At 54.2% G+C, this 57,671-nt stretch carries 47 protein-coding genes, 2 pseudogenes and 2 riboswitches; of the genes and pseudogenes, 27 read left to right on the forward strand and 22 right to left on the reverse strand.

The window, feature by feature from the left end:
- The first annotated feature begins 176 nt into the window (after positions 1 to 176).
- The 3 genes from E1297_RS45680 to E1297_RS45690 all read left to right on the forward strand — a co-directional run bounded on the left by E1297_RS45680 (position 177) and on the right by E1297_RS45690 (position 5,830).
- Complete coding sequence (locus tag E1297_RS45680; RefSeq protein WP_155150324.1) at positions 177 to 1,595, forward strand: mannose-1-phosphate guanylyltransferase/mannose-6-phosphate isomerase; 1,419 nt, start codon at positions 177 to 179, stop codon at positions 1,593 to 1,595.
- Positions 1,596 to 1,778: 183 nt separating this feature from the next.
- On the forward strand, positions 1,779 to 3,173 hold the full coding sequence (locus E1297_RS45685; RefSeq protein WP_155150326.1) for a nucleotide sugar dehydrogenase: 1,395 nt from the start codon (positions 1,779 to 1,781) through the stop codon (positions 3,171 to 3,173).
- Between the two features lie 77 nt (positions 3,174 to 3,250).
- The gene (locus E1297_RS45690) at positions 3,251 to 5,830 is read left to right on the forward strand and encodes a calcium-binding protein (RefSeq protein WP_209016385.1); all 2,580 of its coding nucleotides are present in this window, start codon (positions 3,251 to 3,253) and stop codon (positions 5,828 to 5,830) included.
- A gap of 22 nt (positions 5,831 to 5,852) precedes the next feature.
- On the opposite strand, the gene E1297_RS45695 is transcribed toward E1297_RS45690, so the two are convergent.
- Positions 5,853 to 6,467 (reverse strand): response regulator transcription factor, encoded by a 615-nt coding sequence (locus E1297_RS45695; RefSeq protein WP_155150329.1) that lies wholly within the window; start codon positions 6,465 to 6,467, stop codon positions 5,853 to 5,855.
- Between the two features lie 346 nt (positions 6,468 to 6,813).
- Between E1297_RS45695 and E1297_RS45700 the strand changes: the two genes are divergently transcribed.
- Positions 6,814 to 7,305 (forward strand): oxidoreductase, encoded by a 492-nt coding sequence (locus E1297_RS45700; RefSeq protein WP_155150331.1) that lies wholly within the window; start codon positions 6,814 to 6,816, stop codon positions 7,303 to 7,305.
- 38 nt (positions 7,306 to 7,343) lie between these two features.
- Complete coding sequence (locus E1297_RS45705; protein ID WP_209016386.1) at positions 7,344 to 9,812, forward strand: PAS domain-containing hybrid sensor histidine kinase/response regulator; 2,469 nt, start codon at positions 7,344 to 7,346, stop codon at positions 9,810 to 9,812.
- A 362-nt stretch (positions 9,813 to 10,174) separates the two neighbouring features.
- On the opposite strand, the gene E1297_RS45710 is transcribed toward E1297_RS45705, so the two are convergent.
- From E1297_RS45710 to E1297_RS45730, 5 genes and pseudogenes are all read right to left on the reverse strand, one after another.
- Entirely contained in the window at positions 10,175 to 10,438 is a 264-nt protein-coding gene (locus tag E1297_RS45710; RefSeq protein ID WP_155150333.1) for a DUF6525 family protein, read from the reverse strand.
- A 95-nt stretch (positions 10,439 to 10,533) separates the two neighbouring features.
- Positions 10,534 to 10,680: pseudogene (locus tag E1297_RS50635) on the reverse strand (GTP-binding protein); the annotation flags it as partial.
- A gap of 128 nt (positions 10,681 to 10,808) precedes the next feature.
- Positions 10,809 to 10,895 (reverse strand): annotated as a pseudogene (locus E1297_RS50985) (GTP-binding protein); the annotation flags it as partial.
- A complete protein-coding gene (locus E1297_RS45725) occupies positions 10,888 to 12,012 on the reverse strand; it encodes a GTP-binding protein (RefSeq protein WP_209016387.1) in 1,125 nt (374 codons plus the stop codon). The pseudogene E1297_RS50985 and the gene E1297_RS45725, both read right to left, overlap by 8 nt.
- A 227-nt stretch (positions 12,013 to 12,239) precedes the next feature.
- Entirely contained in the window at positions 12,240 to 13,385 is a 1,146-nt protein-coding gene (locus E1297_RS45730) for a metal ABC transporter solute-binding protein, Zn/Mn family (protein ID WP_155150337.1), read from the reverse strand.
- 56 nt (positions 13,386 to 13,441) lie between these two features.
- Between E1297_RS45730 and E1297_RS45735 the strand changes: the two genes are divergently transcribed.
- From E1297_RS45735 to hisI, 4 genes are all read left to right on the forward strand, one after another.
- Positions 13,442 to 13,954: a Fur family transcriptional regulator gene (locus E1297_RS45735; RefSeq protein WP_155150338.1), complete on the forward strand. Its 513-nt coding sequence runs from the start codon at positions 13,442 to 13,444 to the stop codon at positions 13,952 to 13,954.
- A gap of 2 nt (positions 13,955 to 13,956) precedes the next feature.
- Positions 13,957 to 14,697: a metal ABC transporter ATP-binding protein gene (locus E1297_RS45740; protein WP_155150340.1), complete on the forward strand. Its 741-nt coding sequence runs from the start codon at positions 13,957 to 13,959 to the stop codon at positions 14,695 to 14,697.
- On the forward strand, positions 14,697 to 15,494 hold the full coding sequence (locus E1297_RS45745; protein ID WP_155150342.1) for an iron chelate uptake ABC transporter family permease subunit: 798 nt from the start codon (positions 14,697 to 14,699) through the stop codon (positions 15,492 to 15,494). Before E1297_RS45740 ends, E1297_RS45745 begins: the two co-directional genes overlap by 1 nt.
- 969 nt (positions 15,495 to 16,463) lie before the next feature.
- Positions 16,464 to 16,937, forward strand: coding sequence for a phosphoribosyl-AMP cyclohydrolase (gene hisI, locus E1297_RS45755; protein WP_368669859.1), 474 nt, complete (start codon positions 16,464 to 16,466; stop codon positions 16,935 to 16,937).
- 620 nt (positions 16,938 to 17,557) lie between these two features.
- On the opposite strand, the gene E1297_RS45765 is transcribed toward hisI, so the two are convergent.
- Genes E1297_RS45765 through nrdH form a run of 5 tightly spaced genes read right to left on the reverse strand, consistent with a single transcriptional unit; the run spans position 17,558 to position 21,682 of the window.
- Entirely contained in the window at positions 17,558 to 17,944 is a 387-nt protein-coding gene (locus E1297_RS45765) for a nucleoside triphosphate pyrophosphohydrolase family protein (protein WP_155150344.1), read from the reverse strand.
- Positions 17,944 to 18,915: a class 1b ribonucleoside-diphosphate reductase subunit beta gene (gene nrdF / locus E1297_RS45770; RefSeq protein ID WP_155150346.1), complete on the reverse strand. Its 972-nt coding sequence runs from the start codon at positions 18,913 to 18,915 to the stop codon at positions 17,944 to 17,946. Before nrdF ends, E1297_RS45765 begins: the two co-directional genes overlap by 1 nt.
- Positions 18,916 to 18,926: 11 nt before the next feature.
- Positions 18,927 to 21,050: a class 1b ribonucleoside-diphosphate reductase subunit alpha gene (gene nrdE, locus E1297_RS45775; RefSeq protein ID WP_155150347.1), complete on the reverse strand. Its 2,124-nt coding sequence runs from the start codon at positions 21,048 to 21,050 to the stop codon at positions 18,927 to 18,929.
- The gene (gene nrdI, locus E1297_RS45780) at positions 21,032 to 21,445 is read right to left on the reverse strand and encodes a class Ib ribonucleoside-diphosphate reductase assembly flavoprotein NrdI (protein WP_368669863.1); all 414 of its coding nucleotides are present in this window, start codon (positions 21,443 to 21,445) and stop codon (positions 21,032 to 21,034) included. The genes nrdE and nrdI overlap by 19 nt, the downstream gene beginning before the upstream one ends.
- Positions 21,446 to 21,460: 15 nt before the next feature.
- Positions 21,461 to 21,682: a glutaredoxin-like protein NrdH gene (gene nrdH / locus E1297_RS45785; protein WP_155150352.1), complete on the reverse strand. Its 222-nt coding sequence runs from the start codon at positions 21,680 to 21,682 to the stop codon at positions 21,461 to 21,463.
- 81 nt (positions 21,683 to 21,763) lie between these two features.
- Positions 21,764 to 21,956, reverse strand: a riboswitch (cobalamin riboswitch).
- A gap of 125 nt (positions 21,957 to 22,081) precedes the next feature.
- A riboswitch (cobalamin riboswitch) is annotated at positions 22,082 to 22,288 on the forward strand.
- Positions 22,289 to 22,375: 87 nt separating this feature from the next.
- Here nrdH and E1297_RS45790 point away from each other — a divergent pair.
- The 4 genes from E1297_RS45790 to E1297_RS45805 are packed head-to-tail and all read left to right on the forward strand — an operon-like array spanning position 22,376 to position 25,767.
- Entirely contained in the window at positions 22,376 to 23,095 is a 720-nt protein-coding gene (locus E1297_RS45790; RefSeq protein WP_155150354.1) for a ferredoxin, read from the forward strand.
- Complete coding sequence (locus E1297_RS45795) at positions 23,082 to 24,014, forward strand: ABC transporter substrate-binding protein (RefSeq protein ID WP_155150356.1); 933 nt, start codon at positions 23,082 to 23,084, stop codon at positions 24,012 to 24,014. Before E1297_RS45790 ends, E1297_RS45795 begins: the two co-directional genes overlap by 14 nt.
- Positions 24,015 to 25,022, forward strand: a complete 1,008-nt coding sequence (locus E1297_RS45800; protein WP_155150358.1) for an iron ABC transporter permease — start codon at positions 24,015 to 24,017, stop codon at positions 25,020 to 25,022.
- Positions 25,012 to 25,767 (forward strand): ABC transporter ATP-binding protein, encoded by a 756-nt coding sequence (locus tag E1297_RS45805; protein WP_209016388.1) that lies wholly within the window; start codon positions 25,012 to 25,014, stop codon positions 25,765 to 25,767. The genes E1297_RS45800 and E1297_RS45805 overlap by 11 nt, the downstream gene beginning before the upstream one ends.
- A gap of 276 nt (positions 25,768 to 26,043) precedes the next feature.
- Here E1297_RS45805 and E1297_RS45810 read toward each other — a convergent pair whose 3' ends face one another.
- Positions 26,044 to 26,685, reverse strand: coding sequence for a TetR family transcriptional regulator C-terminal domain-containing protein (locus E1297_RS45810; protein WP_155150360.1), 642 nt, complete (start codon positions 26,683 to 26,685; stop codon positions 26,044 to 26,046).
- A 261-nt stretch (positions 26,686 to 26,946) separates the two neighbouring features.
- Between E1297_RS45810 and E1297_RS45815 the strand changes: the two genes are divergently transcribed.
- The 7 genes from E1297_RS45815 to E1297_RS45845 all read left to right on the forward strand — a co-directional run bounded on the left by E1297_RS45815 (position 26,947) and on the right by E1297_RS45845 (position 35,679).
- A complete protein-coding gene (locus E1297_RS45815; protein WP_244328118.1) occupies positions 26,947 to 27,738 on the forward strand; it encodes an ABC transporter permease in 792 nt (263 codons plus the stop codon).
- Positions 27,735 to 28,529, forward strand: coding sequence for an ABC transporter permease (locus tag E1297_RS45820; protein WP_155150364.1), 795 nt, complete (start codon positions 27,735 to 27,737; stop codon positions 28,527 to 28,529). The genes E1297_RS45815 and E1297_RS45820 overlap by 4 nt, the downstream gene beginning before the upstream one ends.
- A gap of 20 nt (positions 28,530 to 28,549) precedes the next feature.
- Positions 28,550 to 29,665, forward strand: coding sequence for an ABC transporter ATP-binding protein (locus E1297_RS45825; protein ID WP_155150365.1), 1,116 nt, complete (start codon positions 28,550 to 28,552; stop codon positions 29,663 to 29,665).
- Positions 29,662 to 30,717: an extracellular solute-binding protein gene (locus E1297_RS45830; RefSeq protein ID WP_155150367.1), complete on the forward strand. Its 1,056-nt coding sequence runs from the start codon at positions 29,662 to 29,664 to the stop codon at positions 30,715 to 30,717. Before E1297_RS45825 ends, E1297_RS45830 begins: the two co-directional genes overlap by 4 nt.
- Before the next feature lie 93 nt (positions 30,718 to 30,810).
- Positions 30,811 to 32,877, forward strand: coding sequence for an FAD-dependent oxidoreductase (locus E1297_RS45835; protein WP_155150369.1), 2,067 nt, complete (start codon positions 30,811 to 30,813; stop codon positions 32,875 to 32,877).
- A gap of 8 nt (positions 32,878 to 32,885) precedes the next feature.
- Positions 32,886 to 34,085 (forward strand): SRPBCC family protein, encoded by a 1,200-nt coding sequence (locus E1297_RS45840; protein WP_155150371.1) that lies wholly within the window; start codon positions 32,886 to 32,888, stop codon positions 34,083 to 34,085.
- A 25-nt stretch (positions 34,086 to 34,110) separates the two neighbouring features.
- Positions 34,111 to 35,679 carry a trimethylamine methyltransferase family protein gene (locus tag E1297_RS45845; RefSeq protein WP_155150373.1) on the forward strand — a complete coding sequence of 523 codons (1,569 nt, stop codon included), beginning with the start codon at positions 34,111 to 34,113 and terminating at the stop codon, positions 35,677 to 35,679.
- A gap of 64 nt (positions 35,680 to 35,743) precedes the next feature.
- Here E1297_RS45845 and E1297_RS45850 read toward each other — a convergent pair whose 3' ends face one another.
- A complete protein-coding gene (locus E1297_RS45850) occupies positions 35,744 to 37,138 on the reverse strand; it encodes an aminotransferase (RefSeq protein WP_155150375.1) in 1,395 nt (464 codons plus the stop codon).
- 59 nt (positions 37,139 to 37,197) lie between these two features.
- Here E1297_RS45850 and E1297_RS45855 point away from each other — a divergent pair, with 59 nt between their 5' ends.
- Complete coding sequence (locus E1297_RS45855) at positions 37,198 to 37,911, forward strand: TetR/AcrR family transcriptional regulator (protein WP_209016389.1); 714 nt, start codon at positions 37,198 to 37,200, stop codon at positions 37,909 to 37,911.
- A gap of 36 nt (positions 37,912 to 37,947) precedes the next feature.
- Here E1297_RS45855 and E1297_RS45860 read toward each other — a convergent pair whose 3' ends face one another.
- The 8 genes from E1297_RS45860 to E1297_RS45895 form a co-directional block, all read right to left on the reverse strand.
- Positions 37,948 to 39,699 (reverse strand): BCCT family transporter, encoded by a 1,752-nt coding sequence (locus E1297_RS45860; RefSeq protein ID WP_209016390.1) that lies wholly within the window; start codon positions 39,697 to 39,699, stop codon positions 37,948 to 37,950.
- A 695-nt stretch (positions 39,700 to 40,394) separates the two neighbouring features.
- Positions 40,395 to 41,906 carry a mannitol dehydrogenase family protein gene (locus tag E1297_RS45865; protein WP_155150380.1) on the reverse strand — a complete coding sequence of 504 codons (1,512 nt, stop codon included), beginning with the start codon at positions 41,904 to 41,906 and terminating at the stop codon, positions 40,395 to 40,397.
- Complete coding sequence (locus tag E1297_RS45870; protein WP_155150383.1) at positions 41,906 to 42,679, reverse strand: L-iditol 2-dehydrogenase; 774 nt, start codon at positions 42,677 to 42,679, stop codon at positions 41,906 to 41,908. The genes E1297_RS45865 and E1297_RS45870 overlap by 1 nt, the downstream gene beginning before the upstream one ends.
- The gene (locus tag E1297_RS45875) at positions 42,676 to 43,680 is read right to left on the reverse strand and encodes an ABC transporter ATP-binding protein (protein ID WP_155150385.1); all 1,005 of its coding nucleotides are present in this window, start codon (positions 43,678 to 43,680) and stop codon (positions 42,676 to 42,678) included. The genes E1297_RS45870 and E1297_RS45875 overlap by 4 nt, the downstream gene beginning before the upstream one ends.
- A 12-nt stretch (positions 43,681 to 43,692) precedes the next feature.
- Positions 43,693 to 44,523, reverse strand: a complete 831-nt coding sequence (locus E1297_RS45880; RefSeq protein ID WP_155150387.1) for a carbohydrate ABC transporter permease — start codon at positions 44,521 to 44,523, stop codon at positions 43,693 to 43,695.
- A 12-nt stretch (positions 44,524 to 44,535) separates the two neighbouring features.
- Positions 44,536 to 45,402: a carbohydrate ABC transporter permease gene (locus tag E1297_RS45885; protein WP_155150389.1), complete on the reverse strand. Its 867-nt coding sequence runs from the start codon at positions 45,400 to 45,402 to the stop codon at positions 44,536 to 44,538.
- A gap of 108 nt (positions 45,403 to 45,510) precedes the next feature.
- Positions 45,511 to 46,812: a sugar ABC transporter substrate-binding protein gene (locus tag E1297_RS45890; protein WP_155150391.1), complete on the reverse strand. Its 1,302-nt coding sequence runs from the start codon at positions 46,810 to 46,812 to the stop codon at positions 45,511 to 45,513.
- A 95-nt stretch (positions 46,813 to 46,907) separates the two neighbouring features.
- Entirely contained in the window at positions 46,908 to 47,966 is a 1,059-nt protein-coding gene (locus tag E1297_RS45895) for a LacI family DNA-binding transcriptional regulator (RefSeq protein ID WP_368669864.1), read from the reverse strand.
- 87 nt (positions 47,967 to 48,053) lie between these two features.
- On the opposite strand from E1297_RS45895, the gene xylB reads away from it, so the two are divergent.
- From xylB to E1297_RS45915, 4 genes are all read left to right on the forward strand, one after another.
- Positions 48,054 to 49,490, forward strand: a complete 1,437-nt coding sequence (xylB, locus tag E1297_RS45900; RefSeq protein ID WP_155150394.1) for a xylulokinase — start codon at positions 48,054 to 48,056, stop codon at positions 49,488 to 49,490.
- A 254-nt stretch (positions 49,491 to 49,744) separates the two neighbouring features.
- Positions 49,745 to 50,314: a VOC family protein gene (locus tag E1297_RS45905; RefSeq protein WP_244328119.1), complete on the forward strand. Its 570-nt coding sequence runs from the start codon at positions 49,745 to 49,747 to the stop codon at positions 50,312 to 50,314.
- Positions 50,315 to 50,991: 677 nt separating this feature from the next.
- Positions 50,992 to 52,221, forward strand: a complete 1,230-nt coding sequence (gene sstT, locus E1297_RS45910) for a serine/threonine transporter SstT (protein ID WP_155150396.1) — start codon at positions 50,992 to 50,994, stop codon at positions 52,219 to 52,221.
- Positions 52,222 to 52,480: 259 nt separating this feature from the next.
- The gene (locus tag E1297_RS45915) at positions 52,481 to 52,855 is read left to right on the forward strand and encodes a VOC family protein (protein ID WP_155150398.1); all 375 of its coding nucleotides are present in this window, start codon (positions 52,481 to 52,483) and stop codon (positions 52,853 to 52,855) included.
- A gap of 213 nt (positions 52,856 to 53,068) precedes the next feature.
- On the opposite strand, the gene E1297_RS45920 is transcribed toward E1297_RS45915, so the two are convergent.
- On the reverse strand, positions 53,069 to 53,977 hold the full coding sequence (locus tag E1297_RS45920; RefSeq protein WP_155150400.1) for a LysR family transcriptional regulator: 909 nt from the start codon (positions 53,975 to 53,977) through the stop codon (positions 53,069 to 53,071).
- 99 nt (positions 53,978 to 54,076) lie between these two features.
- On the opposite strand from E1297_RS45920, the gene E1297_RS45925 reads away from it, so the two are divergent.
- Together E1297_RS45925 and E1297_RS45930 are read left to right on the forward strand one after the other, a co-directional pair.
- Positions 54,077 to 55,603, forward strand: coding sequence for a sulfatase (locus E1297_RS45925; protein WP_155150402.1), 1,527 nt, complete (start codon positions 54,077 to 54,079; stop codon positions 55,601 to 55,603).
- 34 nt (positions 55,604 to 55,637) lie between these two features.
- Positions 55,638 to 57,299: an ABC transporter substrate-binding protein gene (locus E1297_RS45930; protein WP_155150404.1), complete on the forward strand. Its 1,662-nt coding sequence runs from the start codon at positions 55,638 to 55,640 to the stop codon at positions 57,297 to 57,299.
- Positions 57,300 to 57,671 lie beyond the last annotated feature (372 nt).

Here is a 57,671-nt window from a genome sequence, read left to right on the forward strand (position 1 = left end):
AGATGGCCACGGCAATCCTGACGTTTCTAACCGCGATCCTGATCTATGTTGGTCTGATCGAGATGCCGTTCGGCTAGCAGACCTATCCTTTCGATAGGTGAATTAAGCCTATGAAACACAATGTTAAACACAACGGTCGGTAACCTGAGATCAGACTTGTAATGAAGAGGTTTCAAATGATTCAGCCGATTATCCTTGCTGGCGGTTCCGGCACCCGCCTTTGGCCCGTCTCTCGTAAAAGTTACCCTAAGCAGTTCGTGGAACTGGCAGGTGAGCAGAGCCTGCTTCAGAGAACAATCGAACGTGTATCCGAGCCCGGATTTTCTGCACCACTCATCGTGACGGGCGAAGACTACAGGTTTATTGCACAGCAACAGTTGGCAGATATTGATGCCGAAAAATCTGAACTGATCATTGAACCAGTTGGCCGCAATACCGCCGCTGCGGTTTTGGCCGCAGCTTTGCGCTACAAGGAAGAGCCGGAAACGGTCCTGCTTGTTTTACCCAGCGATCACGCAATTGAGGATGTATCCGCGTTCCGTCGAACTATGGTGCGGGCGGAGAAAACAGCCAAGCGCGGTAAGATCGTCACGTTCGGCATCAAACCCGATCATGCCGCGACGGGCTACGGCTACCTGCGGGTTGCGGGGGGATACCAAGGTGCACTGCTGATATCTAAGTTTGCGGAAAAGCCCGATGTCGAAACCGCGAAGGGCATGTTAGAAAGCGGCGACTGGCTATGGAATGCCGGGATCTTCATGTTCAGGGTCGATACTGTGTTAAAGGCTTTCGAAGCTCATGCCCCTGAAATGTCTGCACCGGTCGAGGCTGCATTGGCGCTTGGTCAAAGCGATCTTGGTTTCTACCGAATGGATCAAAACGCCTTTTCCAAGTGCCCCAGTCTCTCGTTTGATCATGCGGTGATGGAGCATGTCGAAACCGGTGTAGTGGCTTTTGAATTGGACTGCGGATGGTCCGATCTGGGCAGTTGGAAATCGGTGAAGGATCAGGGGCAGCTCGATGAGGGGGCGAATGTCACTTCTGGAAATTCGACTGCCATTGATTGCCGCGATAGCCTGCTGAGGTCGGAAAACCCGGATATCAAATTAGTCGGGCTGGGTTTGAAGGACATAGTCGCAGTCGCAACCGACGATGGAATTTTGGTTGCTGACATGTCGCACAGCGCCGAAGTCGGCAAGGTCGTGGACGAATTGCGCAACGAAGGGTCTGACCAGGCCGAGATGTTCCGCAGGTGTCATCGGCCGTGGGGCTACTATGAAACCCTTTCGCTGGGTCCTCGGTTTCAGGTCAAACGGATTATGGTCTTACCTGGCGCCAAGCTTTCACTACAAAGCCATGTACACCGTGCAGAACACTGGGTTGTTGTCAGTGGTTCTGCGCGCGTGACTGTCGGTGACAATGTCAGCCTGCTTTCCGAGAATGAATCGACCTTCATTCCTCTGGGTTCCGTGCACCGTTTGGAGAATCCTGGAAAGCTGCCACTGCATCTGATTGAGGTTCAATCAGGCTGTTATCTGGGTGAAGACGATATTGTCAGATACGAGGATGTCTATGACCGTATCGCCGTAGCTTGAAGCGCCAAATACCTTCCCTCCTAAAAACTGGCCCGCGTGGAACTTCACGCGGGTTTTTTCTCTCGTATGGGATTGGTGACCATTCGTATAGGTCCGGCATCATTTGAGCACTGCGCATAGTCCCCCGATATGTTTTGCAATTTTATCAGTGCGTTACCTTGGGTTCAAATCGGAGGTATTTCTATGGAACTCAGAAAGATTGCGCAGAACGACGCCGAAATAGTAATCCCGGTGTCTTCGCAAAAATCACGGATCAGTGTTGTAGGGCTGGGGTATGTTGGGGCCGTATCAACTGCATGTTTGGCGTCGCTTGGACACGAGGTCATAGGCGTTGATATCGACCCCGATAAAGTGGGTCAGATTGCGCGCGGTGAGAGCCCGATCCACGAAGAAAACCTTGGCTCCACTCTGAAACAAGGCGTTCAAAAGGGTCTGATCTCTGCGACGGACGATCTGAGCGCAGCTGTACGCGAAACCGACGTTACCTTTGTGTCGGTAGGGACACCAACCGCTCCGGATGGGGGCTGCGACTATAGCTATATTGAACAGGCGGCTCGCTCGATGGCAGTTGGTCTTTGCCAAAAGGATGGGTTTCACATCTTTGCCATGCGATGTTCGATCCCGCCCGGAACCACGATGAACGTATTGGTTCCGATCCTTGAGCGTCTTTCAGAAAAGAAAATGGGCCAGGACTTTGGGGTGTGCTTCAATCCTGAGTTTCTGCGGGAAGGCGTCGCCATAGATGACTTCCACAACCCTCCGAAAACAGTGCTTGGCACCAACGATTTTCGCACGGCGGAAGTCATGAAGCGCATCTTCGCGCCGGTTGATCCAGATCCTATTTTGACAACGGTCGAAGTGGCTGAGACGATCAAATATGTCGATAATGTATGGCATGCGACCAAGGTTTGCTTTGCCAACGAGGTCGGCCGCTTGTGCAAGCCGCTGGGCGTGGACAGCCACGCGGTCATGGATGTCTTTACCCAAGATACAAAGCTGAACCTGTCGCCTTACTATCTGAAGCCGGGCTTTGCCTATGGCGGCTCATGCCTGCCGAAAGAGGTACGGGCTGTAACACATATAGCCGAAGAACTGGGTGTCGAACTGCCCATGATCGGCAACCTTGACCGCTCAAACCGAAAGCAGATCGATCAAGCGACCGAGATGCTGCGAAAGACGGGGGCCAGGCGCGTTGGGGTTCTGGGGCTGGCTTTCAAACCCGGCACCGACGATCTGCGCGAAAGCCCTATTCTGGAAGTCATGGCCGAGCTCCATGCCGAGGGGGTGGAGTTGGTCCTGCATGATCCGGCGGTGACAAAAGAAACCCCTCTGAGTGGGTTGCAAGCCTACATGCATCACGCTGGCTCTGGCATTCGAAGCCTCGCGGGATCGATCAAATCGATGCTCTGCGACAGCATAGAAGACGTAATGGAACAGGCCGAGGCCGTCATCGTCTGCCACCGCAACCCCGCTTATCAGAACGCCGTTTCCAGTAAACCGGAGATGCCGGTCGTGGATGTGGTGCGCTTGTTCCCCGAGAACCCGGTGAACCGTCGGATCGACGGCATCGGTTGGTAAATTTTTACTCCAATTAGCTGAAAGTAAGAGGTGAAATGATGCCTGCGGTATCTTCAAATGTAATTTCAGGAACGGGTTTGTCCGATCAACTTGTTGGCGGAAGTGAGCAGGAGACCCTGATAGGGCTTGCCGGAAACGATGAGATCCAAGGGCAAGCCGGCGATGATGTGTTGCACGGCGACTATGCCGAGGTAAACTTGTTGGAAGGCACAGAAGGTGCTGTCAGTTTTTCCGACTACGCCGAGAACGGCGAATGGGGATTGATTGATCTTGCAAACGGCCACCAACAGATGGAGCAGCAGATTACGACCGAAGCGGGCGGGGTCTATGAACTGAACCTGGATCTCGCGACAAATTTTGCTGCAGGTCGTTCCGGGGCTGCCGTCGAAGTTCTGGTCGATGGTGAAGTGGTCGCCGAGTTTTCTTCTCAGAGCGGTGCCTTCGGATCTCATTCCGTTCAATTCACAGCTGATGATGACAGCTCGACCATAACGATCAGATCGATTGATGTGTCAGGCAACGGTCCAACAATTGATACGTCCGGTCCTGCGTTTCATTATGACAAGGATGTCGAGATTGGCGGACAAACCGTGACGGTGTCCGCATTCGCCGACGGGCAATCAAATCTCTATCAGGTTCTGAATGGAACACTGCATGTGTTTGATGTCGAAAGCCAAACATATGAAATGGCGGGCGTCGAAGGCACGGTCAATGTGAACTCGATGGGTTACAATACGGAAGACGACCTTCTGTATGCCATCGCAGTAGGCGACGGCGTGGATTCACTGGGGCAGGTGGTTAGCCGCTCTGATTTGGTGATGCTGGACGCCGAAGGAAACAGTTACCGTGTTGGCAGCACACCATATCGGTCTTGGACCGGGGATTTTGATGATCAGGGCAACCTTTGGTCGTTTCAATCCAGTATGGACCGTATCGCAGTCATTGATGTCGATCAGTTCGATGCGGATGGAAACCCGGTAACCACAGTATACAAGTTGCCATCCGATCTTGTGGATTTCAAAGTCTACGATGTTGCGTTCGACGCGGCCTCACAGTCGTTCTACGGTGTCTCTCGCACAAGTTCCGAAGGTGCAGCTACGGTTATGTTGATCGTTGATATCTCTTCGGGCGAACCAGAGTTTCGAACGGTTTCAGTCACATCGACAGTGATTAACGGCGAAGTCCTGAATGGGGTCCCGCTAATGACGTTTGGAGCTGCAATCATTGACGCAGACGGAAACCTGTTTGTCGGTGGCAACTCAGGCGACCACGACATGGATGACTCGACACCTGCAACAGGCGCGATTTTCCAGGTCATCGTGGATGATGTGACCGGCGAGGCTAGTTTGCACCTTATCGAAGAGGCGCCGAAATCGTATTCGAATGATGGTGCCGCCGACCCGACAGCAACCAGTCCGTTTGCGCCCGTCGATTTGGATGCAAGCGTTTTGGTTAAGGATCTAACACTTGTCGCGACCACCGAAGGCGCGTTGAGCTACGATGATGACCTTTCGGGCAATGCTGGTAGCGATGCCCTATACGGTGGGATTGGCACAGACACCCTGACGGGTGGTAGTTCAGGCGACGTGCTTGAAGGGGATGACGGCAACGATCTGCTTCACGGTGGAGCGGGCATCGGTGCCGCCAGCGGCATTGTCTCGCAATATGACGAAGACGGTGTGCGGTACGACCAGTTTGGCAATGTTCTTACAGAAGACGATGACTCGTTGTTCGGCGGGCAGGGCGACGATCACCTGATGGGCTCGGCTGGGCACGACATGCTGGATGGTGGGATCGGCAACGACATTTTGGATGGAGGTTCAGGCTTTGACATTCTCATCGGTGGTCAGGGCGATGACACACTCCGCGGTGGATCCGAAGCTGACACTTTGCGAGGTGAAGACGGCCAAGACGTTATGGACGGTGGCTCGGGCAATGATGAGATGTTCGGTGGCACAGGCGACGACCAAATTGATGGCGGGTCTGGCGCGGATGTCCTGAACGGTGGCGATGGCAGTGATAATTTGTCAGGTGGATCCGGTGATGATTTTCTGTCCGGGGACGACGGAAAAGACACGCTATCCGGAGGATCTGGCAACGATGACCTAGATGGCGGTGCGGGCGACGACAGTCTCTCTGGGGGCTCAGGTGATGATACCGCGATAGGCGGTCTCGGCGCGGATACTTTGGATGGCGGATCCGGAAACGACACATTAGCTGGCGGTGAGGGCTCCGACACGTTGAAGGGTGGTTCTGACGATGACGAGTTGAATGGGGGTGCTGGCAACGATTATCTGAATGGCTCCAGCGGTGACGACGTTCTGGACGGAGGTTCAGGGAAAGATCGGCTTTACCTTGGCGCAGGAGATGATCAAGCCACCGGTGGCGCTGATGCAGACAGGTTCATTTTCCGCGATGAGGATCTGGACGGGTCGACCGATACGATCACTGACTTTTCGCTCAGCGATGGCGACTTACTCGATCTGCGTGCGCTCAACATCGATAGTGGCGGAGCTGATACATCTGACTGGTTTAATGCCAACGCAGAAATCGTGGGCGGGACCGATGTCTACGTAACTTTGTCACCGGATACGACATTGATCCTTGAAGGCGTAGCGTCGGATTTCGACCAACTCTACGATCACTTTCTATTCTGAAGTCCCCCCCTGCGGACCCGGGTCACTCGAATCCTGCATCCCGAGCGATCAGAGCGGCCTGGGTCCGGTTTTTTGCATTCAGTTTCTTGCAAAGGGTCCGAACATGCAGCTTGATCGTGACTTCCTGAAGATCCAGCTCTCGGGCGATCTCCTTGTTGGACTGTCCACGGCACAATCCGCGTAGAACCTGTTTTTCCCGCTGGCTGAGCTGACGGGAAAAGTCGCTTTCTTTGACATCGCCATCCATACTTAGAACACTGGCCGGGACGAAGGTTTCGCCGGCGATCATAAATCGCACCGCGTTGACCAGGGATTTGGCGCCCATGGTTTTGGGCAAGAAACCAACGGCGCCCATTTCGACCGCTTCCTGTGCGATCTTGTTTGGTGCTGTCCCGCTCAATATCGCAAAAGCCTGTTCAGGGAATTGGCGAATTGCGTCTGAAAGCCCTTCGATCCCGTTCATACCCGGCATATCAAAGTCTAACAGGACAAGGTCGAATGGATCTTCGGATGACAGCAATTTCATCGCAGCCATGTAATCGGGTACGGCAACAACTGCCGCGCGCCCCTCAGTTTCGAGGTAGGATGAAATCGTATCACGGACCAAACCGTGATCATCAGCCAATAGAATTCGCATCGATATCGGTGACCTTGAACAAATGCTTTGATCCGATTTTATCGCACCCGGAATAGTTGAACCACCAAAAGGGTTACTATTTGACGAACTTTGCAAATTCATGTTGTTTTCCTAGGCTATTACTCTTTGGCGCTGGCTGCCAACGCTTCATTATCGCACTCCGCGAAAACTTTGATTGCATGGTTTGGGACGTCGAAAGTTCGCAAATTAGGCTGATGGTGTGACCTTTGGTGCGCTGAACTATCCTAAAGTATAGCGAGCTATTCTATTGCGTCTGAGAACGTTTCGCGGGCCTGTGTCAAAAGCGTTTTGACAAAGGTTCACCTACTCACGGACACAATCTCGCATGCTTAAAACTTTAAAATCACTTTGCGCCACACTCGCCATTTCATTTGCGAGTGCGGCATATGCGGATGAAGTACTTCTTACGGTGTCGGGCGATGTCGGTCTCAAAGGAAACAAGAACACTTGGACATTCGACAGGAAAGCCCTTGAGGCATTGCCCAGTAAGTCAATCGATACCACAACGATCTGGACAGAGGGTACGCAGAGCTTTGAAGGAGTTTCCCTTGATGTGCTTCTGGACCATGTCCAGGCAGAGCAGGGGATCATACGAGCGGTGGCTTTGAATGACTACGCCGTCACCATTCCCACCAGTGATGCAACAGATGTTGGCCCGATCGTTGCCTACTTGCGCGATGGCAAGGCGATGTCAGTACGCGACAAAGGACCTTTGTGGATAATTTACCCTTACGATGCTAACGAGGCCTATCAGTCCGAAGAAATTTATGCCCGCAGCATTTGGCAACTCAATCGATTGGAAGTCGTTGCACAGTAAGTACCGAGGAGAAGGCCATCGACACTAAAGCGCCTTTCATGAGCATGAAGAGATGGCCCATTTTTGCCTTTGTAGGCTTGCTGGTTGTGAGTCTGGCTATCGTGCTTTCCCTTGGGCGCGAGGTGAAATCAGATCTCGACGCGCTCTCGACCGCAAAAACAGACAACGTCAGCTGGTTGATGTCTCAGCTCGAAGTCGAGCTGCTTAGGTTCGAAGTCTCGGTTATTGATGCTTCATCACGTTCCAATGGTGACTTGTCCGCTGTACGCAACCGTTTCGATATCTTTTTTAGCCGAGCGGATACGCTGTTTAATAGCGAGCTGTTTTCATTTCTGCGAGGGGGTGCCGCCGCGCAACCAGCCTTGCAAGCCACTGAAGACTTCTTATCCAGGCTGACACCATTGATTGATGGGCCGGATGACCAGCTGCGCGCGGCACTTCCTGATCTGCGGGCGCAGATTCAAACACTGCGACCTGAAGTGCGCGAGCTTGCGCTGGGCGGTATTCAGGGATTTGCGCAGGAAAATGCAACTCGACGTGCTGAGTTGGCCAGCACACTAACTCGAATGGCATCATTGCTTGTTGTACTTTTTGTTGCATTGCTTTTAGCTTTTGCAGTTCTCATCAAATTATTCCGGCAGGGGCAGTTGTTTGCCCGGCAAAGCCAGTCGGCTCGCAACCGATTTGAAGCGGCCATTACCTCGTCACTGGATGCGGTGTTGGTGGTTGATACTTCTGGAAGAATTCTTGAATTCAACGGTGCCGCCGAAGATGTCTTTGGGTACCGTCAGGCCGAGGCAATCGGTGCCGATATGGCTGAACTTATCGTTCCAGAACACCTGCGCGCCCTGCACCGAAAAGGCATGACGCGATTTCTCGAGACCGGCGAGCAAAAGGTAATCGGCGCTGGGCGTGTCAGGTTAGAGGGCCTGCGCAAATCGCAGGAAACTTTTCCAGTGGAGCTTTCCATATCGCTCGCCGAAACGGATGGAGAGCAAGTCTTTGTCTCATTCCTTCGGGATATAACTGAGGAACTCAAAGCTGAGGAAGACTTACGCACTGCAAGAGACAAGGCGCGGGAAAGCGAACAGGCCAAATCCGATCTGTTGACGGTGATGAGCCATGAAATGCGTACTCCGTTGAACGGAATACTCGGCTCTGCGGCATTGATTGATCAGAGCAATCTGACGGACAGACAAAAGCGGTATCTTCGTTCTATTGAAGTGTCGGGTAAGTTGCTGCTGTCTCATGTGACTGATGTTTTGGATTTTTCCAGACTGGGTTCAGGCAATGCCTTGCGTGACAGATCAAGCTTTGACGTGATGGAGGTTGTCCACGAGGTAGCCGACAGCCTGTCGGCGAACGCAGATGCGCGTGGCAACAACCTGAAGGTCGATGTTCTATCTGAAGAACTTATCGACGTTCTTGGATACAGAACTGCGCTGCAGCAATGCTTGGTGAACCTGTTAGGTAACGCAATCGAATTTACGCGGGATGGATCAGTCACGATCGAAGTCGAAAGGCTTCGGCATGACGATCTGATTGAGTTTCGGATTGCAGATACCGGGGTCGGGATATCACCTGACTATCTGGACGTTATCTTCGATGAATTTGTCACGATCGATACCGCCTTTGCACGTGAGACGAGCGGAACTGGATTAGGGCTCGCTATTACCAAAAGACTGGTCGAAGCGATGGGTGGCGACATCACGGCGGATAGTGTGCTTGGAGAAGGCAGTCTGTTTACAATGCGACTGCCTCTGCCAACCTCAAGAACTGATGTCACAAGCGAACTGGATTCCACAGACGTGCCACAGGCAGAGCTCTATCAGGGTTTGAAAGCACTGGTGGTAGACGACAATGAAATCAATCGAATGATCTTGACCGATATGCTTGAAGATCTTGGCTTTTCGGTTGCTGAGGCTGAAAGTGGTTACGCCGCCTTAGAACGTCTTGGGTCCGAGCGATTTGATGTACTTTTGTTGGATATCAGCATGCCCGGTATCGATGGTATCGAAACACTCGGAAAAGTTCGCGAACTCAATATCGAGTGGGACAATTTGCCAGCGATAGCAGTTACGGCTCATGCAGCGCCAAAAGACCACGAAGTCATACGAGCAGCAGAATTTCAGGGGCTGTTGGTTAAGCCGGTTTCATTGGCGGCGCTGCAGTCAGAATTAGCGAGGGTCTTAAATGCCAACGGAACTGTTATCAAAGACCCTGAGAATGACTTTAAGGCCCGATTTGGGGACGATAAGTATCGTGAAGCCAGCGAAGAGTTGAAAAGTGAACTTGTTGAACTCATTGAGGATATCAAGTCTTCCGATGAGTTAAGCAGAGCGCTCAAACAAAAGGCGCATAAGCTTTGTGGTTCTGCTGCGATACTCGATAAAACCGATCTTTGGTCCAAGCTCAACGACGTTCAAAACTGCTCTTCTAAGGAATGGGTGAACGAGAAAACTACACTCTTGAGGGATTTGCAGCACGTAGCCAAACGTTGCCTATGAAAAACAGACTGCTTGCCATTGCCCGCAGCTTTTGCGGTTGCGCTCGAACTAGCGGGACGGAGCGAGGCGACATAAACAGTACGGCCAATGCCTGTTAAGGAAAAACTGGCTGGGGTTTTGAGAGATTTAGAAATGATTGGCGCCGAAGAGGGTAACCAAAACCGGAATAGATTTTATCAGGAAGCGCAACAAGGCTACTGTTTCTCACGTCCTCGTCAATGGCCGGCCTAGTCTCAATGAGGGCGCGATGACTTTGCTCATCAGGTGATATGTTGCAGCTTTGGGAGCTGAAACCTGCCTCGTTCAGTTTGTTCGTGATCAAGAGATGAAAGACATATTGATCTGACCTTCTCCGCTCCATGCTAGCCATACACGCTGGCTGCAAATCGGTTGTCTTTTGCCAGTTGTGCAGCTTCGAGACGCCTCAACTCTTCCAGAGCCCGGCTTTGATCCCCGGTCCGCGCAAGCGCAGTGTTGTAGGCGCGCAGGACTGAGCGTGGCCGCCAGGGCAAGGCCGCTTGCGAAACCCAGGCGCGCAAAATTGGCGGAAGACTGTCAAATTCGCGCATTGGGTTCTCGCTGCGCCGTCGTTTTCGGATTTTCGTCTGGCCAAGATTGCGGCTCATCAGTCGGCCTCGTTCAGGTTAAATGTCGGTTCGAGCGCGTCGATCCAACACTGGAAATTCGAAGACTGTCGGCGTCGCCATATTGTGGTCGCGCATTCGGGCCATCGGGTGTCAGGGACAGATGCCCCCCATGTTCCAATCGACTGCACGCTCGATAAAGCGCCGGCGAGGGAAAACTTGGCGACCCACTCAGGCCGCATAGCAATCCAGAAATGCCCTTTCGCGCGGATCACACCAGGTAGATCGCCGCGCCGCAGAGCTAGAATGGTCTCGCTATCGACCACGGAATGGTTTGTCTCGCTGCGGTTACACAGGAATTCATGGCTGAAATAATCTTTGAGCAGGTTTACCGCTTTCACGACGGCGACGCGCTGTTTAGGGCGTGGTTTAGCAGGGTGGCTTTACCGGCGCCAAGAAAGCCGGACAGGACGGTGACGGGAAGTTGGGTATCAGTCATGGCCTAGAAACACTTCTTCTTTTGTCCCGGTTTTGGGTTGATGCGCCCGCAGCATGTCGAGGCTGCGTTGCAATTCCGGGCGGGTCAGATCGCGCGCGATGACCACGATGCGAGAGCGGCGGTCGTCTCCGATCCAGTTCTTCAAAGGGACCGGCGGGTCGAAAATGTGTTGGACGCCGTGAAAGACAAACGGCACGTCGATACCCTCGAGAAACACGATCCCTTTGACACGCAGGATGTCTGGGCCCTTGAGGGCGATCAGCGTGTCCAGCCAGTAATCAAAGGCTGAATCCTTGATTGGCGTGTCCAGAACGATCGAAGCAGAACTGATCCGGGTATCGTGAGGTGTCGGTGCAAACGACACCGGCTTGGGTTTGGATAAACCCGAAAGGTTTGCGAGCGGGTCAATCTTTGGTTCAGGCGCCGATGTTGTCCATGCAATCGCATCTTCTTGACGCACACCCTTACGCAGGCCGCTCAATCCCCACAATTGCTTCGGGTCGAACTGCCCAGCGACCGGCCGTTCGATCCGGGCTGTAGGGTTCAATCCGTTCAGTCGCATGGACAAAGCATCTGTGACCTTGGCAGATACCAGATCTGTTTTGCTGAGCAGGATCAGATCGGCCATCGCGACCTGTGAGACGGCTTCGAACTGTGCATCCAAGGTTTTGGACCCGTTGGCCGCATCGACGACTGTTACCAATCCGTCCATGCGAGTTGTGCGTGCCAATTCGGGGTCGATCAAAAGTGTCTGCAGAATTGGGGCAGGGTCGGCAAGCCCGGTGGTTTCTATGATGATCCGCTCAAATCTAAGAAAGCCGTCGTCACGCCGTTCGATCAGATCCGCAATTGTCCCTGCCAAATCTCCTCGAATTGAACAGCACAGACACCCGGATTGCATCAGGATGATTTCATCCTCGACAGACTCGATCAGATCGTGGTCCAGCCCGGCTTCACCAAACTCATTCACGATTACTGCGACTTTTCCGGAAGATGTCTCTGACAGCACCGCGTTCAGCAAGGTGGTTTTCCCAGCGCCAAGAAAACCAGTCAGAACGGTGACAGGTATCCGCCGGTCCTTGTTGGGTTCAGCACCATATGCTGCTTGGGAAATCACAGCTCTCTCCTTGTCAAAATACGTGATAACATCACAAGATGAAAGTTCAAGCAGAGTAAGACATTATCGTGGTTTTGGCGGGAATGTGTCGACAGAGAGTTAACTAAAGCGCTCTGTCCTAATGCATCAGGGGTAACACGATCACTTACAATATGTGCACCAATACTCTGTGTCGCCCCTGACGTTGTTAAGCCCGGCCAATGTTTAAGCACCGACCGGGCTGGAGGTTAAAGACATTCCGACAGTGTTTTGGCCATGTTGCGGATAACTTGAGGGTACAGCGCTGCTCCCGGTTCCAGATCAGAACCCAGCGGATCAATGATGCCGGTTTTGGCTTCGGTTCCATCCAGAACGGTTGCGACGATGCCCGGATTGAACTGCGGTTCGGTCATAACGCAATCAATGCCTTCGTTTTTGATGCGCGCCTGAATCTCGGCAATGCGAGCTGGGCTTGGGTCAGTTGCGTCACCGATCGAGATTGCACCCGAGGCCGGGAAATCGAACGCATCTTCGAAGTACTGGTAAGCGTCATGGAAGACGATAAAGCTGCCGCCACGGACAGGTTCAAGCGTTTCGGCCACTTCGGCAGACAGCGCAGCCATTTCTTCACGCGCAGCTGCAGCGTTCGCAAAGTAGGTGCCTGCATTGTCGGGATCAGCTGACGAAAGCTGTGCTGCGATTAGGTTTAACCAGGTTTCAGCGTTTGCCGGAGAAAGCCAAGCGTGGGGGTCGTGTTCGCCGTGTGCGTGCCCTTCATGATCGTCATGCCCTTCGTGGTCGGCATGCTCTTCATGATCATGGTCGTCGCCTTCCGCATGATCTTTGTGATCATGGTCGTGACCTTCATCTTCGGCATGTTCCTCGTGATCGTGGTCATCATCTTCCCCATGCGCTTCGTGATCGTGCTCGCCCTCTTCTGCATGCTCGTCACTATGGTCGTGATCATCATGACCCTTGTCTTCAGCATGTTCATCATGCCCATGATCATCTTCTTCTCCGTGGTCATGGGCCTCAAACAATGCACCCTCACGGAAATCGAGAAGAACTGTGCCGTCGGACTCCAATAAAGTCGTGACGGTTGCGCCATCAGCAAGGGTGTCTATCGCACCCTCCATCCACGGTGTCAGGTCCTCACCAATCCAGAATACCAGATTGGCCTCTTGCAATGCCGAAGCTTCAGAAGGACGCAGGTTATACTCATGCGGAGATGCGCCGGGTGGTACAATAAGATCAGGTGTTCCAACCCCCTCCATAACCCGTGCTACCAGCGAATGGACTGGTGCGATATCGACCGCTACATTCGGAACATCCGCCATAGCCGTCCCACCCATGAGAGCAGCCGTGATCGATAGTGGGAGAAGCTTTCTGGACATCAGAACCTCTATGTGATTTTATAACGTTACGAGCGGCATACATGATATGGAATAACATGACAAGCGAAACGCACCCTGTTCCGGTCGACGAAACGGCCACGGTTGGATTCCAGAAACACGACCACGAGAGTTGTGTTGAGACCGCCTTGTCGACGGCGGAAGCGCGGTGCAAAGAAGAGGGTCTACGCCTAACCCCTGTTCGCCGGAAAGTTCTGGAGTTGCTGTTGCAGGAGCATCGGGCGCTTGGTGCTTATGCCATTCTTGATCGCCTGCGCGAGGAGGGGTTCGGATCTCAACCGCCGGTGGCTTATCGGGCGCTTGATTTCCTTGTGCAAAATGGGTTCGTTCACAAGATCGAACGGTTGAATGCGTTTGTCGCCTGCTCGCACCCTGGCGCTGCCCATTCACCAGCCTTCATGATCTGCAGAAAATGCGATGCTGTGGCCGAGGCGCATTCCGCACCGGCCAAAGGGGTTTTGGGTGCTGCTGCACGCGCGGCGGGTTTCGAGATTGAGCGAACGGTTGTAGAAGCCGAGGGAATCTGTCCGGACTGCACCAAAAAGGCGTAGAGATGACCCTTATCACCGTAGAAAATCTCGGCGTACGCTATGGTGCCAATAATGTTCTGCGCCATGTGGACATGCGTATCGAGCCCGGAGAGATCGTCACAATTGTAGGTCCAAACGGGTCGGGCAAGACCAGCCTGTTGCGGGCCATCATCGGCGCGACCAAGCCATCTGCCGGGAAGGTGTCTCTGAGACCTGGCCTGAAAATCGGCTATGTACCTCAAAAACTGCATATTGATCCGACTTTGCCGATATCTGTCGAACGGTTCATGCGTCTGACCGACCGCGTTTCCAGAAAACAATGCGAGGATGCTCTTGAATCCGCAGGGGTGCCGCACCTTCTGAAACGCCAGATGTCACAATTGTCCGGGGGGCAGTTCCAGCGCGTACTGCTGGCCCGTGCTTTGATCAATCGGCCAGATGTTCTGCTTCTGGACGAAGCAACCCAGGGGCTCGACCAACCGGGATCGGCGGCATTTTATCGTCAGATTGAGGATGTGCGACGCGAAACCGGCTGTGCAATTCTGATGATCAGTCATGAGTTGCACGTGGTCATGAGTGCTTCGGACAGGGTGATTTGCCTGAATGGTCATGTATGCTGCGAAGGATCTCCGGCTGTTGTCGCATCAGCCCCGGAATACCGGGCCCTGTTTGGAACAGGAACAGGCGGCGCGCTGGCTCTTTACCGTCATGATCATGACCACAATCACGACCACTGTGAAAACTCTCAGGAAGCAGCAGAATAATGCTTGATGATTTTATGACGCGCGCAACACTCGCGGGTGTTGGTGTTGCATTTGCAGCAGCTCCGCTAGGATGCTTCGTCGTCTGGCGCCGGATGGCCTATTTTGGAGATGCCACAGCACATGCTGCGATCCTCGGCGTTGCGCTGTCTCTGACGTTTCAGATGTCGGTCTTTACCGGGGCATTGGCAGTTGCGCTTGTCATGGCGCTGACGGTAACGCTGTTGGCCGGCCGGGGGTATGCGATGGACACATTGCTGGGGGTTTTGGCGCATTCCGCGCTTGCCTTCGGTCTTGTTGCTGTCTCGTTTCTGTCAGGTGTTCGTATTGACCTTATGGCGTATCTCTTTGGCGATATCCTTGCGGTATCTCGCTCGGATCTTATCGTGATTTGGGGTGGCGCCGCGCTGGTCGTGGCGCTGATCGCATGGCGGTGGTCCCAACTGCTGACAGCGACGCTGAATGAAGAACTGGCATATGCCAGCGGCTTTGATCCCAAGCGCGAGCAGTTGATCCTGACCTTGGCCCTGGCAGTAACCGTTGCGGTAGCGATCAAAGTCGTTGGGGTCTTGTTGATTGCGGCAATGCTGATCATTCCCGCCGCAGCCGCACGCAATTTGGCACGTTCACCAGAAACGATGGCCTTGATTGCAGCGGCGATCGGTGCGTTTTCCGCCGTAGCAGGGCTGCGCGCAGCCTATGTTTTTGACACACCGGCCGGTCCTTCAATCGTCTGCGTGGCCGCAATTTTGTTTGCGTGCTTCAGCCTCGTCGGGTGGCACGCCCAGCGCAGAGATTAGAAACCTCAATCTCGAATTAGAGGAAAACGAGATGACTGGCCTAGCAATTGACGCAGGGTGGATCAAGGCTGTCCGTAAGGCGTGCAAGGCTGGACGTTACAAGCTTGCGAAGATCGGCTGAAAAGGCGTCCGTACCAACAGCTTCCGCCTGCTGGCCTGCTCTTCTGCAGCCCTAAGTTCTTCTGGAAATATGTTCAGGGCGTGCGCCCTCCATCTCCTCTGACCATCTTGGCTATGAAGAAAGTCATGTGCATGGATCCGGTAGCGGACACGAGGCTGTACCTCATGGGGGCCACACCTGCTATTTGGTTGATGGTCGGCTGCATCACCCGCACGATGGCCATTGCGACGACCACGGTCCGCTGGAAGTAGTTGTATAGAGTACGCTCAAAGCTTGCCCATTACTCGCCACCCACCTTCCACGTCGATGAAGATGAATTGGAAAGGTGCGGGAACAATCTGAACCTCGTTAGTGTTTCTGAATGTAACCGTGTAGTGCCCCTCAGTAATTATGGTCCCGAGGGTGCGATCCGCGTGATAGAGTCAACTGTCGACCCGGCAGGTCAAACCCAAGTTCGCCGGTAATATCTAACAATCCGCGCATCTATCACGGACGTTTAAAAAACTCGTACTGCATAGTGGGCACATGGACTGCGTATTTTGGGATAGAGTGAAAACAAGGCCTCAATATCATTTGAGCAATATGTTTCGATCCAACCAAAGATCATTGTGGGCTTCAGATAAGCAATTGGCGGCCCCAGCGTATAAACCCGGATCGTCTATTTACGCGGCATCGTAACTTTTTGCAGCCTTGAGTGTCTTTTCCCCGGAGATGGACTTCCCGCCTCAAACTAAAATCGACAAATGTGAGAGAGATAAGACTGTGAACGTCGTGTCGCTCTTACAGGTTGCGAAACAATACTGATCGTGATTGTTATGAGATAACATAATAGAGATAAGGATGTCCACGTGGGCAAAATTTCATTCTCCCCCCGCCATTCGGTCGAGGAAGTAGAAGAGGGCACGGCGCTGTCGCCCAAATTCGGCGCTGATGGGCTTATGCCCTGTATCGCCACCGATGCCGAAAGCGGTGAAGTTTTGATGTTGGGCTGGATGAACGCCGATGCTCTGCGGCTGACTCTTGAAACTGGTGAGGCACATTACTTCAGCCGTGCTCGTCAGGTGCTTTGGCACAAAGGCGCAACATCTGGACTCATTCAACGGGTCGTGGAAGCGCGCATTGATGACGATCAGGATGCCATCTGGCTCCGCGTGTCGGTCGCTGGATCTGGCGCATCTTGTCACGTGGGGTATCGGTCCTGTTTCTATCGGGCCATTCCGACAGAAGGCGATGCGGGAACATCGCTGGTTTTCACGGAAGATAGGAAGACATTTGACCCCACAGCGGTCTACGGCGATGCGCCAAATCCGACACAGTTGTGAGCTTTGCAGGTCAGATCAAAGGAAGGGCGGCCACACTTTGGCATGTCCAACGTGTAAAAAAACTGGTTCGAGAATGGATCGAGGTTGGACCGCTTTCTCTGATTACCGTTGTTGAAGTGGAATGTGCTGGCCCCAATTGCCCTGAACCCTGTTGGCACCCGTTGGAGCTTCGTTGTTCACAAACCAGTTTGCGCAGTCAGAGTTGCAGACGTTAAGTCAATTCTGGCCGCTTTAAATCAAGTTTCGGGAAGTACGCATCAGTAACCTCAGCACGCAATCGCTAGTCAATTTCAAAGACAGATCCCGTGGGGAAAGTAGGAGACGATCGCTTTAAGCAAGGGCGAACCGTTGTGACTCTTGGCGGATGGCAAGAACCCAGTTTGTGCAAACTGGTTTTCGGTCTGTACCTTTGGTGTGCGTGGCACTTGTAAGGTTAAGAAGGCCGCTGGAGAGGTTCCCATGGTTCACAATGGCGGTTCTCAGAAGACGGTATCGAGGCGGGTAACTTTCTGACCTGTTGTTCGAACCCCATCAGCAAGGTTGAAGTCGAGGTTATTCTGATTGGGATCATATTCGAAACCGCAGTTTGGCTGACACCAGCTGCGGTTTCGATGCGTTGACTATGTCCGCCGCAGAACGCGGGCCAGATCGGGCCGCCGGAAGTCCGGCCCTTTCAGCACTTTGCCGTCCTCGCGGAGTAAGGGTCGTCCATCGGCACCGAGTTTGGACATGTTTGAGGCATGAACCTCATCCATCGCGTCTTGCTTGAAACCGTGCAGGCCAAACTCGAGAAACGTTCCGTCAAGCACGTATTGAATGTCGCAAAGCGCATCCAGAACTTCAATCAGATTACCAGCCTCGACTGCAGCTCGCAGCTCGGCCACTTCCTCTTCGAGGATCGCGAGCCGCATCTGCGCGCGCTCATTGGGAATCGACGGGGCGTCAACGACCGGTACGTCGAACGCCTCGTGCCATTCCTTTACGATTGCTAACGTGTCTTTCGGCATCAGAAGTCCCAATCCTCGTCTTCAGTGGCGACAGCCTTGCCAATGACATAAGACGAGCCTGAGCCCGAAAAGAAGTCGTGGTTTTCACTGTCGGGGCTAAGTGCCGCCAGAATGGCCGGGTTCACTTCGGAGACTTCGGGCGGGAACAGGGCTTCGAAACCCAGGTTCTGCAACGCCTTGTTGGCATTGTAATGCAGGAACACTTTCACATCCTCGGTCAGGCCGATCTCGTCATACAGCTCTTCGGTGTACTGGTTTTCGATGCCGTAGAGTTCGAACATCAGACCAAAGGCATAGTCCTTCAGCTCCTGCTGTTCCACCTCGGACAGCTTCTCATACCCGCGCTGGAACTTATACCCGATGTAATAACCATGGACCGCCTCATCCCGGATAATCAGCCGGATCAGGTCGGCGGTGTTGGTCAGCTTTGCACGGCTGGACCAATACATTGGAAGGTAGAAGCCGGAGTAAAACAGGAAGCTTTCCAGAAACACCGACGCGATCTTGCGTTTCAAAGGATCGTTTCCGGGCGCGTAGGTGTTCAGGATCGCCTCGGCCTTGGCCTGCAGATGCGGGTTTTCTTCGGACCAGCGGAACGCCTCGTCGATTTCCTTGGTCGAACAGAGCGTTGAGAAGATCGAAGAATAGCTTCGCGCATGCACCGCCTCCATGAAGGCGATGTTGGTCAGTACGGCCTCTTCATGCGGAGTGACGGCATCGGGCATCAGGGCAGGGGCGCCGACCGTGTTCTGGATCGTGTCCAGCAGGGTCAGACCGGTGAAGACGCGGATGGTCAGCTGCTTTTCGTGGTCCGTCAGCGTCGCCCAGCTTTGGATATCGTTGGACAGCGGCACCTTTTCCGGCAGCCAGAAATTGACCGTCAGGCGGTTCCAGACTTCAAGGTCCTTGTCATCCTCCAGCCGGTTCCAATTGATGGCGCGGGGGATTTTGGTTTGGATCATATCTTTCATATCGTTTCCCCTTACAGCGAGCAGGATACGCAGCCCTGCACCTCGGTCCCTTCAAGGGCCTCCTGGCGCAGACGCACGTAGTAGATGGTTTTGATACCTTTCTTCCACGCGTAGATCTGGGCGCGGTTGATATCGCGGGTCGTGGCCTCGGCCGGAAAGAACAGCGTCAGCGACAGTCCCTGATCCACATGTTCGGTGGCCGCCGCGTAGGTATCGATCAGCGCCTCTGGGCCGATCTCATAGGCATCGCGGTAGTATTCCAGATTGTCGTTATCCATGAAGGCCGCCGGATAATAGACGCGGCCGATCTTGCCCTCTTTGCGGATTTCGATCTTGGACACGATGGGGTGGATCGACGAGGTCGAGTTGTTGATATAGCTGATTGACCCGGTGGGCGGCACCGCCTGAAGGTTGCGGTTGTACAGGCCGTGCTTCATCACGTTGGCTTTCAACGCCGCCCAGTCGTCGCGCGTGGGCAGGGTCATGCCGTCGAACAGCGCCTTGACCCTCTCGCTTTCGGGCAGCCAGTCGCGGGTGGTGTATTTGTCGAAGAAGGTGCCCGATGCATAGTCGGAGTCCTCGAACCCCTTGAACGATGTCTTGCGTTCCTGCGCCAATTCGCAGGAGGTGCGGATCGCGTGATAGGCCATGGCCGCGAAGTACACCGATGTGAACTCGACACCCTCCGGCGAACCATAGTGGATGTGTTCGCGCGCGAGGAACCCGTGCAGGTTCATCTGGCCCAGACCGATCGCGTGGCTTTCATCGTTGCCCCGACGCACCGACGGCACCGAGTCGATTGCCGACATTTCGGACACCGCCGTCAGTGCGCGGATCGCAGCGCCTACAGTGCGGCCCAGATCACCGCCATCCATCGTTTTGGCAATGTTCAGCGAGCCGAGGTTGCAGGAGATATCCGTCCCCAGATGGGAATAGCTGAGGTCATCGTTGAATTCGGACGCTTCATTGACCTGCAAAATCTCGGAACACAGGTTCGACATGTTGATCCTGCCCGCGATGGGGTTCATCCGGTTCACCGTGTCTTCGAACATCACGTATGGATAACCGGATTCGAACTGAATCTCGGCAATGGTCTGGAAGAATTCCCGCGCATTGACCTTGGATTTGCGGATGCGCTTGTCATCGACCATCTCGTTGTACTTTTCGGTCACCGAGATTTCCGAGAACGGGACACCGTAGACCTTCTCGACGTCATGGGGCGAGAACAGGTACATATCGGCGTTCTTCTTCGCCAACTCGAAAGTGATGTCAGGGATCACCACGCCAAGGCTCAGCGTCTTGATGCGGATTTTCTCATCCGCGTTTTCGCGCTTGGTGTCGAGGAAGCGCATGATGTCCGGGTGATGCGCGTTCAGGTAGACAGCCCCAGCGCCCTGACGCGCGCCCAGCTGGTTGGCGTAGGAGAAACTATCTTCCAGAAGTTTCATCACCGGTATTACGCCCGAGGACTGGTTTTCAATGCCCTTAATCGGCGCGCCATGTTCGCGAATGTTTGTCAGCAGCAGCGCAACACCTCCGCCGCGCTTGGACAGTTGCAGGGCCGAGTTGATGCCGCGACCGATGCTCTCCATGTTGTCCTCAAGCCGCAGCAGGAAGCATGAAATCAGCTCACCACGTGAGGCTTTGCCTGTGTTCAGGAAAGTCGGTGTGGCAGGTTGGAAGCGGCCTTCGAGGATCTCTTCCATGAAGGACATGGCCAGCGCCTCGTCCCCGCGCGCCAGCGCCAGAGCGGTCATGACGACGCGGTCTTCGTAGCGTTCAAGATAGCGCTGCCCATCTCGGGTTTTCAGCGTGTACGAAGTGTAATACTTGAACGCGCCCAGAAAGGTCGGGAAACGGAACTTCTTGGCATAAGCCGCATCCCAGATCTTGCGCATGAAGTTCTTGGAATACTGGTCCAGCACGGCCTCTTCGTAATAGCCTTCGGACACCAGGTATCCCAGCTTTTCATCCAACGAATGGAAGAACACGGTGTTCTGGTTCACGTGCTGAAGGAAGTATTGCCGAGCGGCCATGCGGTCAGCGTCAAAGCGGATATTCCCCTCACCATCATAGAGGTTCAGCATCGCGTTCAGCGCGTGATAGTCCTGCTCGTTTACGCTGCTGTCGAGCATTGGTGTCTCCCTAGTTTTTCAAGCCCGGTGCGGACACGGGCGATGTCTGTCTCTGTGCCTGCCAGCTCGAACGAATACAGCAGCGGCACGTTGCATTTCTGGGCGATGATGCGACCGGACAGGGCGTAGGTCGCACCAAAATTACGGTTGCCTGTGCCGATCACCCCGATGATCCCGGCGCGGCGGGCCGGGTCGTTCAAAAAGCGGATCACTTGTTTCGGAACCGCCCCGCGTCCTTCGCCGTCGGCATAGGTCGGGCAGATCAGAACATAAGGATCTTCAGGGTCCGGCAGCGGGTCCATCCCAGTTGGAATGCGGAAAGAGGTCAGGCCCAGCCGCGAGATAAAGCGGTGGGTGTTTCCGGATTTCGATGAGAAATAGACCAGCGCCGGGATCGGCGCAGTCATAGATCAAACCAATTGGGCGATCATGTCCGGGCGGAAGCCCGACCAGTGGTCACTGCCGGCCACAACGACTGGTGCCTGGCGATAGCCCAGCTCGGTCACATGGGTCATGGCGCTGTCGTCCTGCGTCAGGTCCACGACATCATAATTGATGCCTTTTGCATCCAGCGCTCGGGTGGTCGCGGTGCATTGTACGCAGGCGGGTTTGGAATATACGGTAATGCTCATTTGTCCTCTGTCCTTTTAATCAAAGCCGAGGACGCCATGGGCAAACAAGCCCGCCAAACGCCCCCGAACCCTCCGTTCGTGGTTATCATTCGAGCTTGCGGCAGGTCTCCTGGCTCGCGGATCATCGTTCGATCTGGCCTTCCCAAAAGCGTACTTTCAGTGGCGTGTTCAGCCGAACTTTCCGCTTACAGTTGCGGGGGCAGCGCCGGATTCGAACCGGTTTCCCTCTTAGCTCTCGACAGGAATCGAAAGAACCGAAGCAACACTATATTGGGTTTCACCAGGGCAAGTTGTCAATATATAGAGTGAAGTGTGGCGAACTTCTTTGTCCGCTCGTGCAGGTTCTGGCAAAATACCAGCGATCAGCCAGCACGTACTCTTGTCGAATCAACTTTGCTTGTGTTTTTTCGCCGTGATGGTTCCTTGAGGTGATTGCCGCAAGGATAAAAGGGAATTCGGTGCGGACGTTTATCCAAATCCGAAACTGCCCCCGCAACTGTAAGCGGTGAGCAACCCGTCAGAGCCACTGGATCGCCCAAGATCCGGGAAGGGACGGCAAGCTTTGATCCGCAAGTCAGGAGACCTGCCATCATCTGGATGTAACCAACCGGGCGGAGGGCCCGAGGAGGATGAGATGATGGATATCTTCGGGCCAGTGCATTGTGCCGAGCTGCCTCCTGTTTCGGGGCAGAGATGGACGCATTTATTTATTTGATTTCGGCAAATTACGTCAGCCAATCCCGGTTCCGCCACCTTGCAAACGCTCTGATTGAGGCCGCGCATACAGAAGCCCGCGCTGTCAGGTTGGAGGCATCCGGTGATGGGCTTTGGCATGCTTTAGATGATCTCACGGAGCAGGGAGCCAAGCGCATCGAGTTGCGTCCAATTGGCTTGCCGTTTTCCCAGAGCCTCGAAAACTGGTTGCCAAATGCGGCAGCAAGCTGGTTGCACAGGCGGACAGAAAACGCACCCGAGCTGTTCTTCGCCAAACCGCTGCAAATGGATTCAGACGTCATTCGGACTGCCGCAAATGCAGATGTTTTGCTGAAACCGATTAGGCCGAAACCTTCCGGTGAGCTCGGCAAAGGGTGGGACAGCCCTCCTGCCTTTCGCCACCATCTACTCGTCTGTGCAGGCCCGCGATGTCACCTGAAAGACGCCCCCAATCTGGTGGATGCGCTTAAAAAAGAACTCGGCCATGCGGGCAAAAGTTCTGAATGTCTGGTGACCACAACCGGCTGCCTGTTTCCCTGCAATGCCGGGCCAGTGATCGTCCACTATCCACACGGCGATTGGTATCGCGTGGAGAGCCTGGACGACATTCGGACCTTTGTTTCTCAGGCGCTGGGCGCCGGAACCACTCCTCGATCACTGCTTATTCATCAAACAGGAGATACACATGAACCTGCTTAAATTCTTCGTGCCGCTTGGATTTGTCGCGGCTACAGCCCAGGCCGATCCGGTCACCGTACAAAGCTGCGGGATCGATTACACCTTCGACAAGGCGCCAACGCGGGCGATTACCCTGAACCAGCAAGCGACCGAAGTGATGCTGGCGCTTGGGCTTGAAGGTTCGATGGTTGGTACCGCTTATCTGGACGATGAAATGCCAGCCCAGTGGAAAGCGGCGTTTGAGTCCGTCCCGGTCCTGGCCGAGAAATACCCGGCCGCAGAGGTAGTGCTGGCCAATGAGCCGGATTTTCTGTTCGCGGGTTTTGGGTCCGCATTTTCCGAAGACAACCTTGGATCAGCGCAGAAATGGCATGATCTGGCAATCGGTACCTACCTGGTTGACGCATCCTGCAAGGAAGCGCATCCGAAGGATGTACCTTTGACCATCGAGCCGATCCTGAACGACATCGAAAAGATCGGGCAGATTTTTGATGTTGAAGATCGCGCGGGCAAGCTGATCGCTGAGACCCGTGCGCGTATCGAGGCGGTTCAGACTGACCCGGAAGGGGCTGGCCGTACGGCGTTTATCTACGACAGTGGCGATGAGACACCTTACTCGATCGGTTGCTGCGGAGGGCCTGCTTTGGTCGCAAGAACCGCCGGGCTGAAAAGCATCAGTGACGATGTCGAAGGCACATGGGTTGATCTGGCATGGGAACGCGTGGTCGAGGCAGACCCCGATGTGATCCTGTTGATCGAAGCGAGCTGGTCTTCGGCGGGCGAAAAGCGTGCCTATATGGAAAGCGATCCGGTCTTGTCCGAATTGACCGCTGTTAAAGAGGGTCGGTTCGTCACTGTTCCGTTCTCTGAAACCCTTCTCGGGATGCGTTTTGCCGATGGTGTTGAGAACCTGAACGCCAAACTGGCGGAACTCGAGTAAATGCAATCCCGGTTCCTGGTCCTGTTTCCCACGGCTATGGTCGTAATGGTGCTTGTCGCCATTGCGGGCATTCTGTGGGGGACAGCCGACATAAGCTGGTCGGATCGTGTAGCCATTCTGATGCGCAATGAGGATGCCCCGCGGGGGCTGTCCCTGATTGTGTGGCAGTGGCGCATCCCGCGCGTATTGGCAGTTGGACTGATCGGGGCCGGGCTCGCCCTTGCTGGCGCTTTGATGCAAACGGCCCTGCGCAACCCGATGGCAGACCCCTATCTGATGGGTCTGTCATCCGGTGCTTCTGCGGCAGCGGTCGCGGCGATCATCTGGTTGCCGTCCGAAGTGACCGAAACCGTCGGTGTCCCCCTGATCGCGTTTTCAGGTGCAGCTCTGGCGTTTCTGATGACGCTTGGACTGTCTCAGCAACGTGGGCGTCAGCTTGATCCGCTAATTGTTATTCTGGCGGGCGTTGCAGTCTCGTTGATGTTCCAGTCGGTGACGGCCTTTTTCCTCTATATTGGGGATCCACATGTTACCCGTAACGCCCTGGGCTGGCTCATGGGTACGGCGGCAGGCACAGAGTGGCGAGAGTTGCCCTTGCTTGCGCTGGCACTTGTGATGATTGCTGGCGGGTTCCTGATGCGCGCGAATGCTCTGGACGCGACCTTGTTGGGGGAAGAGCGCGCTCAGGCGCTGGGGATCCGCACAGGGCGCCTGCGCGTCATGATATTCGTGGCAACGGTTGTGCTGACCGGTTTGGCGGTTTCCGTCGCCGGTATCGTCGGCTTTATCGGCCTGATTGTGCCGCATATGGCACGGCTGCTGGTAGGTGCGCGGCACAAGGTTTTACTACCCCTGTCGATGGTGCTGGGGGCGATTGTTTTGATTGCTGTCGACCTTCTATGTAGAACCCTGCTGGCGCCCGAGGAACTGCCGCTTGGTGTGCTCTTGGCCCTGTTTGCGGCACCGCCTTTCATCCTGATACTGAGAGGGTTGCGCCGTGCAGTCTAATCCCGCACTCGATATCCGCAACCTGTCGGTTGACGTCGGTGGCAAGCCATATGTTCAAGGCGTTTCTCTGGCCGCCCCCAAAGGCGAGGTGCATTGCTTGCTTGGTCCTAACGGGGCGGGTAAGACCACTGTTCTTCGTACGATCTACCGCGCTGAGCGCCCTGCAGCAGGTGAAATCGCTGCAGATGGTCGCGATATTGAAGACTATGCCTATCACGAATGGGCGCGGAAATGCGGTGCGTTGGTGCAAAGCTCTGGTTTGCTGGCCGGGTTGACCCCATCGGATATCGTTGAAATTGGTCTGTCTGCTCTTGGCCTGGACGGAGTTGAGCTGGTATTGCGAAGAGATGAAGCACTTAAGCTGGTGGGGCTAATCCAAAAGCGGAATCAGCCTGCCGATCGCCTGTCAGGCGGAGAACTTCAGCGGTGTTACTTTGCTCAGTTGCTGGCCTGTGACCCGGAAATCTACATTCTGGATGAGCCGACCAACCATCTCGATCTTCATTACCAATTGGTGCTGTTGAACGAGGTTAAACGGCGGGGCCGGACGGTTCTTATGACCCTGCATGATCTGAATTTAGTGGCACGATATTGCGATCATGTACATTTGATGAGCAGAGGACGGATCGTCGATCATGGAAAACCGGCGGATGTCCTGTCACGCCAGAACCTGATGGAGCATTTTCTGGTCGACGCACATCTCAACATGCAGTCTTTGGTGATCAATGGTCCGGTGATGAGGTAGTTGTTAGTTTGCTCATCATTGAAGCAGATCAGGTTGGATCAGAAAGGTCCCGATTTTGATATGAAGGTTTATCTCGATGAGAGGTGGGGCAGCGGAGCGTGAAACACAAACTGCTTCATCGGGATCGGAACGAGACCGGCTCGGCGTGACGAAAAAGTCGCGCATTGTTGTCGGTTCAAATGAACTTCTTGCGCCCCTACGATGCTGTCATCGTGTTGATTTAAAGATGGAGATTATCCACTTCCTAAGCGCCTGTTAGGAAACTGGTCCCAAATCTCATTCAATTAACAGGGCACCGCTTAGGTCAAAGTGTTTCGGGAACATTGCCCGCAGAAATCGAAAAACAATTCTCATTGCCTCGGTGCGATCAAATGAATCCGGGTGGAGCAGATAATCGGTCCACATGCCTTCCAACATGGCGAGTGTGCCGTGGGTTGCATCCCGTGCAACCTGATTGGCATGTTCGATGTCGGCTTCTTTCGCAATTCGCGCGAATGCATTGAAGACCAGGTTCCGAAGCTTTGCATCGCGTGTATCTGAAAAGGCTGCTATCGCTGCTCTGTTTCGGGCTTCCCCGCGAAATGCGTACCAAATTGAAACGTTCTTTTTGTTGAGGATGGCTTCACTTAAGTCTCCTCTGACAATCATCTCAATGTGTTCCTGGCCAGTTTGTCCGGTAGTTTCCAGCAGGGCATATATACCGTTGTAATACTGCTCGGACGAGTGCCGGGCAGCCTCGTCAACAAGGTTATCCTTGCCGCCAAAATGTAGGTGGATCATGCCACGAGATAGTTCAGCGCGTTGAATAATTTCGCTGACCGACGTCTCGGAGATTCCTTTTTCCGCAACTGAGTCGAGCACGGCCTCGATAAGAGTAAGGCGATTTCGTTCGCGTATCTGTTGGCGTTTTCCAGTCATTTCTTCCGGTGGTCTTGTTTGTTTTCAGCCTCTTGCAGCGCGTTCTAGCGTCTCTTGGCAGTTTGGCCAGTGCCGCTTGTGAAAATATCAGTTGACACAGCTTGCCTGAAAATTCCAGATTTAAATGGACGATTGTCCATTTTGTGATCGAGATCACCGCGCCACCGAAAGTTAAGTCAGCAGGGAAGCATGGCTGGAGTCATAAGAAGTGAGACGGGCAAAGGCCTTGCCCTAAGCGCGCCTGCGACGCTTTACGTCGGCTTGCTGGTTGCCGTCCCTCTTTGCATTCTGGTTGCCTATAGTTTTTGGACTCAAAACTACGTCGAAATTGATCGCACGCTGACCTGGGCGAATTATCAGGAAGCATTTACCGATCCGCTGGTACGCCATCTGATGATCCGTTCAATAGTCATTGCGGGTGCTGTGACGCTTGCAACGGTTTGTTTGGCGTATCCTATCGCCTATTTCATAGCGTTCAGGACGCAGAAGAAAACGCTGTGGCTTTTGCTGATCACCATTCCGTTCTGGAGCAGCTACCTGCTGCGCGTATTCAGCTGGAAACTGATCCTCGGCTTTAATGGTGTGATGAATTCGGCCCTGATTTCTCTGGGCCTGATTCAGGAGCCACTGACTTTTCTTCTGTATAATGAGTTTGCCGTGGTTCTCACCCTCGCACATGCATGGGCACCGTTTGCGATCCTGCCAATTTACGTTTCTTTGCAAAAGATTGACCGGAGCCTGCTGGAAGCGGCCACTGATCTGGGTTGCAGTAAATTGGAGCGGTTTGTCCGCGTGACGCTGCCTTTGACCGTGCCGGGGATCATTGCGGCATGTTTGATAATCTTCATACCCACGGTTGGGGACTACGTCACTCCGGCTCTGGTCGGTGGCTCACAAGGCAAGATGGTCGCGAACCTGATACAGGTGCAGTTCGGCGCGGCTAATGACTGGCCACTCGGTGCAACTCTTTCACTTCTGGCGATGTTGTCTGTGGGCTGTGTGGCAATCTTTTTTGTGGTCATCGTCACGGCACTGGGCAGGAGGATCAGATGACCAAAGTTATCAGGATTCCCTGGCTTCTTGTTTATGCTGTCGCGTATCTGGTGTTCCTCTATCTGCCAGTGCTGCTACTGCCGCTGTTTTCGTTCAACGATGGAACTATTGTGGCCTTCCCTCTCAAGGGGTTCACGTTGAAGTGGTACGCGCAACTTGGACAGCAGGATACGCTTCTGCAGGCGATGGTAAACTCGCTGATCGTCGGCAGCGTAACCGCTGTTATGGCAACTTCGCTGGGTCTGTTCGCAGCGCGTGCCTATGTCCGGTATCGGTTCAAGGGGCGGGAAGTGTCAGAAGGATTGGTCATGCTTCCGCTGGTCATTCCCGGCATCATTGTCGCCAGTTCAATGCTGGTTTTGTTCATCAGCATTGGACTGAAGCCCTCTCTGACCACCGTTATACTAGGCCATGTATTTGTGGCCTTGCCCTTCGCTGTATCGATCATGAAATCCGCCTTTGATGATTTCGACCAGTCGTTGGAAGAGGCCGCCTTTGACCTTGGTGAAAGCGTTGTGGGAACTTTTCGGCGGGTCACTCTGCCCATTGTGGCACCGGGTATCATTGCCAGCCTTCTGGTCACCTTTACCGTGTCGTTTGACGAATTCGTTCTGGCCTTTTTCCTGTCCGGAAACAGCCCAACGCTGCCGGTCTATATCTGGAGCCAGATCCGCTTCCCGGCAAAACTGCCCAACACATTGGCATTGGGGTCTCTGCTTCTGATGTCCTCGGTCCTGCTGCTGTTGATTGCCGAGTATTTCCGCCGCCGTTCCACCCAGTCCTCGGATTGAAGCCAAAGGAAACGAACAAGATGAGCGAACAGAACATCATCGAAATTCAGGGCGTTGAAAAACGCTTTGGGTCCTTTGTGGCTGTGTCCGACCTGAATCTGAGCTTGAAAGAGGGTGAGTTTTTTTCGCTGCTTGGGCCTTCGGGGTGCGGCAAGACCACGGCCCTCCGCATCATCGCCGGGTTTCAGGATCACGAAGAGGGCGAGATCCGGATTGATGGGCGCATAATGGGCGAGGTGCCTGCCAACAAACGCCCCACCAATATGGTGTTTCAAAGTTACGCGATCTTTCCGCATCTGAATGTTGGCGACAATGTCGGGTTCGGTTTGCGTAAAACAAAGCTCTCGCGCAAGGAAATCAAAGAGCGCGTTGCCGAAGCGCTCGAGATGGTTGAGCTTGGAGGCTTGCAGGACCGCAAGGCCAATGAGTTGTCGGGCGGTCAGCGTCAACGCGTGGCGCTCGCTCGTGCGTTGGTTATGCGGCCGAAAGTGCTGCTGTTGGATGAGCCTCTTTCCGCGTTGGACAAGAACCTGCGCGAAGCCATGCAGCTAGAAATGCGCCGTCTGCAGCAAAAGCTTGGAATTACATTCGTCATGGTTACGCATGACCAATACGAGGCGATGACCATGTCCGATCGCATCGGTGTCATGTTTGCTGGGCAACTCAAACAGGTCGACAAGCCCGAGGTTCTGTATTCCCAACCGTGCAATCGGGAAGTGGCTTCTTTCATCGGTGGAATGAACTTTCTGGATGCCGAGGTAACAGCTGAAAATTCTGAAACGCTGGAGGTAACTGTTCAGGGGTTTGGGCAGATGACGATTGGGGTGAATCCAAACGTTCAGATGCATGACAGGAAACTTCTTGTCGGCGTGCGGCCCGAACAATTGGAGATCAGCGCAGAAAAACCGGAAGGCTACGACGCTTATGTTCAAGGCGTGGTATCGGACGTCGCCTTCTATGGTGAGAGCGTCCATTATTATGTGCGCATCGACGGATTGCCCGAAAGCATCGCCGTGGCAGTGCCGAACTACTTTCACACAGTCGATCACAGCCGGGCCGATACCGTCTGGCTTGGCGTTCAAAGCGCCTCGGTGATCGATTTGGGCAAACGTGAATCTTTGGGAGGAGACAAATGAATAAAACATCATCACTTACGGCAGCGGTGGTTGCCACCTTTGCGGCCAGCCAGGCTTTGGCCAACGCAGCTGATCTGACCGTTTTTGACTGGTCGGGATATGAGGATCAGGGCTTTTACGGCGACTATGTCGAGAAGTACGGCGGCCCGCCCAGCTACACCTATTTCGGTAGCGTAGAAGAAGCGTTCACCAAGCTTCAGTCCGGGTTTGAAGCCGATTTGGCCCACCCCTGCACGGACGCCCTCAGGAAATGGGTGGCGGCAGATATGATCAAGCCGATCGACACCAGCAAGCTGGAGAATTGGGACAAGCTGATGCCGAAGATCAAAGAGGTCGATGGCATCACAATCGACGGGCAGACCTACATGGTGCCTTTCGAATGGGGCAACACCGGCCTTATCTATCGCACCGATATGATCTCGGCTGACGATGTGTCGCTGCAGTTGCTGATGGATCCAGCCTATCAGGGCAAGGTTGCTATTCCGGACGCCGCCTCCAGTGCGTTCGCCATGGCGGCACTGGCGACAGGCGCTTCTAGCTACACCGATATGAGCGATGAAGAATTCCAGAAAGCGGCGGATTACCTACGCGCTATTCATCCAAATGTGCGTTTTTACTGGTCTGACGCAGGGCAGCTGGATCAGGCAATTGCCAGTGGAGAAGTGACACTCGGTTGGGGCTGGAACCAATCGGAGCTGAATCTGATCTGGAACGAAACCCCCGCAGTTATGATGCGTGATGTGGACAAGGGCATCGCCACCTGGGTTTGCGGCTATGTGCATCTGAAGTCAGCGAAGCAGTCGGATGAACAGGTCTATGACATGCTGAACGCACTGAGTTCGGCTGCCAGTGGCAAGTACATCATCGAAAGTTGGGGGTATGCCCACGCCAATGAGGATGCGTTTGCGCAGGCCGATCCGGCACTGATCGAAACCTATGGGTTTTCAGACGTGGACAGCTTCTTTGAAGGAAGCCTCTTCTTTGACGCGGTAAATCCCGAGCTGGAAGCCAAGATGCTGAAAGAGTTCGAACGTATCAAAGCGGGCTTCTAAGGGCACCTTAACGACACAACCGGGAATGGTGGGAGCGCAGAGCTTCTTCCATTCCCATGAAACGATTTCCGAATTTCTGGAGGATGCGCGGCAATGTCAGGCGCTGACGGATACTCTGTTCTCTTCGAACCGGTTCAGATCGGGCCAGTGACGGCCCGAAACCGGTTCTATCAGGTTCCCCACTGCAACGGTTTGGGGCATTTACGACCTCAGGCCGAAGCGGCCATGCGGGCGATGAAGGCCGAAGGCGGTTGGGCTGTTGTGTCCAATCAAGAGACGGAGATTCACCCTACGTCTGATCTGTCCCCTTACGCTGAAAACCGGATCTGGGATGAGCGGGATGTTCCGGCGCTGCGTCTGATGACCGAAGCAGTACACGAAAAAGGGTCATTGGCGGCGATTGAACTGGCGCATAATGGTCATCATGCCCAAAACCACCTGAGCCGGGCGCCCCTGTTGGCACCATCAGAACTCGCCCTGCAGACCGCATATCCCAAACAGGCTCGGGCGATGGACAAGTCTGATATTCGCGAGTTCCGTAAGTGGCACCGCGCGGCAGCACGACGATCACGGGAGGCGGGTTTTGACATTGTGTATGTCTATGCCGGCCATCACATGACCCTTCCGCACCACTTTCTGCTGCCGCAGTTCAATGACCGGACTGATGAATACGGCGGCTCGTTAGAGAACCGAGTGCGGCTAACACGAGAACTGCTGGAAGAGACCAAAGAAGAGGTTGGGGACGATTGCGCCATAGCCCTCCGTTTCGCGGTTGATGAAATGCTCGGGTCCGATGGGATGCAGGCGCAGGAAGAAGGTCGTGCTGTTGTCGAACTGCTGGCAGAACTGCCAGATCTCTGGGATGTAAACGTCGCGGATTGGAGCAATGACTCCGCAACGACTCGTTTTGAACCTCGAGACGGATTTCAAACCTCATACATCGAATTCGTCAAACAGGTGACTTCCAAGCCAGTGGTGGGCGTCGGGCGCCTTACCTCTCCGGATTTGATGGTGTCATTGGTCAAGAAAGGCATTCTTGATTTTATCGGCGCGGCGCGACCATCCATTGCTGACCCGTTTCTTCCCAACAAAATCAAGGAAGGTCGCATCGAAGAAATCCGCGAGTGCATCGGCTGCAATATCTGCGTTTCATCCGACTCTCTCGGCGTCCCCATCCGGTGTACCCAAAACCCGACGATGGGCGAAGAGTGGCGCCGGAAATGGCATCCTGAGATCATAGAAAGAAGGGGGAAAGAGGAAACTGCGCTTGTTGTTGGCAGTGGTCCCGCGGGGCTTGAATGCGCCATGCAACTGGCGCGCCGGGGATATGAGGTAACTCTGGCGGAAACTAAGCAAGAGCTTGGCGGGCGTGTGTTGCAAGAATCCAGCCTGACCGGGCTATCCGCGTGGAAACGCGTGATAGACCATAGGGTTTATGACCTTCAACAACGCGGGAACGTGCAGCTATTCACCGACAGCCGTTTGTCAGCAAACGAGGTTGTCGAGCTGGGCATTCCGAATGTCTTTGTAGCAACTGGTTCATCGTGGCGGCGAGATGGCCGCGGGAAGTCTGCGTTTCAGGGCATATCAGTTGGTTCTGGGTCTCAGATATTTACTCCAGACGACATCATGTCAGGGGGAATGCCAGGGGAAGGTTCGATTTTGGTTTACGATGATGATCAGGCTTATCTCGGCGGAGTGCTGGCGGACCATTTGGCTCAGGCTGGGCGTGAGGTCGTCTTTGTAACCCCAGCCTCAATGGTTTCACCGTTTACAGAACTGACGTTGGAACAAGCCCGAGTGCAACGCAGTCTTCTGGAAAGGGGCGTTCAACTGGTCCTGTCTCATACCTTGGACAACGGCGCGCCGGGTCAGGCGACCGTACAATGTGCCTACACGGGACGAGAACAGATCATTGAATGCGGCTCTGTCGTGTTGGTGACACAGCGAGCACGCGAAACCAGCCTTTATGATGAGCTGCGAAGCTTGGCCGACAACCCGCTGACTACCTTGGAATTGATCGGGGATGCCGCAAACCCCGGCTTGATTGCGGACGCTGTATATTCGGGTCACATGGCTGCCCGGAATTTCGAACGCGATGCGGGTGATATCGACCGCGAATTTTTCCGCCGGGAACTCGTTTCCCTTGAACCTGTGTGAGGTGCGCTATGCCAAAAGATGACTTGCAAGTAATGCGCGACTTGATGGATGCGCAGCGGGAGGGGTTCGCCTTACCGCGTCATTTCTATACGTCGCAGGCGGTATACGAAAACGATATCAGTACGTTCTGGAACCGCAACTGGATCTGGGTCGGTCATGTCAGCCAGGTCGCTGAACCCGGTGATTATTTCCTGTTCGACTACGGGCCCGAATCCGTGATTATCGTTCGGGATCGTGAGGGCGAGGTGCGCGCGCATCTGAACGTTTGCCGTCACCGGGGATCGCGGGTTTGCATTGAACAGAAAGGCAAGGCGCGCAATTTCATCTGCCCTTATCACGCGTGGACCTTTGACCTGAACGGCAAACTGCGAAACGGGCGGTCAATGGGGCCGGATTTTGACCCAGGCCAGTACGGTTTGTTCCCAGTTCAGGTAAAGATCTTTCAGGGCCTGATTTTTGTTTGCGTGGCTGAAAATGCCCCGCCGCTGAATACTGCCTTGGAGAGGCTGGCTCCGCTTTCAAAACCGTTCGACTTTGAAAACCTGAAGATTGCTCATGAGGCCTCTTATCCTGTTCCCGCAAACTGGAAACTGGCGCTGGAGAATTATCTGGAATGCTATCACTGCGCGCCGTCCCATCAGGATTATTCGCGTAGCCATTCTCTGAAAGACCCTGCGCAGGTTCTGGAGTTCAGCGGTGCGCTTCATGAGCGGATGGAGGAAGCTGGAATACCTTCTGAGGAGCTGGACCTGACTGGAGAAAACGCGGTTGCACCAGGCGCAGATGTCTATTGGCGGCGCTACCCGTTGTTCCCCGGCTATTTGACCGGCAGCAAGGATGGCGCACCCTTGTCACCGCCATTGGGTGAACTGAAAGGTCACGATGGCGGCGCCACCGATTTGGGGATCGGGACGCTCAACTATTTCCTCGTCTACGCAGATCACGTGGTTGGGTATCGGTTCGTCCCACGCGCCCTGCAAGAAACAGATATTCAGATCGTTTGGTATGTGCGCGGCGACGCGGAAGAGGGTCGAGATTACGATAAGGAGGCCCTGACATGGCTCTGGCATGTCACATCGCTCGATGACGAACGGATCATCCGGCACAATCAGGAAGGCGTGAATTCATACCATTTCGTCCCGGGACCGCTGTCCGAGATGGAATGGAGCATTCCCGGTTTCTATCGCAACTATTTCAGCATGATCTGACACGCTCAGAATTCGGAGACTAATCATGACAGAGTTAACTCAGCGCAGATCACGACGGCGCGGGGGCGGGCGCGAAGCACGAGCCGCAGTGCGGAACAGTAACGCCGCCTCGCAAGCAATCTGGCCGGGCATTTCTGGTGGGCGATACAGGCCACTTTCAGACGCGGACATGTCGCGCATTCACGAGGCGGCCCTCAACATTTTGGAACGTACTGGGGTAGGGGATCCCACGCCGGAAGTTCTTGAACTCGTGCTGCCCAAAGGGGCGACGGTGAACGAGCATGGCAGGTTGTGCTTTCCTCGGGCATTGATGGAAGACCTGTTGGCCAAGTCCGCCAGCGAATTCTATGTCCATGCACGCGGATCGCGAGCTGGTAAGGACGACATGCACTGCACCAAGGACAAGGTGTATTACGCAAACTCCGGCACGGCAGTGACAACGTTCGACGCGGAAACGCGCAGTTACCGACCATCAACCCTCAAGGACATCTACGATTTCACCCGTCTGGTTGACCGGCTCGACAACATTCACATGACCGGTGATACGGTTCTGGCAACGGATGTGCCTCAGGACTACGAGCATGACATGAGCATGCTCTATGCCATTCTTGCGGGCAGTGAGAAACCATCCTGTCTGACATTCCGCACGCGTGAGCACATTAAAGACGCTATTCATCTATTCGATCTGGCATCGGGTGGGGAGGGCAAGTTCCTTGAAAAGCCCTCTGTGATTTTTGGTGGCTGTCCCATCGTCTCCCCGCTTCGGTTCGGGCGCGAAAATCTGGAAATTCTGATTGATACGGCAAAGATGGGCCTTGTCTGCGATCTGGCCGTTCCGCCGCAGGCCGGGGCGACATCGCCTGCGCCGTTGGCTGGTACTCTGGCGCAAGCTGTGGCCGAGACCCTGTCATGCGTGGCCATCGCCAACCTGATCAATCCGGGGACTCCGGTTGTCTTTGCGGCCTGGCCATTTATTACTGACCTGCGCACTGGTTCATTTACAGGTGGCAGTGGTGAGCAGGCGTTGATCTCGGCGGCGGCGATCCAGATGGGCAATTTTTACAATCTGCCGACTAGTGTCGGATGCGGCATGACGGATTCCAAGATACCTGATGCACAGTATGGTCTGGAAAAGGCGTTAACTTTCGCTTTGGCGGCTCATGCAGGGGCCAACCGGCTTTGCGAATTTGGCGGGATGCTTGGCAGCCTGATGGGCTGTAGCTTCGAGTCCATGGTCATCGACAACGAGGCCGCCGGTATGATTTCACGAACGCTTCGCGGGATCGAAGTGAGTGACGACACGCTGTCTGTTGACGTCATCCATGAATGCGCAATCGATCCAGGCCATTTCCTCGGCAACGCGCAGACCCTGGAATACATGGAAACCGAGTATGTTTATCCGGCCCTGATGGACCGTGAATTGACAGATACTTGGGAGAAGGCCGGTCGTCAGGACATGTTCGAGCGGAGCCGGTCCGTTGTGGATGATATCCTATCCAATCACTATCCGAATTACTTTGGCAGCAAGGTGGATGAAGAGGTTCGGTCCAGGTTCCCGATCAAATTGTCCCGTGAGGCAATGCGCGCTGGTTAAAAGTTGCTGTGCAAAGGAAAGGCTTCGCAACGAACAAGGTTGCGAAGCGGCTTCGACAACGTCTCTAGTTTCTGAATGCGCCTTGGCGCGTCAGGTCTTCGGTTGCCAGCCGGATGCCTTTTTCAAGGATGTCAAACATCTGATTCAACTCGGCTTCCTTGATGATCAGCGGCGGAGAAAACACACACATGTTGATGATTGGCCGCAAGATCAGCCCGTTCTCCTGACAATGCCGGTCAATTAATGCGCCAACGGATTTATCCAGATCCAAAAGGTTATCCGCCTGGGCGTCCGCAACACACTCAACGCAGCCAACCAGACCCATACCACGGACGTCGCCGACCAGCGGTAAGTTTGACAGAGCTTGAAGACGCTCTTCGAACAGTGGCGTGATCGCGCGGACATGCTCCAGAACGCCGTCACGCTCCATGATTTCGATGGTCTTCAAACCTGCAGCTGCGCTTACTGGGTGGCCTGAATAAGTGAAACCGTTTGAAAACGTAGCGTCCTGTGCGTTTTCTCCGCTCACATCTGCAATCAGTCGGTCAGAGATAATACAGGCCCCCATGGGGACATAGCCAGACGTCATCCCCTTGGCGCAGGTGATGATATCGGGTTGAATTCCAAAGACATCTTCAGATGCGAACCAATGTCCAAGTCGCCCAAATCCGGTCACGACCTCGTCTGAGATATACAGGACATCATACTTCCGGCAGATTTCAAGGCAACGCTGGTGATAACCTTTCGGAGGTACGATGACCCCACCCGAACACAGGATTGGTTCGGCGATGAAAGCAGCGACCTTGTCTGCCCCGGTCTGCAGGATCATGTTCTCGAGATCAGCAACTTTCTCGTTCAGAAAGTCATCAACCGTCTGAGTTGGATTGCGTATATACGGGTTTACGTTCGGCAGGAATCGCACCAGATGGCTTGCCTGATCCAACCACCCTTTGTCGCGCTCTTTGCCAGATACCGAGGCGGCTAGAAACGTTGAACCGTGATACGCTTTTTGGCGTGAGATCACGATTTTCTTTTCAGGTTTTCCCAGCACGTTATTGCGGAACTGCACAAACCTTAACGCGCTATCCACTGCCGTTGAGCCGCCAGTTGTGAAAAACACATGGTTCAGGTCACCCGGTGTTCTTTTCGCAATCTCATGTGCTAGCCGAGCTGGTGCCGAGTTGGCGTTGTTGAAGGGCGAGAAATACGCCATCTCCGTCGCCTGCTGGGCCATCGCATCGGCAATCTCTGTGTTTCCATAACCCAATTGAACGCACCACATGCCAGCTGGTCCATCTATCAGGCGATTGCCGTCCTCCGTCACGACGTAGATACCAAGACCGCTTTCGGCAAAGGTTCGTTCATTTTGGCCTAGGTACGACATCCCCTCCCATGGATGCAGGAAATGTCTGTTGTCCCAGTCACGTACAGACTGAAAGTCCGAGTTCAAAAGGGTCATACGGCACCACAATGTAACACAAATCACAAAATGAACAAACATTCATTCAATGTCAATCCTTGAACTTCTGCTTCGCTAGATGCGAAAAGCAAAAGGCAAGTACATCACCAAAGGAAACTGACATTTCTGCCGAGCCCAATATCCCAACCAATGCCCGAGATCTGAGCAAGCTGCAGAACCGAAAGCAGCTGATCCAGGCGGCAGCAGACGCCATCCATAAATACGGAATTCGAGGGACGACTTCGGCAAGAATCCAGGAGCTGTCAGGGTTGTCGCGGGGAATGGTGAACCTGCACTTTGGCTCGAAAGAGAAGCTGCTGCTTGCGGTAGCAGAGGAGCTATCGGCGCGCTATGCGGGACAGTGGAAGGCAATCGCAGATAATCCAGAGTTGGGCCCTGCTGAGAAGCTTATTTCTATCTTAAAGTCTGATTTCGACCCGTTGGTCCTAAATGCGCGGGACGTTGCTATCTGGTTTTCGTTCCGGGCCGAAGCGCTATCGAACCCCCACATATTTCCATTTATCGACTCGCGAGATAAACGCTTCCGCACGGTGATCCTGAAGCTGTTGGAGCAAATAAAGCGCGACGGTGAATACGAGGACGTCGACGCTAAACTTGCAACAGACGCATTGATTGCCCTGCTTGAAGGGCTCTGGACCGACTACCATTTGCACTCTGAGATTTTCAAACCTGAGGAGGCTTTGAAAATCTGCCTGTTTGTACTGCAGTCAATGTTTCCAAAACACTTTGAAACCCGCTCGATCCTTGGATGAACGCAGCCGGAAATATCAAGGACTAACCACGGGCTATTATGAGCCCGTCGACCCCTCTGATTGCGCCTCGTGGTTCAGCCGACGCAGGTCGTTGATCATCGCTTTGGCCAGAGAGACGCACATGAGCAGCAACACAACGCTGAACGGTAGCGCGCCAATGATCATCGAATTGGTCAAAGCCTCTAGTCCGCCGCCACCCGCAATAAGCAAAGTTCCAATGACAAGGGTCAGAAGAACGCCCCAGATAATACGATGAAGCAAGCCGGTGTCTTCAGACCCACCGGACATGATCGTGTTCATCACAAGGATGCCAGAGTCGGCTGACGTAACCAGGAATGTCATTGTCAACAGCACACACATGACACTCATGATCGTGAGAAAGTTGCCCGAGATCATTTCACCCAGCGTGACAAACAGTGTCGATGTCGTCGATGCGGCAAGGATTGCCCCATTCGCATCCCCATTTAGCTCCATATCGATGGCGGCACCGCCCAGAATGGCCATCCATGCGAAGCAAACCAGCGACGGCGCAATGACCGCGCCAAAAATGAACTCGCGCACTGTTCGGCCCTTAGAGATACGCGCCAGAAAAAGACCCACGAAGGGTGAAAACGCGATCCACCAAGCCCAATAAAAAGTTGTCCATCCGGCTTGCCATTCAAACAATCGTCCTTGCGTGCCCGCGTCGTAAGCCGCAGCTTTGGCCGCGTCGGAAAGAGCAGCGGCATCGTTGCTCAGACCTTCAAGAAAGGCTGCCTTCGTTCCCCAGGCATCTGTGGCACCAGCGAATAACTCTCCGACAAATGGGGCCGCCTCAGCCGGTAATACTGATGCAAACTCGACCTCCGAAATCGGACGGTAGGCTTGAAAGCTCATAGAGAAGAAGTTTTTGATGTAGTCGACCAGAGCCGAAGCGTAGGTTGTTGCGGCAAATCCAAATGAGCCAAAAACAATGAATACGGCCAACAAAACCAAAGACAACAAGAGGTTAATATTCGACAGGTATTTGACACCGCGCCCCACGCCAGAGACGGCAGATAGTGTCGACATCATCATGACCACCAACAACGCCGTGATCAGGCCGGCAGTCGAGGGTTTCATTGTAGTTAGCGGATTTTCCACGAGCCAACTTGCGCCGGTAATCAGAAAGGCTCCGTCCACCAGTTGCGAAACGCCATAGCCGATGGTTACTGCCACGCCGAGTATCGTCGCCACGACGCCGAGTATATCGATCACATGACCTGCAAAACCGTTGGAATACTCTCCGAGCAACGGAGTCAGTGCGGTGCGGATAGTCAGAGGCATTCCGCGGGTATAGGCGTAGTAGGCAAGGCTCAAACCGGTGACCACATATATTGCCCATGCGTGAAAACCGGTGTGCAAAAACGTGTAGCGGTAAGCTCCTTCAATCGCCTCTTCGCTCTTGGGTGTGACTGACCCGGATACAGTCAATGGATTGGTTCCCCACAGCCCAAGCGGTTCAGCGGTTGCATAAACCATAAGACCCACGCCAAGACCCGCACCAAACATCATTGAAAACCAGGAGAAGTTCGAGAATTCGGGCATATCTCCTTCGGCCCCGAGCCGCTTTCGCCCGGTTGCAGGAATGAGCGCGACAAGTAAAAGGAAAACTACAAACAGGCCGACCGAAAGGTTGTAGAAGGTGTTGAATTCGGCCAGCAAGCCGGACTTCCACGATCGCAATGTATCGTTTGCTGACAATGGCCACACCAGTGCCCAAAGCACCAGCAGCGAAACCGAAAACTTGCTCACCAATGCAATCGGCAAGCTATATCCTTTATAAAACCCAGTTCGTTGCGTTTCTATTATGAGGTCTGTGAAGGGGTCCTCAAGCGCCATGTTTTTGCCGGTCTCTCATAGATTGACTGCTTCGCACTTGGCGCTGCCGGGCCTTATCCATCACGAGCGCGCGCGATTTTCATAATACCCAAAGAATAGACCTGATCTGCTGAGTTTTCCACCGCCATGAACTTGGCCCGCCACACGCAACAGATCGTATCTCAATGACAATTGGTTGGTGGTCGCTCGGAACACTTCGAATTTTGGTCGCCGCAAACCCAAGAGCGAAGCCTGAGAGATTTGCACGAAGGAAAGTTCCTGGGGCGATCCTCGCAATTGCCAGAAATTAAGAGGATCGCCCCAGGAAGTTCCAGTAGCGGTTTGAGGCTGGTAAAAGCAAACGGAGGCAACTCTGATGTGGCCTTGGCTAAATTGTATCGGACAGAAACGCTCGCGTTGTTATGAGACTTTGTTGTTTGGTCCCCAATGGTCATTGCTCACGGTGCGAATGGCGGCTGTTCGCGTGTCAGGTGCTTGTAGCGCTGAGAACAAGCTCAGAGGTCGGTATGCAAAGGCCTACTACAAGCGCATTGGTTGTGGGCCGTGTACTTTATTGTTCTGATTGTCGAATACGGTCGAATACGTTGGATGACTACGTGATTGATCGCGTTTTGCATATTCGATTAGCGTGAATTGGTGCCGTTAGTGGCATAATCAGCGATGACCGCCCTGCTGCCATTCTGCCATATTGCGGTCAGCCAGGACGCAAAGGCAGCGGAAAACTGTGCACTGCGGCAAAAGTCTCCGTAATACCGGCGCTGCTCGAGCCAAAGCTCTGGGTCAGCTTTCGATGCCAACGCTGCTTTTTGCAAGCTCTCCCATTGGGGATCGTTGGGAGCGATTTCAGAACCATCTTCACGAACACCCGCACACATCCGGCACCAAAAAGCTTCGGCCAACGCGAGCCCTTTTACCGAAGAACCCGCCTCAAGTGCATCGCGCAGCGACGGAACAAGAAACCCTGGATGACGCGCGGATCCGTCGAACGCGACCCTGCGGGTTGTGTCGTGAATCGCTGTGTTTGCAAATCGCCTCTCAACCAACCCAAGGTACTGCTCAGCTGAGGTTCCGGGGACGGCTTCGACATGAGGCAATATTTCTTCGGCCTGAACTTTCCTGAAAAATGCTACGATATCCTGATCCTGCATACAGTCTGCAATCGTCGGAACATTCAGAATTTCCCCGACATTGGCGAGCAGTTGGTGACCCCCATTCAAAATGCGCAGTTTCATAGTCTCATAGCTGTGAACATCGTCGGTCAGGGTTACTCCAACCTTTTCGAGCTGCGGCCGCCCAGCACAGAAATCATCCTCAATCACCCATTGGCGAAAGTTCTCGTGCGAGACCGGGGCACGGTCATCGATGCCAATTGCATCACATTGCGAGACCACTTGATCAGTCGTTGCGGGCACAATGCAATCTACCATCGAGTTGGGGAAGGCTCCGTTCTGGTCAATCCAATCAGCCAGTTCATGGTCTGAGATACGTGCTAACCCAACAACGCAGTTTCGCAGAATCTCCCCGTTGCCCTGAAGATTATCACAGCTCAGAGCAGTAAACGGTTTCGCCCCATTCGCCTGACGCTGCCTAAGCGCTGCAACAATAGCACCAAACACTGTGCGAGACTGGTTAGGGTTTTCCGCGTCATGACGGATATCATCATGAGCTAAGTTGATAGCGCCTGTGTTGGCATCCAGATAATATCCGCCCTCGGTTACGGTTAGTGAAACAATTCGGATGGATGGATCGGCCATCCTGAGGATCAACGTGGCGTTGTCCTCCTCTATCGGCAGATAGTCTGTCATCGAACCAATCACCTCAGCGGATATCCCATTTGGATCCAGTTCGATCAGTGTTGTCAGACAATCCTGCTCAAGCAACCTCTCTCGCATCTCGGCGTCATAGGCTCGTACACCTGCCCCGATGATCGCCCAATCATGGGCCTGACCCTGCTGCATCAGTTGGTGTAGATACCAAGCCTGATGCGCGCGGTGAAAATTGCCAACTCCGATATGGACAATACCGGGTGACAAGTCTGAGGACACATAGGTCGGAGTCCTTACAGTCTGCGGCAGGTCTGAAATACTATCGCGCCGCAGCCGAACCGGAGATTTTGAGTTCGCCACAGGACCCATCAGCTCATCCAATTTCCGCCATCGACATTGTAAGTTTGCGCGACGATGTATTTGGCATCATCAGAAGCCAGAAAAACCGCCATCCCGGTCAGATCCTCGGCGCGGCCCATTCGACCGTAGGGGACGGCTGCCGCCACTTCCCGTTTTTTCTGTCCGAGTGGTTTGCCTTCGTGTTTGGCGAAGAACGCATCAACGCCGTCCCAGTGCTCGCCATCAACAACGCCCGGGGCAATCGCATTCACGTTGATCCCATGAGAAATCAAATTCAGGCCTGCCGATTGAGTCAGGGATATGATTGCGGCCTTACTGGCGCAGTATACAGCGACCAAAGGTTCGCCCCTTCGTCCAGCCTGCGAGGCCATATTGATGATCCGGCCTTTGGTTCCGTGTTCGATCATGTGGCGAGCGACGGCCTGCATCGTGAACAACGTGCCAGCGACGTTGATGTCAAACACACGGTTGTAGTCGGCCCGATCAATCTCAACGATTGGTGCAGCAGTGAAGATGGCTGCGTTGTTGATAAGAATGTCGATGTTACCGAAACGGCTGACGGTATTTGCGATAGCTTCGTCTATGCTCTGCTGCTTGGTCACGTCTATCTCGATGGCGATAGCAGCCTTACCAATCTCGGCGGTCGCATCCTGTGCGCGCTGGATGTCGATATCGGCGATGGCGACACGTGCGCCCTCGGCCACATAGGCTTTGGCAAAGGCCAACCCGATGCCTCGCGCGGCCCCGGTGATCAGGGCGGTTTTGCCTGTCAGACGTGTCATTCGATCCGCAAGCCTTTCGCGTCAAACCGGTGGATTACATCTGTACGTGGTGTCAGATGAATGCGGTCCCCGTGGCGGAACCCAACCTCGCCATCTGCGCGGACGGTGATCGTATCGGCCAGACCAGTTTCATGGATATGGAAGAACGTGTCTGACCCGAGGTGTTCCGATACACCAACGACGCCGGACCATGTCCCCTCACTGTCAGAGACCGCTATATGCTCGGGTCGCACACCGATAGTATGGGCGCCATGTTTCGCGGCCTCTTCACCCTCGATAAAGTTCATTTTTGGCGACCCTATAAATCCGGCGACAAACAGGTTCCGGGGTGTACGATACAGTTCCAGCGGAGTGCCAACCTGTTCAATTACGCCGGCCTGCAGCACCACAATCTTGTCAGCCATGGTCATGGCTTCAACCTGATCGTGGGTGACGTAGATCATGGTGGTCGCCAGACGTTCATGTAGCTCGCTGATTTCCAATCGCATCCCAACCCGCAAAGCCGCATCAAGGTTTGACAGCGGTTCGTCAAACAGGAACGCGGCTGGCTCGCGCACAATAGCTCGACCGATGGCCACACGCTGGCGCTGACCACCAGATAGTTGACCGGGTCTTCGATCCAGATAATCGCTCAAGTTCAAGACCTGCGCCGCACCTTCGACCCGTTTGTCGATTTCGGACTGATCCAGCTTCGCCATACGCAGTGGAAAGGCGATGTTCTTGCGGACCGTCATGTGCGGATAAAGTGCATAGGATTGGAATACCATCGCAAGCCCGCGCTTTGCGGGCGGTACATCTGTGGCGTCTGCCCCGTCGATCTCGATCGATCCTGAAGTGATATCCTCCAGCCCTGCAATCAGGCGCAATAGTGTGGATTTCCCACAACCTGATGGGCCGACAAAGACGGTGAACTCGCCATCCTGAATTGTCAGGTCTAGTGGTGGAATGACCTCTACATCGCCGAAGCTTTTAGTCACGGACTTGAGTTGAATGCGTCCCATGAAGTGTCTTCCTTATTTCACAGCGCCGAAGGTCAGGCCGCGGACAAGTTGTTTCTGGCTGAACCAGCCAAGGATCAGAATTGGAGCGATCGCCATTGTCGATGCCGCGCTGAGCTTGGCAAAGAACAGGCCCTCGGGGCTGGAATAGCTGGCGATAAAGGCGGTTAGCGGTGCCGCATCGACTGCGGTCAGGTTGAGGGTCCAGAACGCCTCGTTCCACGCCAGGATGAAGTTCAGCAGGACGGTCGAGGCGATGCCGGGAACGGCCATCGGGGTCAGAACGTATAGGATTTCCTCTTTCAGCGTCGCACCGTCCATCCGCGCGGCTTCCAGAATTTCACCAGGAATTTCGCGGAAATAGGTGTAAAGCATCCAGACGATGATCGGCAGGTTGATCAGCATCAGCACGACGACCAGCCCGCCGCGCGTGTCGAGCAGCCCCAGTTGGATGAACAGCAGATAGATCGGGTAGAGCACGCCCACAGCGGGCAGCATCTTGGTGGACAGCATCCACAGCAGGATGTCCTTGGTCCGCTTGGAGGGCACAAAGGCCATCGCCCAGGCGGCGGGCACCGCGATGATCACGCCCAGAACAGTCGAGCCCCCCGCGATGATCACCGAGTTCCACAGGAACCGCATATAGTCCGAGCGCTCCTGCACAATGGCATAGTTCTCCAGCGTCCAGTTGAAATTCAGGAACAGGGGCGGGCTGGCGATGGCCTGCGCCTCGGTCTTGAAACTGGTGAGGATCGTCCAAAGGATCGGGAAGAAGATCAGCAGACCAACGGCCCAGGCGAGGACGGTGTTCAGCGATTTGCGGCGGGTTGTGACAGCGCGGGCCATGGTCTTACCTCCTCACGCGTCCAGGTTCTTGCCGACGATGCGCATCAGGAAGATCGCAACGATATTGGCAAGGATGATTGCGTAGACACCTCCGGCTGATCCAAGGCCGACATTCTGGCTTTCCAAAACGCGCTGGAAGATCAGGTAGGTGAGTGTACGGGTGCCGAATGCGCCGCCGGTGGTCACAAAGATCTCGGCGAAGATCGACAGAAGGAAGATTGTCTGGATCAGGATCACGATGGTGATCGCGCGGCTGAGATGCGGCAGAATGATGTGGTAGAAGCGCTTCAGTGGTGGCGCACCGTCCATTTCAGCGGCTTCCAACTGTTCACTGTCCAGAGACTGGATGGCGGTCAGCAGGATCAAGGTCGCAAAGGGCAGCCACTGCCAGGATACGATGATAATGATCGACATCATCGAAGCTTCTGACAACCATGAGATCGGTTCAGCTCCAAAGAAACGCCATAGATGGGCCAGCAAACCGTTCACCGGATCCATGAACATGTTCTTCCAGACCAGAGCAGAAACTGTCGGCATGACGAAGAACGGCGCGATGACGAGGATGCGTACAACACCTTGGCCCCACATCGGCTGATCCAGCAGCATGGCTAACAAAACACCCAGTATAACCGTGATCACCAGCACTCCGCCCACGATCACCAGCGTCGCTTGTACGGCAGGCCAGAAAGAACTGGACGAGACGAAGCGAACATAGTTGTCGAACCCAACCCAGCCCAGATCTCCGCCACGCAGTGGCAGATACTTCTTGAACGAGAAATACAGGGTCATGGTCAGAGGGACGAGCATCCAGCCAAGCAGCAGGACAACTGCGGGCGCCATCATCAGGCGAGCAACGGATCGGGAATGTTGGGTTGCCATGATGCAAGACCTCTCTGTTCAGGCGTAACGCTAGCCTGCGAGAAAAACGTGATTTGTGGAAGTCGAGAGCGGGGGACAGATATCTGCCCACCCGCTGGGGAGAAGATCTCAGTAGCCTGCGGCTTCCATTTCTTCAGCGGTGAAGGCCTGCGCTTTGGCAAGTGCTTCCTCAACCGTTTGCTGTCCGGCATAGACTGCCGAGAACTCTTGGCTGACCTGGGTTGCGATACCTGCGAATTCTGGGATCGCTGCAAACTGGATGCCGACGTAAGGTACGGGCTTGACCGTCGGATTGTTCGGATCAGCTGTCAGGATCGAGTCCAGTGTCATCTTGGCAAACGGGACTTTCTGGTATTCCGGATTCTCGTACAGAGATGTACGTGCTCCTGGTGGAACGTTTGCCCAGCCTTCGTTTTCAGCGACAAGCTCAATGTAGTCTTTTGATGTCGCCCATTCGATGAACTGCTTGGCTGCGTCTTCCTGCTGTGTACCGGCGGGAATGGCTAGCGCCCATGCCCAAAGCCAATTGGAGCGCTTGCCCAATCCGGTATCGGGTGCCAGCGCAAATCCAACATGATCCGCGACAGTCGAGTCATCGGGGTTGGTCACAAACGAAGCCGCAACGGTGGCGTCGATCCACATGCCGCATTTGCCCTGCTGGAACAGCGACAAGTTTTCGTTAAACCCATTTGTAGCATAGCCGGCCGGGCCGGATTCCGTCATCATTTCAACGTAGAAGTTCAACGTATCGGCCCATTCTGGCTGATCGAACTGAGGCTTCCAGTCTTCGTCGAACCAGCGGGCACCGAACGAGTTTGACATCGCAGTGATAAACGCGCCGCCTTCACCCCAACCGGCCTTACCACGCAGGCAGATGCCGTTGATGTCGGCGTCACGGTCGGTCATCGCAGCTGCCGCTTCTTTGATGAACTGCCAGGACGGTGCCTCAGGCATCTCCATTCCGGCTTTTTCCATCAGGTCGGTGCGGTACATGATCATTGAGCTTTCGCCATAGAACGGCGCTGCATACAACGTTCCATCATGGCTCAGGCCGCCAGACATTGCAGGTAGAATATCGGCGACGTCGTATTCAGCCGACATGCCGTCCAGCGGCACCAGCCAGCCATTCGCGCCCCAGATCGGGGTCTCATACATGCCGATGGTCATGATATCGAACTGACCGCCCTTGGTGGTGATGTCGGTGGTCACGCGCTGACGCAGCACGTTTTCCTCCAGTGTCACCCACTCAACATCAATGCCGGTCGCTTCGGTGAATTTGTCTGTATAGCCCTGCATCCGGATCATGTCGCCGTTGTTCACAGTGGCGATGGTGATGGATTGCGCATGGGCCGCTGCCGTGGCGACGAAAGTCAACGCAGTCGCCGCACGAAGTGCGTGCTTCAGATACATCCCTGTCCTCCCTGAGCTTGGATGTCGTGCAGAGAGCCTAGAGTGTAAATTATCGCGACGTCAATAAAAACTTTACGCGCGTTAAAAAACTTGAGTTACGCAGAGTCCCTCAAAACGAGTCGTGCAGGGAAAAGAGTTTCAGTGCGGTTTGCAAATTCCCCACCACTTTCAATGAGTTCGAACAAAGTTTCGACACTTCGTCCGGCCACATTGTCGTAGTCATGCGCTGCCGTAGTCAGTGATGGGCACGTAAATTTTGCGAACGGGTGATCATCATTTGAGGCCACCCGCAGGGTGCAGCCTTCTTTCCGACCGACCCGAATCCCCTGCTCGAAACAGGCTGCAAGAAAGCCAATGGCGAGCCGGTCGTTGCTGCACAAAACCGAGTCCGTCTTTAGTCCGCGCTCTTCCAGAATTTTAAGTGCACCCCTGTGCCCGATCTCTTCAAAGGCCCAACCTTTGCCATCTACTTTAATGATATGCGGTTCGAACCCCAGGCGCTCCATCACTTCGACATAGGCCTTCCTTCGCTTGTTGGCATTTGGGTTCGCAGGTGTGCGCATTTCAAAGAAAGAAGGGGGCTCACCCGTCCGTGTCATGTATTCCACGGTCTGCGACACAAAACTAAAATTGTCCGAACCAACAAAGGCCGCACCCAGACCATCTAGGTTGCTGTCAAACAGAACAGTCGGCACATTGGCGCAGAACTTCTCGATCGCGGATCGGTCAGACATGCGTCCCAGAGGTGCCAGCAGAACTCCTGCCGGTTTCATGGATTGCAGCCCGTCCAGAATTTCGTTCTCCAACCTTTGTTCACCATGCGAGCTGAACAGGGACGGGCGATAGCCTGCTGCAAAGCAGGATTGTTCCAGATATCGTGCGATTTCTGCGAAAAAGGGGTCAGCCAGATAGGGTACGACGATCCCGATATTCTTGGTCAGCTTTCGGTTCTGGTTCACCGCATAAATATTGGGACGATAATCGAACCGTTCGAGCGCTTCTTCGATGCGAGCCCTTGTTGTCGGGCGAACACTGTCGGGATCGTGGAAGTACTTGGACACAGTAGGCCGCGAGATCCCGCTCAGGGTCGCGAATTCTTCCATATTCTTAATTTTAGTCATGCCAGCTTGCCTGCGGATCTTAGTCGCCTTGATCTTATCATGTTTTTACATATTCTTTGCGCGCGCTAAAAAATCAATAGCCAGACAAGTTCCGGGCGTTTGTGCAGGCAAGGGGTTTGAATGTATCTCGGGATCGATATCGGAACGTCAGCGGTCAAGCTTGTTTGCGCAGATACCGACTGCATTCTTGCGACGTCTTCAGTGGGGATCAAGACGTCTTCACTGCAGCCCGGCTGGTCAGAGCAGCACCCCGATCTTTGGTGGCAGGCGACGCGCGATGCCTTGAGGATGCTTGCAGACAAAATCAAACTATCAGAAGTGAAAGCCATCGGGTTGTCCGGTCAAATGCATGGGGCGGTTATGCTCGATCGCGACCTTCGCCCGATCCGCCCGGCAATATTGTGGAACGACAGCAGGGCAACATTTGAATGCGATGAATTGCGCATGACCCAGCCGCAGATTGGGCAGATCGCGGGTGTCCTTCCCTTGCCGGGATTTACCGCGCCGAAGATTGCATGGCTTAAAAAACATGAACCGGCAAACTATGCCCGACTTGCACATATCCTGCTGCCCAAAGACTACATCGGTCTACGCCTGCACGGAGAGTTGGCAACTGATACGTCAGATGCAGCCGGTACAATGTGGTTCGATCAGGCTTCGCGAAGCTGGCATGTAGGTATCGCCGAGGACACAGGGGTTTCGCCCGATTGGTTGCCACAGGTTTTTGACGGCCACAGGGTGGTGGGGGCTGTGACAGCACAAGCTGCCGCCGAGAGCGGGTTGAAATCTGGTGTTCCCGTGGTGGCCGGAGGGGGAGACGCTGCAACAGGGGCGATATCTTTGGGCGCGACGGAACCGGGGCGTGGTTTCATCTCGCTTGGGACCTCTGGCCAACTGTTCGTGGCAGATCGCAAATACAAGCCCAATCCTGAACGTTATGTACATGCCTTTGCGCATACGCTGCCCGAACGTTGGTATCAAATGGCGGCGATGCTGAACGGCGCAAGGCCGATTTCATGGATCGGCGGTCAGCTGGGGCTTTCCGCGAGTGAAGTTGTTGCCCTTGCTGAAACCGTAAGAGGTGATCGCGTGCCAATTTTTCTGCCTTACCTTACCGGTGAGCGCAGCCCCCTCGGAGATCCACACATCCGGGCCTGTTTCTTTGGCTTGGAGGATTCAACGACGCGCGCTGACATCTGTCGTTCTGTATTGGAGTCAGTTGCATTTTGCTTTGCTGATGCAGCGCAGAGTTTTGGTGACACGATGGGCAGTCTGTCGGAACTGGCTGCCATCGGTGGGGGTGCTCAATCAGATCTGTTGCTGAAGCTGATCGCTACTGCAACTGATAAACCGATAGTACGTTCGGAAGGAGCCGAAACTGGTCCGGCCTATGGTGCGGCCCGGCTGGCGGCTTGTGGCGACGGTGCCGTTGCTATATCCGATCTCGCGTTTCAGCCGCCAACAACAGATAGGTTCGAGCCAGCCGAAATGGCGCTGCTGTTCGAGCGGTTGGCCCAATTTCGCCGGCTTTATGCTGCCATCAAGAACGTCAGCTAGCAGCCTCTAAACATCCTTCGCGATCTCAAGCGTGATGAAAGAGCTTTGTGTCGCATATGGTAAAACCCTTTGTCGTCCCACATTTTCAATATGTCCACACAGAGTTTTGACACTTGGCGTCCATGGTTACTCCAGTCGAGATAGAACTTAACAGTGTCTGTGACGTTTCCTGCTGCGCCCCCCTTGATGAAGCCACGCACCTGAACTCACTTCAACAGAAGTGGTAAGTCTGGTAAAAAAACGGGTCGCTCAGATTGGTCGAGCGCAGTCGATACAGTAAAACCTTGCAATTAGCCCTGCCAAAAATCTACGCCGTTCCCTCCCTATCCAAACTCTTTGATACAGGGCTTGCCTGTCGTCTGCCTTTGAGATTTTCTGAGCAGACTGACCAATCAAAAGACCGGGCCTTCATGAAACTTGAATTTCACCACATCAACTTTGTCTCAGAAGACGTCGATCGGATGCACCGGTTTTATACGCAGGTTTTGGGGCTGGCCGATATTCCGATTGAGAACTTCCCCCGGCCAGATGAGACTGACGATAGTGGCTACAGTGGCAAGATTCGTTTCGCGACTGATGGCGGAATGCAGATGCATCTGGCTGAAAAAAACCTGGAAGTTGCGTTCAAGAACGGTGAGACGATTAACCCCGTCGAACGTGGCCATATCGCATTTCGTACCGATGACATCGGGGCGTTCAAAAAATTGCTGGACGACAACGGAATTCCTTACTCGGACTATGGTACCGCCTTCGCAAAAGAGTGGCACCAAGTGTTCTTTCACGACCCAGAGGGAAATATTATCGAGGTCCATCAAGCGGTTTGATTTGTATTGAAGGTACCTGTTTGAACGAGTCGGGCTGGTTGGTTGGGCGTTGCCAGGTATTCATTTCCAGCTTGCATCCTTTGGCCACGATAGTGCGCGTTAGTGAAGCGAAAGTACCTCTATTCCAGAAGTTTGGCCGGTGGCTCGACTAGAAAAATGACAGCATCGCCCATACAGACCACACCGTTCTAAAACCTGAACATGATCCGCCCGCTGGGGTTATAGGGCAGTTCGAAAACTGGAAGATCGAGCCGATCTGGCCTGTTGCATTCAGGCAGATACCTGAGTTTCAACCGCAGGGTTTACACATCTTCGATGCGGAAACTCATCCGACCATTGTGGCCGATGGCTTTATGTGTTCGTCACTGGATCGCAATGGCCGGATAGGAGTGGTTAGACAGAGCCTTCGCTTGGGGAAAGTTATTAAGAATTATTTAGATGTCATTTAGTGGTACAACTAAGTTGACGTAGGGTAAGACTTTGCAAGGACAGCATAAATCACGCTGTTTCATTCAAAAAACAATTACTTCAGCCAAGACCTGCAAAGGCCTCACCCTTCTTCAGACGTTTAAATCAACTCCATAGCGCCCAAATAGCCACCAGCCTTTCAACTTTAATCGTGCCTGTACGGGAGTGAGTCTCACCCGCCAGGCCCCTATTCAAACTGGATGGTCCCCATGAATTTTATTCTGCGCGGTAGCCTGGTTGCTCAAATTTGCATCGGTCTTGTAGCCGGTGCTCTTCTCGCCACTCTTTGGCCTGCTGCCGGCTCCGCCGTTGGCCTGCTTGGCGACTTCTTCGTCGACGCATTGAAGGCCGTTGCGCCAGTACTGGTGCTGATCCTTGTTTGTGCTGCGATCACAAACCACAAAAAGGACAGCGAGGCGCGCATGGGCCCCGTGGTACTTTTGTACATACTCGGGACCTTCGCAGCCGCACTGGTCGCTGTTGCAGCCAGCTACATGTTTCCGGTCACATTGCATCTGACGGGTGCGCCGGAGCTTTTGGATGCCCCGGACGGTTTGGCTGAGGTGGTCAAGAACATCCTGCTAAAAATTGTGGATAATCCGGTGAATGCGCTGGCAACGGCTAACTATATTGGCATTCTCGCCTGGGCTGTTGGCCTTGGGCTGGTCTTCCGCCACGCCAGCGACTCGACCAAGACCCTGATGTCGGATCTGGACGGCGCAATCACCAAGATCGTTGCAGCAATAATCCGGGTGGCCCCAATTGGTATCTTCGGTATCGTGGCTTCGACGATAGCTGAGACCGGCTTTGCGACATTTGCGAGCTATGGTCAACTGTTAGCTTTGTTGATTGGCTGCATGATCTTCATGGCGCTGGTTGTGAATCCTCTGATTGTGTTCCTCCGCATTCGCAAGAATCCTTATCCGCTGGTTTTCACCTGCCTGAAGGAATCCGGAATTACCGCTTTTTTCATGCGCAGTTCGGCTGCCAATATTCCGGTAAACATGGAACTTTGCCGCCGCATGAATCTGGATGAAGAGACCTATTCGGTCACTATCCCAATCGGCGCGACGATCAACATGGCCGGCGCCGCAATAACCATCACAGTCATGACGCTGGCAACCGTGAATACAATGGGCATTCAGGTTGATTTCCTCTCGGCTCTGTTTCTGAGCATCATCGCCTCGATTGCCGCTACCGGGGCTTCGGGCGTAGCGGGCGGGTCACTGCTGTTGATCCCAATGGCTACCAGCTTGTTTGGCATCGACAACGCAACGGCCATGCAGGTGGTTAGCATCGGCTTCATCATCGGTGTTCTGCAAGACTCTGCAGAAACCGGTTTGAACTCATCGACCGACGTTCTGTTCACCGCGGCGGGATCGTACAAGCAAGGCGACCCATACCCACGTAAATTACCCGTGGCACAGGTCGCCGCTTAAGAACTGCGTAAAACACTTCAACCGCTGACCCCGGTCGGCGGTTGATCGGCCGCTTGGTCCAGTTTGCGGTCAGCGGCCTGGTCAATGGACAAGATCTGTTATGCTTAGCAAAGCGATCATTGGGTTTCGCTGGTTTCAAGAATGCTTCCCTTTCAGGCATTCTTCGATCATGCATACGGCTCATTCACTACGCATTCGGTTGCGTGACTTTGTCCGGCGATTGGGGGTAGTCTTACCCTGTTTTCGAGGGGAACAGCATATGACCAATCCGGTATGCCATTTCGAAATACCGGTTGCGGACATGGATCGAGCAATCGAATTCTACCAGCGCGTTTTCGGATTTGAGCTCAATCGTCAAATGGTCGACGGATATGAGATGGCGTTCTTTCCCCGTTCGGACGATCAGGCTGGATTAAGTGGAGCCTTGGCGAAAGGTGATGTTTACAAACCATCGCAAACGGGCTGCATTCTCTATTTCGCTGTGGACGATATTGACGAAGCCTTGCGACGATCCGAATCCGAAGGTGCAAAGTTACTGTACCCAAAGACAGACATTGGGGACGGCGGTTATGTAGCTGAAATCGAAGACAGCGAAGGAAATCGGATTGCGATCAACGCCGCGAAGCCTTTGTGAGCAGGATTTGTTTTCGAGCAGAGCGCCAGTTGTTTCTAAACCAACTTATCAACGCCTTTCTCAACGTTGAGATTTCAGGCGGGTAGACTTGAATCCCAGAAACCATCCGAGCAAGTTTGGTGCATCCTCTCCAAAAGCGTTCACTTGTTGCGGTTGCTCCAAGAATTTTGTGATTTGGTCTGGCTAGCTTTCGTTTTTTCAACGAGTCCGATGCTAACAGTTGAAGCCACTGAGCCATGCTTGGATTTTTTCGACCTCTTCAATTAGGTAGGTTTGGAATTCGCGATCTATCAGCGATGCGCTGGTGCCCAAAGGCTCGAACACTGCAAACCTGTAGTCCGGCAAATCTTCGACAATACGGGGTTGTCCGTCATGGTTCTGATGCCAGTAATGGGCTGTAAACGCATCTACTATTGGGAGGCCGCCGCAGTGCTGGCTGAGGGTAATTGCGGCCAGCGATGTCTCGGCGGTCAAGGGTGAGTGGATATTTGCACCCACGTTGCGCACTGCCAGCTCATCCGCGACTTGCCCCAACAATCCAATGATCGGATAAGGGCGCAGATCGCGCAGCGACAAAGGGGTTCGTTGCGCACCAAGCGGATGTTCAGCAGGCACAAGGCACATGTGGGGTAAAGTGCCTTCGTGAAGGACCCTCATACCGGATGGCATATGTAATACATTCGCAAAGCCGGTTCTGAGTGTTCCAGAACGAGCGAAATCCAGCACCCATTTCGAGGATTTCACCTGCCATACCACTTTGATGTTTTTCTCGGCGACCTGAAGCCGGGCAAGGGCGCTGGGCACAATTTCCAGCGATGCCGCCGTTATGGTCGCGATCGACAAGGTCCCTCGTTCCTTTCGGGCGATCTGTGCGGCAGCCTCTTCCAGATTTGTCAAAACGAGGTAATTCCGTTCGACTTCTTCAAGGAAGGCTTCAGCTTCTGGTGTCGGAGAAACGCCTTTGCTTTTCCTCTGGAACAAGGGCACGCCAAACTGCCTCTCCAAGTCGCCGAGGATTCGGCTGACACTGGGCTGGGACAGGTTCATTCTTCGCCCGGCTGCTGAGACGGATCCGGTCTGCATGACCGCCCTGAACACGGCTAACTGCTTCTGCGTAAACATGGTATTTGTTTTGCAAATATCAGAGGTAATTAATAGTATTTTTCTGAATGCAATAACGTCGCTACGCTTTTTTTTGACTATCTAACGCGGGCGATATCGATGCCAAAAAATATCATCCTGATCATGACCGATCAGCAGAGAGCCGACAGCTTAGGCTGCACTGGAAACCCTGTCGTCAATACTCCGAACATCGATGCTCTGGCCGCGTGCGGGGCGGTGTTTCGTCAGCATTTCACCCCGCACCAGATCTGTTCGCCAAGCCGTTCGACATTGTTTTCCGGCCTCTACGCCCGCAATCATGGTCTGACCCGCAACGGAGTGGCCTTGCCCGGTGACTTGCCTCTGATCACCCATGACCTGAAAGAAGCTAGCTATCGGACGCATGGGGTCGGTAAATTTCACTTCCAACCCATCCTGGCCGGGCTCGAACACGCTATGCCAGATTCGAACGCGTTTTGGAAACTGCCGGAAAGCGACGGTTGGAATGGCCCGTTCTACGGGTTCGATACGGTGGATATCCTGATCGGTGAATCCGTAAGCGCCACCGAAGGCGGCCACTATGCGCAATGGCTGAACGAGACCGCACCGGACGCCGCGGCGCTATATCTACCGGAAAACGCGCTGGAACCGCAGGCCGGAGATATGGATGAGGTCTGGAAATCCGCGATCCCATCCGAGCTTCATTACAATACCTGGATCACCGACCGGGCGCGCGATTTCGTGCGGGATCAGGACAAAGAGCAGCCCTTTTTCCTGTTTGTCTCTTATCCCGACCCGCATCATCCGTTCGCACCGCCTGCGCCTTGGTGTGACATGTACGACCCGAACGACGTGCCCGCCCCGGCACTGAGGCCGGACGAACTGTCTGACATGCCGTCCTACATACTGGATGGTGACCGCGAGGAAACAGGCAAGAGTTATGTGGAGTTCCTGCGCAACCCAGGCCCGCCACGCGAGCAGGGGTTCATGCAGACAACGCAGCGGTTTTCCGAAACCTCGCTGCGTCAGGCTATCGCTCACACCTATGGAATGGTGTCGATGATTGACAACTGCATTGGTCGTTTGATGGCCCAACTCGAGACAAGTGGGCTGGCAGAAGACACGCTGATAATATTCACGTCAGATCACGGAGAGCTGCTGGGCGATCACGGTCTGATCCGCAAAGGCCCGAGCCCTTACAGATCGCTTCTCCATGTTCCACTGATCATGGCGGGCCCCGGTATTGCGCCAGGTGAACGGAACACCATTACCAGCCATCTGGATTTGCGCGCGACACTGCAGGACTACATCGGGCTTCGGTCACAGCCGACGGACGGGCACTCGTTTCAGCCCCTGCTGTCGGATCGAGATGCGCCCGCCCGGTCGGAGCTGTTTGCCGAATATCATCCACGTACCCGCATGGATACCTACAACCAGACCCTCATGACAGGTGATTGGCGTATCACGATCTATCCCGAGAACCCGGAGTGGGGAGAATTGTTCCACCTGCTCAACGACCCGGGTGAACATATCAACCTGTTCTTCGAACCGAAATATAGCGCAAGAAAACAGAACTTTATTGAGCGAATGGCGCGTGAATTCCCAGCTGCCGCGCAGGCAGGTGGACCATCTCTTGCCACTTACTGAAACGTGCCCGCTCAACCATCACAGGGAGCTTCCTATGAACTCAAATCAAACAAAGCGAGACGTGCACCCCGCCGCGCAAATGCACGCTTGCGAATTGCGCGACGGTAAAATCACAAGGCGCGAATTTCTTGCCCGATCCACCGCACTTGGTCTCAGCGTTGGTGCTGCCTATGGCCTGTTGGGCGAAGCCAGCCCGGCATATGCGCAAGAGGCAACGCCTCAACAGGGCGGTACTTTGCGGATACAAATGGATGTCAAAGGGCTGAAAGAGCCTCGCGTTTACGACTGGTCCCAGATCGGGAACATGACCCGTGGAACATTTGAGTATCTTGTCGAATACAACAATGACGGATCGTTCCGGGGAATGTTGCTGGACAGTTGGGAGGTGAATGACACCGCAACGGAATACACGCTCAAGGTTCGTTCGGGCGTGACATGGCATAACGGCGACCCTTTTACTGCCACTGATGTGGCTCGCAATATCGAAGGCTGGTGCGACAAGACGGTAGAGGGCAATTCGATGGCCGGTCGCATGGCAACGCTGGTGGACAAGGAAACCGAAAAGGCCGTTCAGAACAGCATTCAAGTGGTCGATGATCTGACCCTCAAACTGATCTTGCCGCGTCCCGACATTTCTTTGATCCCGGCCATGGCGGATTATCCAGCGCAGATTATCCACTCGGGGTTCAACACCAACGATCTGCTGAACAATATAGGTACGGGCCCATACAAAATTGCCGAGCTCGCGGTAGGTGAGAAATGTGTACTGGAGCGTGTCCCGGATCATGTCTGGTGGGGGACAGAAGTTTATGGCGGTCCATATCTGGATCGCATCGAATATCTGGATTTTGGCACGGACCCCTCGGCCTGGCTTGCGGCAATCGACGCTGAAGAAGTTGACATGCTCCATGAGTCAGTAGGCGAGTATATCTCCATCCTAGACGATCTGGGGCTCGAGAAATCTGAGGTGGTCACTGCCTCGACCTTAGTGGTTCGACCTAACCAACTGGCCGAAGTTGACGGCAAACGCCCCTATGAAGATGTTCGGGTGCGGCGCGCGCTGGCATTGGCGGTAGACAATGCTGTTTGCCTCGAACTGGGCTACAACAATTTTGGGGCACCTGCTGAAAATCACCACGTTGCGCCTGTGCATCCGGCCTATGCCGAACTGCCGCCACCTGAATTTAACCCAGCCAAAGCCCAGCAGCTAATGAACGAAGCCGGGATGGCTGATTTCGAGCATGAGCTGATCTCAATTGACGATGACTGGCGTAAAAACACCTGCGATGCGGTAGCGGCCCAGTTGCGTGATGCCGGCATCAAAGTAAAGCGGACAGTGCTTCCGGGCTCCACTTTCTGGAACGACTGGACCAAGTACCCGTTCTCGGCCACAAACTGGAACCACAGGGCTCTTGCCGTACAAATTCTGAACGTGGCCTATCGTTCAGGCGAGGCTTGGAACGAGTTCGGTTGGGAAAACAAGGAGTTCGACGCCTTGTTGGATGAGGCGCTGGCGATTGCTGACGCGGATCAGCGCCGTGAAGTCATGGCGAAAATCCAGAAACTGATTCAGGATGAAGGCGTTGCCATTCAGCCCTATTGGCGCGCGCTATACCGCCACTACCGCCCCGGTCTGGCAGGTTGTGGACAACACCTGACGTTTGACCATCATCACTACAAGATGGGCTGGGCATGAGGCATGCTTGTGGGGGAAAATGGCAAAGTTTGCCCCACACTTTACAACCATATAACTGCGGCAAAAACTGAGACTATCGGGACGGGACAGCCCTAGCCAATTGAACGTGCCTTTATCGATTCGAGGCCGCGGATGTCTGGAAAGTAAGGCTGCAGCGGGGCATGGCTCTGTGAATTTGCAGGTCAGACAATATCCGTAACCACGATAGTCTGCGGTCGCAGTATGCGCTTCGCGATCATACATGGGTCGCGCGGCGCGCGTCAGTTTGGGGCTCACCGCTTCCGTTCTCTGCGGCTAGCCCCCTTGTAGCAGCCAAACGATTGCTTGGCATAGCTTTTGCACCCTGTCTATTATTGCCCAAAACACAAACGC

This window comes from Roseibium sp. RKSG952, from assembly GCF_009711355.1.

Excerpts from the sequence above, each read along its gene's own strand:
- E1297_RS45800 (WP_155150358.1), top strand. The coding sequence starts at position 24,015 with ATGCAATCCCGGTTCCTGGTCCTGTTTCCCACGGCTATGGTCGTAATG.
- E1297_RS45915 (WP_155150398.1), top strand. The coding sequence starts at position 52,481 with ATGACCAATCCGGTATGCCATTTCGAAATACCGGTTGCGGACATGGAT.
- E1297_RS45740 (WP_155150340.1), top strand. The coding sequence starts at position 13,957 with ATGACCCTTATCACCGTAGAAAATCTCGGCGTACGCTATGGTGCCAAT.
- E1297_RS45795 (WP_155150356.1), top strand. The coding sequence starts at position 23,082 with ATGAACCTGCTTAAATTCTTCGTGCCGCTTGGATTTGTCGCGGCTACA.
- E1297_RS45830 (WP_155150367.1), top strand. The coding sequence starts at position 29,662 with ATGAATAAAACATCATCACTTACGGCAGCGGTGGTTGCCACCTTTGCG.
- E1297_RS45735 (WP_155150338.1), top strand. The coding sequence starts at position 13,442 with ATGACAAGCGAAACGCACCCTGTTCCGGTCGACGAAACGGCCACGGTT.
- E1297_RS45810 (WP_155150360.1), bottom strand. The coding sequence starts at position 26,685 with ATGACTGGAAAACGCCAACAGATACGCGAACGAAATCGCCTTACTCTT.
- E1297_RS45880 (WP_155150387.1), bottom strand. The coding sequence starts at position 44,523 with ATGGCCCGCGCTGTCACAACCCGCCGCAAATCGCTGAACACCGTCCTC.
- E1297_RS45820 (WP_155150364.1), top strand. The coding sequence starts at position 27,735 with ATGACCAAAGTTATCAGGATTCCCTGGCTTCTTGTTTATGCTGTCGCG.
- E1297_RS45825 (WP_155150365.1), top strand. The coding sequence starts at position 28,550 with ATGAGCGAACAGAACATCATCGAAATTCAGGGCGTTGAAAAACGCTTT.
- E1297_RS45790 (WP_155150354.1), top strand. The coding sequence starts at position 22,376 with ATGGACGCATTTATTTATTTGATTTCGGCAAATTACGTCAGCCAATCC.
- E1297_RS45710 (WP_155150333.1), bottom strand. The coding sequence starts at position 10,438 with ATGAGCCGCAATCTTGGCCAGACGAAAATCCGAAAACGACGGCGCAGC.
- nrdE (WP_155150347.1), bottom strand. The coding sequence starts at position 21,050 with ATGCTCGACAGCAGCGTAAACGAGCAGGACTATCACGCGCTGAACGCG.
- E1297_RS45705 (WP_209016386.1), top strand. The coding sequence starts at position 7,344 with ATGAGCATGAAGAGATGGCCCATTTTTGCCTTTGTAGGCTTGCTGGTT.
- E1297_RS45835 (WP_155150369.1), top strand. The coding sequence starts at position 30,811 with ATGTCAGGCGCTGACGGATACTCTGTTCTCTTCGAACCGGTTCAGATC.
- E1297_RS45845 (WP_155150373.1), top strand. The coding sequence starts at position 34,111 with ATGACAGAGTTAACTCAGCGCAGATCACGACGGCGCGGGGGCGGGCGC.
- sstT (WP_155150396.1), top strand. The coding sequence starts at position 50,992 with ATGAATTTTATTCTGCGCGGTAGCCTGGTTGCTCAAATTTGCATCGGT.
- E1297_RS45700 (WP_155150331.1), top strand. The coding sequence starts at position 6,814 with ATGCTTAAAACTTTAAAATCACTTTGCGCCACACTCGCCATTTCATTT.
- nrdF (WP_155150346.1), bottom strand. The coding sequence starts at position 18,915 with ATGAAAGATATGATCCAAACCAAAATCCCCCGCGCCATCAATTGGAAC.
- E1297_RS45890 (WP_155150391.1), bottom strand. The coding sequence starts at position 46,812 with ATGTATCTGAAGCACGCACTTCGTGCGGCGACTGCGTTGACTTTCGTC.
- E1297_RS45850 (WP_155150375.1), bottom strand. The coding sequence starts at position 37,138 with ATGACCCTTTTGAACTCGGACTTTCAGTCTGTACGTGACTGGGACAAC.
- E1297_RS45865 (WP_155150380.1), bottom strand. The coding sequence starts at position 41,906 with ATGGGTCCTGTGGCGAACTCAAAATCTCCGGTTCGGCTGCGGCGCGAT.
- E1297_RS45920 (WP_155150400.1), bottom strand. The coding sequence starts at position 53,977 with ATGTTTACGCAGAAGCAGTTAGCCGTGTTCAGGGCGGTCATGCAGACC.
- E1297_RS45765 (WP_155150344.1), bottom strand. The coding sequence starts at position 17,944 with ATGCCGAAAGACACGTTAGCAATCGTAAAGGAATGGCACGAGGCGTTC.
- E1297_RS45885 (WP_155150389.1), bottom strand. The coding sequence starts at position 45,402 with ATGGCAACCCAACATTCCCGATCCGTTGCTCGCCTGATGATGGCGCCC.
- E1297_RS45925 (WP_155150402.1), top strand. The coding sequence starts at position 54,077 with ATGCCAAAAAATATCATCCTGATCATGACCGATCAGCAGAGAGCCGAC.
- E1297_RS45680 (WP_155150324.1), top strand. The coding sequence starts at position 177 with ATGATTCAGCCGATTATCCTTGCTGGCGGTTCCGGCACCCGCCTTTGG.
- E1297_RS45870 (WP_155150383.1), bottom strand. The coding sequence starts at position 42,679 with ATGACACGTCTGACAGGCAAAACCGCCCTGATCACCGGGGCCGCGCGA.
- nrdH (WP_155150352.1), bottom strand. The coding sequence starts at position 21,682 with ATGAGCATTACCGTATATTCCAAACCCGCCTGCGTACAATGCACCGCG.
- E1297_RS45840 (WP_155150371.1), top strand. The coding sequence starts at position 32,886 with ATGCCAAAAGATGACTTGCAAGTAATGCGCGACTTGATGGATGCGCAG.
- E1297_RS45695 (WP_155150329.1), bottom strand. The coding sequence starts at position 6,467 with ATGCGAATTCTATTGGCTGATGATCACGGTTTGGTCCGTGATACGATT.
- E1297_RS45685 (WP_155150326.1), top strand. The coding sequence starts at position 1,779 with ATGGAACTCAGAAAGATTGCGCAGAACGACGCCGAAATAGTAATCCCG.
- E1297_RS45930 (WP_155150404.1), top strand. The coding sequence starts at position 55,638 with ATGAACTCAAATCAAACAAAGCGAGACGTGCACCCCGCCGCGCAAATG.
- xylB (WP_155150394.1), top strand. The coding sequence starts at position 48,054 with ATGTATCTCGGGATCGATATCGGAACGTCAGCGGTCAAGCTTGTTTGC.
- E1297_RS45745 (WP_155150342.1), top strand. The coding sequence starts at position 14,697 with ATGCTTGATGATTTTATGACGCGCGCAACACTCGCGGGTGTTGGTGTT.
- E1297_RS45730 (WP_155150337.1), bottom strand. The coding sequence starts at position 13,385 with ATGTCCAGAAAGCTTCTCCCACTATCGATCACGGCTGCTCTCATGGGT.
- E1297_RS45875 (WP_155150385.1), bottom strand. The coding sequence starts at position 43,680 with ATGGGACGCATTCAACTCAAGTCCGTGACTAAAAGCTTCGGCGATGTA.